This is a genomic window from Sphingomonas sp. BT-65, from assembly GCF_026107375.2.
GTDB lineage: Bacteria > Pseudomonadota > Alphaproteobacteria > Sphingomonadales > Sphingomonadaceae > Sphingomonas.
On sequence record NZ_JAPCIA010000001.1, the window covers coordinates 1,525,778 to 1,583,448 of the forward strand.

The following is a 57,671-nucleotide window of genomic DNA, read 5'->3' on the forward strand; positions in this document are numbered from 1 at the left end:
TCGGCGCGGTGCTGATGCTGTGGCTGTTCGGGCTCGATTTCTCGATCATGGCGCTGATCGGCGTGATCCTGCTCATCGGCATCGTCAAGAAGAACGGCATCCTCATGGTCGACTTCGCGCTCGATGCGCAGCGCAAGCGCGGGATCTCGCCCGAGGAAGCGATCTACGAGGCGGCGATCACCCGCTTCCGTCCGATCATCATGACGACGATCGCCGCCCTGCTCGCCGCGATCCCGCTGATGCTCGCCTTCGGCACCGGCGCCGAGCTCCGCCAGCCGCTGGGCGTCGCGGTGGTCGGCGGGCTCGTCATCAGCCAGGTCCTCACGCTCTTCTCCACCCCCGTCGTCTATCTGGCACTCGACCGTCTCTTCCACCGGGCACGGCCCGAAAAGGCGCCTCGCCTCAAGACCATGCTCGAAGGTGCCATGGCATGAACAGAAGCATCCTCCTTTCCCTCCCCCTCCTCGCCATTCTCGCCGGTTGCGCGCATACCCCCGCCGCAGTCCCCACTCCCAGCAATCTGCCTGCGCGCTGGGAAACGGCAACCCCGATGCCAACTGGCGAGATACCCGGCGCGTGGTGGTCGAGCTTCGGCGACCCCGTGCTCGACGGCCTGATCGACAGCGGACAGCAGCACAATGTCGATCTCCGCATCGCGGCGGAGCGCGTGATCGCCTCCCACGCGCTCCGCCGTGCCGCCACCGCCGGGTTCTTCCCTGAAATCAGCGCCGAAGCTGGCGTTTCCGCGGCCCGCCGCACCGCAGGCGATTCCGCCAGCGTCGGGCTCGGCGCGAGCTGGGAGCCTGATATTGGCGGGCGCCTGTCTGCCGCGGTCCGCGCCGCGCGCTCGGACGCCAGCGCCACCGCCGCCGATGCCGAGGCGGTCCGGCTGCTGCTGATCGAAGAGATCGCGCGCGCCTATATCGACTATCGCCTGCAGCGCGCACTGATCGCGCTGACTACGCGAACCGTCATGGCGCAGGAGGAAACGCTACGCATCACACGCGACCGCTTCGAATTCGGCATGGCCAGCGCGCTTGATGTCGAGCGTGCCTCGGCGCTGGTCTCGCAGACGCGCTCGGAGCATGCCGTGGCGAGCGAAGCAGCGGACGCGGATCGGTTCCGCCTCGCCTATCTGCTGTCGACGACGCCCGAAGACATCACGGCGCGGCTGGCCACCGGCGATGCAATTCCCGCCGCCGATCCGCTCGCGGTGCTGCGTTCGCCCGCCGATGTCCTCGCCGCGCGGCCCGATATCCGTGCAGCCGAGGCGCGCTATGCGGCGATGGCGGCGCGGCGCGACGGCACGGCGGGGCTTCGCCTGCCTTCGCTTTCGCTGTCGGGCCTGGTCGGCCTCGATGCGGGCGGGATCGGCAGCCTGCTCGACGGCGGGACAACGATCGCGTCGGTTGCCGCCGCGCTGGTTCTCCCGGTTCTCGATTTCGGACGGCGCCGTGCCGAGCTCGATGCGGCGGATTCGCAGCTGCGCGAGGCCGGGCTCGACTATGAGCGCGTCGTGCGCGGCGCGCTGCAGGAAACACAGACGGGCATCGTCTCCTATCTGCAGGGCCAGGTGCGCGAGCGCGAGCTTGGCCGGGCGATGGAGGCCGCACGGCGCGCGGCGGAGCTGTCGCAGCTCCAGTATCGCGAGGGCACGCTGTCGCAGCTCGAGGTTCTCGACGCCGCCCGAACCGTCTATCAGGCGGAGCGGGATCATGCTCGGGCGCTGGCGGACGTGTCGGCGCGGCTGGTCTCGCTCCACCGGCAGATGGGCGTCGCGCCCGCCGCGCCGGCCATGGCAAGCGGAGGCGGCGGCACGGGGCAGTGAAGATTCTGATCGTCGAGGACGAAACCAAGACCATCCACTATCTGCGCCGCGGCCTCGCGGAACAGGGCTACGCCGTCGATTATGCGACCGACGGCGAGGACGGGCTGCACCTTGCGTGCACCGGCGACTATGACGCGATCGTGCTCGACGTGATGCTGCCCAGGCTCGACGGCATTTCGCTACTCGCTGCGCTGCGCGTGGAACGCGATACGCCGGTGATCATGCTCACCGCCCGCGATACGGTCGATGACCGGCTGCGCGGACTCGGTGCGGGTGCGGACGACTATCTGGTCAAGCCCTTCTCCTTCCTCGAGCTGCTGGCCCGGCTGCAGGCGATCGTGCGCCGCGGCCGCGGGCAGGAGGCGACTCAGGTCCGGATCGCCGACCTGCATGTCGACCTCATCGCGCGGCGCGCGACGCGCGGGCGGCGGCGGCTCAACCTCACCGCGAAGGAGTTCGCGCTGCTCGCGCTGCTCGCGCGGCGGCGTTCGCAGATCGTGTCCAAGACGGTGATCACCGAGCTCGTCTGGGACATCAATTTCGATACCAACACCAATGTCGTAGAGGTCGCGATCAAGCGGCTTCGCGCCAAGCTCGAGGCGCCGGGCGAGGACAAGCTCCTGCACACCGTGCGCGGCATGGGCTATGTGCTCGAACCGCGCGACGAGGTGGCCGCGTGATGCCGCGTTCGATCGCCGGACGGCTGGCGCTGATGTTCGCGCTGGCGGTGACCGCAGTGTCGACGATCGCCGGCATCGCGCTGTTCACGTTCCAGTCGCAGCAGATCCAACACCACAAACGTGAGGAGCTGAGCGCGCGCTTCCAGATCGTCGAGCGGATGGTCAAGGATTCGACCTATGCCAGCAAATGGAAGATGATCTCGGGCAAGCTCCGGGACTTCACACCGCCGGACCGCAGCCTCTATTTCATCGTCGAGAGCCCCGACCCGCGCTTCGCCTTCCACTCCGGCGCCCTCGCCGGCGCGCAATGGAAGGGCCCGCGCGAAGGGTTCGGCAAGGCGATCATGCCCGATCGCAAGTACCTGACGCTCGCACGCACGATCCCCGCGGCTGGGGAGCGTCCCAAGGTCCGCCTCGTCATCGCGCTCGGCAGAAAATATGTCGACGAGACCGAGACCGGCCTCGCGATCGGCATCGCGGTCATGTCGCTCCTCGCCATCGTCGCGGTCGCCGCGCTCGGCTGGTGGATCGCCCGCCGCAGCCTGGCGTCGGTCGACCGGCTGTCCGAGCATGCGCGGCTGCTGAGCGCCGAGAATATGGCCCAGCGCCTGCCGACGGAGACCTTGCCCGCCGAGCTGTCGGGGCTGGTGCTGTCGCTCAACGACGCGCTCGATCGCGTCGCGGACAGCTATCAGCGGCTGTCGACCTTTAACGCCGATGTCGCGCACGAGCTGCGCACGCCGCTTGCCAACATGATCGGCGGCACCCAGGTCGCGCTGTCGCGCGACCGTCCGGTGCGCGAGCTCGAGGAGGTGCTCCAGTCCAACCTCGAAGAGCTCGACCGGATGCGCCGCATCGTCAACGACATGCTCTTTCTCGCGCGCGCCGACCAGGGCGAAGTGGCAGCGAACCTGACTGTCTGCTCGCTCGCCGAGGAAACGCGCAAGAGCGCGGAGTTCATGGCGCCCGTCATGGAAGAGGCTGGCGTCACGCTGCAGATCGACGGCGATGCCGAGGTCCCGATCGAACGATCGCTGTTCGGGCGCGCGATAACCAACCTGCTCGACAATGCCGTGCTTCACGGCGAAACCCCGGGCCGGGTTACCGTCACGATCGCCTACGAAGGAGATGCCGCGTCGATCGGCGTATCCAATCCCGGCGCGGCGATTGACCCCGCCCATCTCGACCGCATCTTCGACCGTTTCTACCGGATCGATCCCGCACGCTTTAACGGTGGCGAAAGTCATGGTTTCGGCTTGGCGCTCGTCAAGGCAGTTGCCCGCATGCACGGCGGATCGGTCTTTGCCCGGAATGAACCCGGGCGCATATGCATTGGCTTCACCGTGGCGCGCTCGATTGCGTCGGGCGGGGATTGACGATCAGGGAAATGGTGCCGCTTACAGGACTCGAACCTGTGACCCCCGCATTACGAATGCGATGCTCTACCAACTGAGCTAAAGCGGCATGCCCGGCGTACGCCGCCGGGGAAGGTGGCGGCGCTTACCAGCCTCTTTCCTAGCTGACAAGCGTTGCCGAGTGGTTGAGATACGACCTGGTCTTTACACAAGATTTACCATGGCAGGCGCAGACTCGGTCTGTTCGAGGGCATCAGCCCTCTGTGGAGCATGCGCATGGACACCCGCGGACTGGAAGACCGCCCCGAAACCGACCTCGAAGATGCCGGCGTCGGCGATTCGGGGAGTCGGCAGCACCGGATCGATATCGGCACCGACGAGCGCCGCATGCACGTGCGCGCCTATAATCACTGGGTCTCCCTGCTGCGCGGCCGCGCCTATCCCTCGATCGAGGATCTCAGCCCCGAGAATATCGCCGATTTCGGCCCGCACAGCGTGCTGCTCGACTTCAGCGCCGGCGTCGAGAATCCCGCGATCCGCTACCTCGGCGGCTCGCTGCGCGAAGAATGCGGCGTCACCAGCGACATCACCCATGTCGGCGAAGTGCCCAGCCGTTCGCTGCTCTCGCGCCTCACCGACCATTATCTCCAGATCATCGCCAACCGCGCGCCGATCGGCTTCGAGGCCGAGTTCGTCGGCCAGCGCGGGCACAATACCCTCTATCGCGGCATCCTGATGCCCTTCTCCTCGGACGAGGACACGATCGACTTCATCTATGGCGTGATCAATTGGAAGGAGATGGTCGACGCCGAGACCCAGGCGAAGCTCGAACGCGAATATGAGGAAGCGCGCCGCTCTGCGCCGCCGCCCCCCACCGCCACGCCGATCTGGGCCGATGGCCCCAGCGCGCCGATCACTGACGATCCCGAGCCCACGGTCCCGCATGACGATGTCGCCAGCATTCCCGAAACGCTCGCCGGCCGGCTGACTCTCGCGCGCGAGAGCGCCGCCGCCGCCCGCGCCGCCGACACGCGCAGCCGCGCCGCGCTCTACCGCGCGCTGTCGCGTGCCTATGATTTCGCATGCGCCGCCGAATCGGACGAGACCGGCTATGCCGAGCTGCTCGCCGAAGCCGCGATCACCGTTCAGGCGCGCGCGCCGATGACCGCCGCCGCCAAGCTCGTCTTCGGCGCCGACTATGACAAGACGCGCCTCACCGAGTTCGCCGCGGTGATGAGCAATGCCCGCCGCAACGACGTGCCCGAGGGCGGGCTCGACGCCTTCCTCACCGCCGAACCGGGCGGGATCAAGGCGATCGTCAAGGCCGAGCGCGCGCTGCGCAAGCCCGCGCCGCAGCCCGACATCTACGCCCGCGCCGCCGAAGAGCTGCGCAGCCGCCCGTCGCTCGCGCATGTCGAGATCGAGGCCGGCGACAACGAGTTCGTCCTGCTCCTCGCCCGCGCCGGGGATGACGGCATGCTCGATGTCGTCGCCAAGCTGGAAGACGATCCCGCGCTCGCCGAACGCCTGGTACGCAAAGCGGCGGCCTGACCGCATATCGCTTCCGAAACGGACGTAGCAAAGCCGCGCATCGCACGCAGCTTTGTGTCGGCTGCCACCGGTAACCCGGCAACTTCGTCTCAATTGTCACGGTGCAGTGCAGCAAGCCTTGAGCCGCGCCGCGTCCCGGCGCATAGCCCGGCGCCATGAGCAAGCCGATCAAGTCGCTCGCCGAGGCGTTGCAAGCGCGTCTCACCGATGGGGCCCTGCCGGGAGAGCTTGAGGGGTTCGGCAATGCCGAGCGCGCCGCCGCCGCCCGCTTCGTCGCGGAGGCCGCGGCCACCCGCGAGCCCGGCACCCCCGGCATCGCGCTCGAGACCGGCCTGGGGGAAGACAGCCGCGCGATGCGGCTCGCGGTCGTCAACGACGACATGCCGTTCCTGGTCGACTCGATCTCCGCGACGATCGCCGCGCACGACATCGCGATCCGCCGCGTGATCCACCCCGTCATCGCGGTCGAGCGGACCGGAGATGGCGCGCTCACGGGCATCGGAGCCGGCGGCACGCGCGAATCGATGGTCTATATGGAGCTGGAGCGTGCCGACGCGCGCGACCGCACCGGCCTGGTCCGCGATCTCGAACGCAATCTCGGCCATGTCCGCGCGGCCGTCACCGACTGGCCCGATCTGCGCCGCGCGATGAGCGAGGACGCCAACCGCATCGGCGATCCCGAGGGTGCCTCGCTGCTGCGCTGGTTCCAGGGCGGCAGCATGACGCTGGTCGGGCACGAGACCTGGCACCGCGACGCCGGCATCACCGATGCCGCGGGCATTTGCCGCATGACGCTCGACACGCCCTTGCTCGCCGACGCCTCGCGCAAGCTCGCGGTCGAGTGGTTCGAGAAGGGTGGGCAGCCGCCGTTGCTGCTCAAGTCCAACCTCATTTCCACCGTGCATCGCCGCGCCCCGCTCGACCTCGTGCTCGTGCCGCTGCGCGAGGGCGGCAAGATCACCGGGATCTCGATCCATGCCGGCCTGTGGACCAGCGCCGCGCTTCATTCGACGCCCGACGAGGTGCCGGTGCTGCGCGCGCGCCTGTCGGCGCTCGAGACCAAGTTCGGCTTCGATCCGCGCGGCCATACCGGCAAGGCGCTCGCACACGCACTGACCGGGCTGCCCCACGACCTCACCACCGCCTTCCCGCAGGAGGCACTGGAGCAGATCGCGCTCACCGCCATGTCGGTGACCGACCGGCCGCGCTCCAAGCTCATCCTGATTCGCAGCGCGCTCGGCCGCCATCTCTTCGCCTTTGTGTGGCTGCCCCGCGACGAGGTCTCGACGGGCCGCCGCGTCGCGATCGGCGAGATGCTCGAGCGCGAATCGAACGCAACCCAGATCAGCTGGTCGATCGCGCTCGAGGATGGGCCGGTCGCGCTGCTGCGCTACACGCTCGACCTGCGCGGCGAGGGCCGCATGCCCGACGCCGCCGCGCTCGATAACGAGCTCGAGCGGATGGTCCGCGGCTGGCTCCCCGCAGTCGAGAGCGCACTCGCCGAGGGCGGCATCGCCGCGGCACGCGCCGCGCGCCTCGCGCTGCGCTACGCCCCTGCTTTCCCGCTCGGCTATCGCAACGGCAACCCGCCCGAGGAGGCGGCGCGCGACATCGTCCGCATCGCCGGACTCGCGGACAGTGATGCGCGCTCGGTCCGTATCTTCGACCAGAATGGCAAGCTGCGCATCAAGCTCTACCGCCTCGGCGGCCCGCTGCCGCTGTCGGACGCGGTGCCGGTGTTCGAGAATTTCGGCTTCCGCGTGATCGAGGAAGTGCCGACCGCGCTCCCGGGCGACGCTGGCGCCTATATCCATGATTTCGAGGTCGCGCTCGCCGGCGGCGGCACGCTCAAGGGCGACACCGCGACGGTTGAGGACGCGATCGCCGCCGTCCTCGAAGGCCGATCGGAGAACGACGCCTTCAATCGCCTGATCGTCGAAGCGGGCTTGGCCCCGACTTCGGTGCTGCTGCTGCGCGCCTGGTTCCGCTATTTGCGCCAGACCGGCCTCGCCTATGGCCTGGTCACGGTGGTCGAGGCACTGCGCCGCGCGCCCGCCGTCGCCACCGCGCTGGTCGAGCGCTTCGCCGCCGCGCACGATCCCGCCCGCGCCAAGGGCAGCGCCGACGCGGTCAAGGCTGCCGATGCCGCCATCGCCGCCGGCCTCGACGCGGTCAGCGCGATCGACGATGACCGCATCCTGCGCGCCATCGCCGGCGTGATCCGCGCGACGCTGCGCACCAACGCCTTCGCCCCCGCGGCTGTAGAGGCGCTGGCCTTCAAACTCGACAGTGCGAAGGTGCCGAACCTGCCCGCCCCGCTCCCGTGGCGCGAAATCTGGGTGTACTCCCCTCGTGTCGAGGGCATCCACCTGCGCGCCGGCCCGGTCGCCCGCGGCGGCCTGCGCTGGTCCGACCGGCGCGACGATTTCCGCACCGAGATTCTCGGTCTCATGAAGGCGCAGCGCGTCAAGAACGCGGTGATCGTGCCGACCGGCGCCAAGGGCGGTTTCTATCCCAAACTGCTCCCCTCCCCCGTGCTCGACCGCGATGCGTGGTTCGAGGAGGGCAAGGAAAGCTACCGCATCTTCATCCGCTCGCTCCTGTCGGTCACCGACAACATCGTCTCGGGCAAGGTCGTCCATCCCGAGCAAGTCGCGATCCACGACGGCGAGGATCCCTATTTCGTCGTCGCGGCCGACAAGGGCACCGCGACCTTCTCCGACGTCGCCAACGCGATCGCGATCGACCGCGGCTTCTGGCTCGGCGACGCGTTCGCGAGCGGCGGTTCGGTCGGCTATGACCACAAGGCGATGGGCATCACCGCCAAGGGCGCGTGGGTCAGCGTCCAGCGCCACTTCCTCGAGATGGGCACCGACGTCCAGACGCAGAGCATCCGCGTCGCTGGCTGTGGCGACATGTCGGGCGATGTGTTCGGCAACGGGATGCTGCTGTCGCAGGCCATCAAGCTGGTCGCCGCGTTCGACCACCGCCACATCTTCCTCGATCCCGATCCCGATCCGGCGACAAGCTGGGCGGAACGCAGCCGCATGTTCGAGCTGCCGCGGTCGAGTTGGGCCGATTATGATCCGGCGCTGATCTCCAAGGGCGGCGGCGTGTTCGCGCGCACCGAGAAGGTGATCAAGCTCTCGCCGCAGGTGCGTGATGCGCTCGGCATCGAGGCCGAGGAGATCGAGCCGGGGACGCTCATCTCCGCGATCCTCAAGGCGCCGGTCGACCTCATCTGGTTCGGCGGCATCGGCACCTATGTGAAGGCCGCATCCGAGGCGCATGTCGAAGTCGGCGATCCCGCCAATGATCGCCTGCGCGTCAACGCCGAGGAGGTCCGCGCGCGAGCCATCGGTGAAGGTGCCAATCTCGGCGTGACGCAGGCTGCGCGCATCGCCTTCTCGCTGCGCGGCGGCCGCCTCAACACCGATTTCATCGACAATTCGGCCGGCGTCGACTGCTCGGACAATGAGGTCAACATCAAGATCGCGTTGAACCGCGAGGTGATCGAGGGCCGCCTCAAACTCGACGACCGCAATACGCTGCTCGCGGCGATGACCGACGACGTCGCGCACCTCGTACTCGAGGACAACCGCCTCCAGACGCTCGCATTGTCCTTCCTCGAGAATGACGGCCCGGTCGCGGTGCCGAGCTTCGTCCGCGTGATCGAGATCCTCGAAGCGTCGGGCCGGCTCGATCGCGTGGTCGAGGGGCTCGGCTCGAACGAGGATTATCTGCGCCGCGCGCAGGAAGGCCGCGGCCTCACCCGGCCCGAACTCGCGGTGCTGCTCGCCACCTCCAAGCTCGCGTTGCAGGATGCGATCGAGGATGGCGGCCTGGGCCTCGATCCCGAGCTCGAGCCCGATCTGATCGCCGCCTTCCCGCCGGCGATGCAGAAGAAATTCAAGAAGCCGATCGACGAGCATCGCCTGCGCGGTGAGATCGTCGCGACCAAACTCGCCAACCGCATCGTCAACCGACTCGGCGTGCTCCACCCGTTCGAGCTGGCCGAGGAGGAAGGCGCCTCGCTGCGCGACATCGCCGCGATGTTCGTCGTCGCCGAGCGCCTGTTCGGCCTCCCCGCGATCTGGGAAGCGATCGAGACCGCGCCGATCAGCGAGAGCGCACGCCTCGCCCTGCTCGACGAGGTCGCGGTCGCCACCCGCTCGCACATCGCCGACCTGCTCCGCATCTGCCGCCCGGGCGAAAGCCCCGGCGAGCTGATCGCGCGCCTCAAGCCCGGCATCGCCGCGCTCGACCGTCAGGCGCAGAAGCTGCTCAAGGAAGAGGCGCGCGCCCAATCGGGCCGCATCGCCGCCAAACTCGAGGGCGCCGGCGCGCCGCATGAGCTGGCCGCCAAGATCGTCCGCATCTTCGAGCTCGACGGCGCGGTCGGCCTCGCCGACCTCGGCCAGCGCCGCGGCATCGACGAGACCGAACTGACTCACGCCTTCACCCATCTCGGCCAGGAACTCGGCCTCGACTGGGCGCAGGCGGTGGCGGCGCGCATCGTCGCGGGCGACCCGTGGGAGCGGCTGCTGATCGCGGGCCTCGCGCGCGATTTCCAGCAGCTCCGCCTCGAATTCCTCGCCCGCGCCGAGGGCAAGGATCCGCGCGCCGACGTCGACACCTGGCTCGCCGCCCACGCCCCGCGCGTCGCGCAGTTCGCCGCCTTGGTCAGCCGCGCGCGCAAGGCGCCCAGTCCCAATGCCGCAATGCTCGCCCAGATCGCCGGCCAGGCACGCGTGCTGCTGGGGCGCTGACCGGGAGAGGCGCGATTAGGTAAACGGGCCCGGCGGGTGTAGGGCGGCGGCGCGCATATGCGTGCGCGCCTGGAGAAAGCTCGTGGAAACCCGTCTTATCGTGGCTTACAGCCTCATCGCCCTCATGGTTTTCGGGGTTATCGTGGCGGCGCGAATCCTTTGGTACCAGTCATGGCGCCAGCGTACCGCCCGCGAACGCAAGCGCGAGCTGCGCCGCAGCGAACAGCGGCAGGAGGCAGCAGCACGCGCCGGCCTGTGACCGTCACGCCGCGATAAAGGACCATCTGCGGCTGCCGGACCCACATTGTAATTGCGAATCATTCTCGCTAAGTCGCGAACGACTCGCAATTGGAACCACCGCCCGCAATGCACGGCACCGCCGCCAAACCGGCTCCTCGCAAGAAAAGCCGGAAAGCCTTCTGGCTGAAGCAGCTGCATATGTGGCATTGGATGAGCTCCGCGATCAGCCTGATCGGGCTGCTGCTGTTCGCGATCACAGGCTTCACGCTCAACCACGCCGCCGACATCGAAGCGTCGCCGGTCACCGTCGAGAAGAAGGCGCAGCTCCCCGCCCCGCTCCTCGCCAGCATCAAGCCCGACGACGCGCCCGACACCAAGAAGCCGCTGCCAAAACCCGTCGCTGAATGGGTCGAGGCCAACCTCCCCGTCAAGCGCGCCGCCGGTGAGGCCGAATGGTCCGCCGGTGAGATCTACCTTGCCCTGCCCCGCCCCGGCGGCGACGGCTGGGTCGCGATCGACCGCGAGACCGGCGAGGTGACCAACGAGAGCACCAGCCGCGGCTGGATCGCCTGGCTCAACGATCTCCACAAGGGCCGCAATGCCGGCACCGTATGGAAATGGTTCATCGACATCTTCGTCGCCGCCTGCGTGATCTTCTCGCTCACTGGCCTCGTCCTGCTCCAGCTCCACGCGCGCCATCGGCCCAGCACCTGGCCGCTGGTCGCCGCGGGCCTGATCATTCCCGCCATCCTCGCCATCTACTTCATCCACTAAGGGGAATGCCGCCATGCAGCTTCGCACCACCGGATTGACCGCCACCGCGCTCGGCGCGGGCCTGCTCGCGCCCGGCATGGCGTCAGCGCAGACGCTCGAGGTCACGCTCACCATCCCGCGCCTCACCGTCGCCGAATATCACCGGCCCTATGTCGCGATCTGGCTGGAGAAGGAAGGCGCGCCCGCGAAGACCCTCGCCGTGTTCTACGACGTCGACATGAAGAACAACGAGGGCACCAAGTGGCTGCGCGACATCCGCCAATGGTGGCGCGCCTCGGGCCGCAGCATGAAGTTCCCCGCCGCCGGCGTCACCGGCGCGACCAAGGCGCCCGGCACACACAAGCTCAGCCTCAAGCCGCAGCTCGCCCCCGGCAACTACACGTTGGTGGTCGAGGCCGCGCGCGAGGTCGGCGGCCGCGAGCTGCTCCGCCTGCCCTTCGCGCTGCCCCCGGGCGGCACCGCCCGCGCCGCCGGCAAGTCCGAGCTCGGCGCCGTCACCCTCACCGTCAAGCGCTGACAAGGGGATAGCCTGATGAAGCTCCGCAACCTCATGATCGCCGCCGCAGCCGCCGCGATCGCCGTTCCCGCCGCCGTCCAGGCCCACCGCCAGTGGATGCTCCCGTCGATGACCGTCGTCTCGGGCGAGGGCGACGACGTGTGGGTGACGGTCGACGCCGCGGTCTCCAACGACCTCTTCTATTTCGAGCACCAGCCGCTGCGCTGGGACGCCAGCGTCCTGCTCCCCGACGGCACGCCCGGCGAGATCAGGAACAAGGCCACCGGCCGCTACCGCACCACTTTCGACGTGCAGATCGGCAAGCGCGGCACCTACAAGATCTACTACGCCACCGAGAGCGTGATGGGCAGCTACAAGCTGGGCGGCGAGGAGAAGCGCATCCCGCGCGGCACCACTACCGCCACCCTCGCCTCGGTCATCCCCGCCGGCGCCACCGACGTGCGCACCAGCGAGAGCAGCAACCGCAACGAGATCTTCGTCACCGCGGGCGAGCCCACTACCACCGTGTTCAAGCCCACCGGCAAGGGCATCGAGCTGGTCCCGGTCACCCACCCCAACGACCTCGTCGTCGGCGAGGACGCGACCTTCCAGTTCCTGCTCGACGGCAAGCCCGCCGCGGGCCTGCCCGTCACCGTCATCCCCGGCGGCATCCGCTACCGCGACCAGCTCCACCAGCAGGACCTCAAGACCGGCGCCGACGGCAAGGTCACGGTGAAGTGGGGCGATCCCGGCATGTACTGGATCAACGTCACCACCCCGCGCGCCGCCGGTGAGGAAGGCGCCCCGCCCGCTCCCGGCGCGCGCCGCGCGAGCTATGTGACGACGCTCGAGGTGATGGCCCCCTGAGCCGCGAACCGCGCGTCATCATCCCGAACGCGATCTCGCCCGCCGCCTTCCACAGGCGGCGGGCGAACGCGCTTGTGGCGCATCTCGGCGGCGAGACCATGGGCACGACCTGGTCGGCGAAGATCGTCGCCCCGCCCGCGAACGTGCAGACGGAGATCGAGGCGGTGCTCGCCACCATCATCGCCCAGATGAGCCATTGGGAGCCGAGCTCCCAGCTCAGCCGCATCAACGATAGCGCGCCGGGCACCTGGCACCGCATCGGCCCCGAATTCGCGCAGGTGATGGGACAAGCGCTCGACATCGCCAGGCGTTCGGGCGGCGCGTTCGACCCGGCGATGGGCGTGCCCGTCAATCTCTGGGGCTTCGGCCCGCCCGGCCCGCGCGAGGGCCTCCCCAGCGAAGCCGAGATCGAAGCCGCCCGCGCCCTCAGCGGCTATGACGCGATCGACTTCGATCCCCTGCTCCTGCGCCTCCGCCTCACCCGCCCGGTCCGGCTCGACCTCTCCGGCATCGCCAAGGGCTATGCCGTCGACGCCGTCGCCGCCCGCCTGCGCGCGCTGGGCTGCCTCGACTTCCTCGTCGAGATCGGCGGCGAATTGCTAGGCGAAGGCATCCAGCCCGACGGCCAGCCCTGGTGGGTCGATGTCGAGGTGCCGCCAGGGGTGGAGGCCGCGCCGCTGCGCATTGCGCTGCATGGGTTGGCGGTTGCGACGTCGGGCGACTATCGGCGCAGGTTTGTGGAGGGCGACACCCGCTATGCCCACACCCTCGATCCGCGTGCCGCCCGCCCCATGGACAACCGGATCGCCAGCGCCACCGTCCTCCACCGCGACTGCGCCCAAGCCGACGCCTGGGCGAGCGCGCTGACGGTGCTGGGGATGGAAGAGGGCATAGCCCTCGCCGCACCCGAGGAGTTGGAAGCGCATATATTGGAGCGAGATAGAGAAAAAGGCCGGGAACTGACGTCCCCGGCCTAGAATTAAGTGCACTGTCACCGTAATCCTATCACTGACTCCTAGTCAGATATAATATGATAGCACAAGCAATAGCTATCAAAATTGGCTTAGAGAATCCATCAACAGATAATATCTCCAAAATGGCTCCAGCACTAGCCAAAACAAAGGAGGCAATTATCCACCACCTATTTCCGATATTTATTTGCATGACGTAAGAGCTTTCACTCCTTTCATAGCAATACTTGCAACACTTAATCCGACGCCAACACCTGCCGCCGCTCGCATGGATATAACTCCAAAATATTTTCCGACGGCACCGCCAACCAATGTAGTCACAAAAGCCCCGTCAGATAGCCAACTAACCCCATCATCCATTTGCTCAAGCGCTTCGCACATTTCTTCCGGGGTCATGTTCCGATTGCACATTTGCATTCCATTGGTTGTTGTGTAGCATGATCGAGGTGTAGGTTCCAAAGGTACGACGCACACCTTATCACCCGATGTGTCAGTGTCCTCGTAGGCCCCCTTACCAAGGCTGGAACATGAGAAGCCCGCCTCCAGTCCACCATTACCTTGACTACTGTACTGACTTCCAGAGGATCGCTCTCGTTTCTTGAACCGAACGATGTTGACCGTCTCCGGGTCGTCCGGAGAGACCGAAACAAAGCCGGTTGGGGATCCTCCGCCAGCACCGGATTGCGGCACAAGAGTTCCCGTAATTGTAGCATCGGCGTCTTGCATCCCCGTCGGATCGACCTTGTTAACCGGATCCCCCTTCACATACCCATACAAGTTCAACCCATCCCCATAGCCAATCGGATCGGTCTGCATGAACCGCCCAAGCGCCGGATTGTAGATGCGCGCCTTGTAGTAATAGGCCCCCAGCTCCGGCAGCCACAGCTGCCCGGTATAGCCGAACCGTCCCGCAACGCCGCCTCCCGGCACGCCATATTCGTCGAAGCTATAGGTCGCGATCGCCGAGCCCGAACCATTGCTCACCGCAATGACGCTGCCCCGCTCATCGGCGTGCAGCCAGCGCCGGTCGCCGGTGCCGCTGCCCTCATACCACACCAACGGCTCGTCCATCCCCGGGCCGTGGACATAGCGCCGCAGCACGTTGCCGCTCGGGTCCAGCTCGAGCGCCAGATCGTTGCCGTCCCACGCATAGCGCATGTCCGAACCACCCAGCGTGCGGATCAAGCGTCCCGCCGGATCGGCGTAGAGTTGGCTCATGCCCCCGCCATGGGTCATCCAGTTCTCGACATCATAGCCATAGCCCGTCGATCCGATCGCGGTGATGTTGCCCCGTGCGTCATGGCTCACACCGCTGCCGCCGGTCGCCGTCACCTGGTTGAGGCCGTTGATCGTGTCGCTCACGCTGCCGTTCACGAACTGGACATACGCGTAGCCAGTGTGGTCCCGCGTCCGGCTGGAGATTCCGCTCGCCGGGTCATGCGTGAACGTCGCCGTTACGTCGTGCGACGTGCCCGCCAGATCATGTCCCAATGAGGCCAGCCGCGACACCGCGTCATAGCCATAGCTCGTCACCGTGCCGTTGCCGCGCGTCAGGCTCACCCGCCGGCCGAGATCGTCATAGCCGAACACCGCCAGCACCCCCGCGCCCGAGCTCGCCCCGTTCTCGCGGATCGCCGAGACCTCGCCCGTCACCAGATAGTCGTAGTCGACGTAGAACCCGCCGCCCGGATGCGTCACCCGCGTGCGCCGGCCCGCCAGGTCGTACTGGTAGGTGAAGGTGCCCGAATTGGCGCCAGCGCTGATGTTGCGCCCCAGCGCATCGAAGCCGAACGACAGCGAATGTCCGTCGGTCTTCGACATGCCAGTCATCCGCCCGAGCAGGTCGTAGCTGTAGCTCGTGTCGGGATTGCTGCCCGGTAGGTCCTTGAGCGTCAGCCGCGACAGATCGTCATAGCCGAAGCCGATCGCCTGCCCGTCGCGCAGCCGCTGGCTGATGATGTTCGAACCAGCGTCGTAGGTCAGCTCCTCATAATCGGTCGTCGAGCTGAAGCCTGCCGTCGCCGGATCGGGATAGCGCATCTTCTTGAACCGATCATGCCCGTCATACTCGTACGTCGTCTTGTTGCCCTTGCCGTCGGTGACGGTCTCGACCTGGCCGTTGTCGGTGAAGCTCACATAGTCATGCGACGCGTCCGCCGTGCCGAACGCGCGATGATAGTCGACCACACGCCCAACCGCATCGAACCCGCGCTGCTCGACCCGGTCGGGACCGTTGGGCCCGGTGAGTTGCGGCGTGCATGAATCGCTCTGCCCCGCCCATTGCGCGGGATCCATCCGCTGCGCGGTGCACACCAGCAAGTCACGGCTGTTATAGCCATATTGCGTCACCGCCTGATCGGTGCCGCCCGACGACAGCACATCCTTCACCTTGCGCGCCTTCGCGTCATAGGTCGTGGTCACCTTCTCGGCTGGCGCGAACGCCGACCAGTCGCCATCCGACTGGCTGTCGACCGTGCCGTTCTCGGCGACCGTGAGCTGCCCGTCGGCATTGTAGGTGAAGCGCTGCGCGCGATGCTTGCGCCCGCCCGGGCCATCCTGGTCCGGGCCGACGACACCGACGACCTGACGGCCGGCGTCATACCGTGTGCGCACCGTATCCGCCGTGCCGCTCAGCGGTCCGTCCACCGTCAGCCGGTTCCCCACCTCGTCATAGGTGAAATTCGAAGTCGCCGACAGCGAACCATCGCCTGCCGCAGTCGTCACCGACGTGGGCAGCAGGTTGTTGGCAGTCCCGCTCGTGCCATAGGCGATCGTGGTCTTGACTTCGTCAGCCGTGCCGGCGCAGCTCGCGCTGGTCTGGCACCGCGAGACGCCGGTCAGCTGATAGATCGGCGTCGGCGCCTGCACTAGCACGCCCGAGCTGTTCTTGTACCACGCGTGGAGCGCGGTGTAGCTGTAGCGCGTCTGCGGACGGACGCCGCCCGGTGTCGGCGCCGGAGCGGTGACCGTCAGAAGGCCGCCATGCACCGGGTCATAGGTATAGTCGGTGACATTCCCCTTCGCATCGGTCGTCGAACCGGGCTTGTTGCACGTCAGCGGATTGCTGCAGGTCGTCGGGAAAACCGCCGACGTCATGATGCTCGCCTCGCCCGAACCCGGCTTGGCGGAACGCACCGTCTGAGTGATGTTGCGCCGGTCGTCGAATGTATTGTTGATCTTGTCGCCTTCCGGCATCTCGATCGAGAAATATTGCCCATCACCGGCAGGCCCGAACTTTGTAATATTTCCCAGGCTGTCCTCGATCGACAAAGGCTGACCGCCGACTGGCACAACCATGCGGGCGTTCAGCGCGGGATCGGTTATCGTGACGGTCGACAGGCCAGGTTCCGGCCAATCGTTCGTAAAGTTGTAGCCCCAGACGTCGCCGCCCTGATTCACCTGAGAAATCCGGCGATTGTTGGTCGGCCCTAGATAGCTGTACGTTACGTTGTCGCTCGAGGCGGAAGGCCGCTTGATGGCTGTCAGAAAGCCGGCGCTATCGAGGGTATACCGCGTCGCGCGATTGAGCGCGTCGGTCACGGTGAACAGCGTGTTGGTCCCGGACGTAGTGCTGGAATAGGTGGCCGACGGCCACGCACGCGAGAAGGCACAGTGGTCGGCCGACGGATTGCAATAATCCACCGCGTTGTTGAGCAGCGTCACCTTGGTGACGGTGAGCCAGGATTTCTTGCTGGCCGCGTTGCTCAGGTTCGATGCGTCGTTAGATTCATATTCGAGCTTTGCCTGATAGCCCGTGGTGCTGGTCGCCGACTGCAAGCGCAGTGTGCGATTGATGCATATTGTCCCTGGCGTGCATGGTTGCGTCGGTGCCGAGCGATAGGTCAGCTTGATTCGCTCGCCATCCGGCTCGACGATCTCCGCGTCCCTATCCAGATATGGATCGGACCAGTAATCCAACCCCTTCTGGGTAATGAACTTCCGGCCATTTGCCGCTGTCCAGGTATGACGCGTGGTCAAAGGATCATAAGTCAGCGTCGATCCATTTGGTATCGCGGGGGTATATCCAATGGTTGGATTCCCCGTGAAGACATCGGTGACATTGCCAAAACTGAGGGTGTTGATGGACCCAGAGGCATTCATTGAGAACGTATAGCTGTCGCGCCACCCGTTTCCATTCCATAGGCGCGAATAGGTCATCCCGGATGTTTCGTTGCCGATCGAAACATCATCGGTGCTCAGCGTTGGCTGACGCGCCGCGAGATCGATCCCGTTGCGATCTAGCGTCGCGTCCACAGGCGGCGGGGGGGTACCGCTCATGTCCTGCGCCAGCGCAGGCGCCGCCACACCACTCGCAAGAATACTCGTCGCCACGAGCCACGTCCGGGCCCGGCGATATGGGCGCACGTCGCCCTGCCGTTGAATCAGCATGTTTGAATCTCCGTTGATTTGATAAGTTGCGTTCGCCCGCGCGCCCTTACGGTGCGCCGGTCACCGTCTTGCTCGTCCGGTTGTCGGCCTTGTCGTACGTGTAATTGGCCTGGACGTTGTTGTTCACGCTGCCGCTATGCTTCACCGCGACCAGCCGGCCGCGCGCATCGTAGCTATAGGTGACGGTCTCGCTCGCCGCCGCGACCGCGAGCCCCGTCAGCGCGGCGATCGCAATCACCGCGCCGGTCCTGACGTTCTTCATGTTCCTACTCCGCCATTGAGGAACATTGTAGGAACATTTGAATTCCAACATTGCAAGCACAAATACGTGCGGCAGGAATAACTCTACCGTACCAATGACTTGCCAGGATGTTGGATTTATCCAACACGACTTCACCGGTAGTCGGGGATTTGTTGGATTCGCAGGCTGCCGTCTTCTCTGGGCAACCTTCGCCACTTTCGGATCAGGCGTCAGCCCAGCGGCGCAGCAGGTTGTGATACACGCCGGTCAGCTCGATCACGCTGCGGTCGCTCCCGCCGAGCTGGCCGGTCAGCCGCTGCACGCTCTGGTCGAGGTCGAACAGGATGCGCCGCGCGGCGGCGTCGCGGACCATCGACTGGAGCCAGAAGAAGCTCGCCACGCGCCGCCCCCGGGTCACCGGCGTCACATGGTGCAGGCTCGACGAGGGGTAGACCACCGCATGCCCGGCGGGCAGCTTCACCTGCTGCACGCCATAATGATCCTCGATCATCAGCTCGCCGCCATCATAGGCGGCCGGATCCTCGAGGAAGATCGTGATCGACAGGTCGCTACGGATGCGGAATTCGCTACCGCGCTTGATCCGGATCGCGTTGTCGACGTGCGTGCCGAAGGTCTGTCCCTCGCCATAGCGGTTGAACAGCGGCGGGAAGACCTTGAGCGGCAATGCCGCCGCGAAGAACAAGGGCGAACGGCCGAGGGCATCGAGGATGATGCCCCCGGCCTCGAGCGCCGCCGGGCTTCCCTCCGGCAGCTGCTCGTTCTTCTTGGCCAGCGCCGACTGGTGGCCGGAGGTGACGTTGCCGTCGACCCATTGGGCCGCATCGATGATCGCCCGCACCCGCGCCACCGTCTCGGCGTCCAGCAGCTCGGGGATCGCGATCGTCATGGCACTTGCCTAGCCGGAAGGAGTGGGAGCGGGCAACGGTCCCGGGACAGGTGGACCGTCACCCGCTCCTCCCCCTTGTTCAGAAGCGATACCCGATCGTCAGCACCGCCGCGCGGCCCTCGCCGGGCGTCGCCCAGCCATTGTTGCGGACCCGCGTGTAATATTCCTCGTCGGTGAAGTTCTTGACGTTGACCTGCGCCGTCAGGTTCGGCGTGAAGTCATAGGCCAGGAAGGCGTTGTGGATCATGTAATCCTCCGCCTTAAACAGCGTCGCCGCGTTGTTGTTGAGGTAGAAGCTGCCCTGATAGGTGAAGCCGTAGCCGATCTTGAGCCCGAACGGCAGCGCGTAGACGGTGAACAGGCTGCCCGAATGGCGCGGCGTCTGCACCAACGGGTTGCCGGCCTGCGGATCGGGGATCGGTCCCGCGCCGTTGGTCGCGACGCTGCGGATCACTTCGCTGTCGAGATAGGTGTAGTTGGCGGTGATCGACCAGGCCGGGGTGATCTGCCCCACCGCCCCCAGCGCGATACCGTTGACGCGCGATTCGCCGTCGAGCTGCTGCTCGGGGATCAGCGGATCAGCCGAAGGCACCTTGTAGTTGGTACGCTCGTTGCGGAACGCCGCTGCGGTCAGCAGCAGGCGACCGCCCATGATCTCCGCCTTGGCGCCGATCTCGTAATTCACCGCGGTCTCGGGTTTGACGTTGCAGGTGTCCACCGTGCACGATCCGTTGACCGAGGTCTTGGACGGCGTCTTCGAATTGCCATAGGCGGCATAGAGGCTCACCGCCTCGACCGGCTTGAACACCAAGCCAGCGCGATAGGAGAAGAGGTTGTCGGCGTTCTCTACCGGCACGCCCGGCGTCACCACGCCAGCGGTCGAAACCGTGTCGCTCCTGTGCTTGCCCTCGTTCCGTTCGTAGCGGACGCCGAGATTCAGCTCGAGCTGCTTGGAGAAGGCGATCGTATCGAACAGATAGATCGCGTAGTTCGTCACCTCACCGCGCTGGCGGCCGCTCTCGATATAGTTGAGCGGGCCGGTGTAGACATTGCTGCCATAGACCGCACCGGGCACCGCCGGACCGGGCACGATCTCATTCGGATTGGCAATGTTGATATAGGGCAGGTGCGCGGCCGCATTCGGCGCCGCGGGATTGAATTCGACCGGGTTGCTCCCGTTCGCAGCGCGAAGCGAGTTGCCGTTGGAAAGGTTGAACTGTTCCCACGCCGCTGAAATGCCCAGCACCAGCGTGTGGCGAAGCCCGCCGGTGGCGAACTCGGCGGAAAGGTCGGTCTGGTTGTACATCAGCTGGTTGCGGGTGATGCGCGTGGTGCCGCGCGGGCCGGAGGGCAGGTAGTAGCCTGCTGGCACGGTGATGTTGAACACCTGGCCAACGCCGGTCCGCGTATCCAGATCGACGACGCAGCTTCCGCCCGTCGGCGTCACGCCGCTCGCCAGGCACCAGGTGCCCTGGGGCGGGTTCACCAGCGCATGTTGGCGCACGTCCTGCCAGCGCGTCAGGTTGCGGATCGAGACGTCGTCGCTGAAGTCATGCTCGAAGACGATCGTCGCCTGGTCGACATTGGTCTCCTGGCGGTCGATATTGCGATAGCCGAAATAGTCGCTCGGATCGACGCCCGGCAACGCCCCCGCGTTGGTCGCGGTCTGGTAATAAGGCACGCCGTATTGCGGCGTGTTGATGTCTTCCTGGTGGAAATATTTGAGCGTCAGCCGGGTCGGCCCGCCGATGCCCAGCGTCACCGAGGGCGCGACGCCCCAGCGGTCATACTTCTCGACGTCACGGCCCGGCACGTCGTTCTTGTGCACCATCGCGTTGAGGCGGAACGCCACCTTGTCGCCGGTGCGGACATTGGCGTCGAGTGTGCCGCGATAATAGTCGTCGGTGCCGATGCCGCCGGTGACGATCACCTGGTCCTCGGCGAGCGGGCTCTTGGTGACGATGTTGATCGATCCGCCGACCGACCCGGCGCCTGCGGTCACCGAATTGGCGCCGTTCACCACTTCGAGTTGCTCAAGGTTGAACGGGTCCGTGCGGCTGTACTGCGCGCTGTCGCGCACGCCGTCGACGGTGATGTCGGTATTCGCTGAATAGCCGCGGAAGTTGATCGAATCGCCATAGCCACCGCCGCCTTCGCCCGCACCGAAGGTAATGCCCGGTACGGTCGAGAGCACGTCGCGGAGCGTCAGCAAATTCTGCTCCTCGATCGTCTTGTTGGTGATGATCGTCACGCTCTGCGGCGTGTCGCGCACCGGGCGGGTGGCCTTGGGGCTTTCCTGCTCGGACTTCACTTCCTGCCCGGTGACGACGACGTCGTCGCGGCGGTCCTGATCGTCGGGCCCGGCGGCAGGATCCGCGGCAAGCGCAGGTGCCGAAGCGATGAATCCGACCGCGGCCAATGCGAGGAAGACGGGTGCGGCCTTGCCGCCGTCGAAGGTGGTGCGAGTCATGTGAGCCCCTTTGGTTTCGGGGCCAGCTATTGCGACTAGTTCTCACTGTCAATGTTGTTGCGAGTCATTTTCATCATTGTCGCAAATTTGTCGCAGCGCGAACAGCCAGAGGCGGATCGCGCTCGCCAGATTCGGTGGGTCGGCGGCGCCGATGCGCAGATGATCGATCTCGGCGACGAGCGCGTTGAGCGGCAGGCTCCGCGCATGCGCGGCATCCTCCAGCGCGGTCCAGAATGCCGGCTCCAGGCTGATCGAGGTGGGATGCCCGGCAATGGTGATCGAGCGCTTGACCGGGCCATGGAACCCGCCCGGCGGCGCCTCGATCATGCCTCCCCCGTCACGCTTCTATGTCGAACAGCGCGGCGAGCTGCTCGATCATCGTGCCGGCGAGCTGATCGACGTCCATGATCGTCACCGCGCGGCTGTAGTACCGCGTCACGTCGTGCCCGATGCCGATCGCGACCAGCCCGACCGGCGAACGCTGCTCGATCCAGCCGATCACCTGCCGCAGATGGCGCTCGAGATAGGAGCCGCTGTTCACCGACAAGGTCGAATCGTCGACCGGGGCGCCGTCGCTGATCACCATCAGGATCTTGCGATCCTCTTGCCGCGCGATCAGCCGGTGATGCGCCCAGAGCAGCGCCTCGCCGTCGATATTCTCCTTGAGCAGCCCTTCGCGCATCATCAGCCCGAGCGACTTCTTCGCCCGCCGCCACGGCTCGTCAGCCTGTTTGTAGACGATGTGACGCACGTCGTTGAGCCGCCCGGGTTGCGCAGGGCGCCCCTCTGCGAGCCACTTCTCCCGGCTCTGCCCGCCCTTCCACGCACGGGTGGTGAAGCCGAGGATCTCGGTCTTCACCCCCACCCGCTCGAGCGTGCGCGCGAGGATGTCGGCGCTGATCGCCGCGATCGAGATCGGCCGGCCGCGCATCGATCCCGAATTGTCGATCAGCAGCGTGACGACGGTGTCGCGGAACTTGGCGTCCTTCTCCACCTTGTAGGACAGCGACTGCATCGGATTGACGACCACGCGCGCCAGCCGCGCCGCGTCGAGCAGTCCCTCTTCCTGGTCGAAGTCCCAGCTGCGGTTCTGCTGCGCCATCAGCCGCCGCTGCAGCCGGTTGGCGAGCTTGGTCACAACGCCCTGCAGATGTACGAGCTGCTGGTCGAGATAGGCACGCAGCCGCTCGAGCTCCTCCTCGTCGCACAGCTCGGTCGCGGCGATCACTTCGTCATATTGCGTGGTGAAGCTCTTATAGTCGAACTGCGGCGGCAGATCAGACCAGGGGCGATTGGGGCGGACGGGCATCATCCCCTCCTCGCCCTCGTCCCCAGGCTCGCCATCCGTATCGTCGAACTCGCCCTGCTCCTGGTCGCTTTCCTGCCCGTCGTCGGTCTCGGCTTCGCGCTGTTCGCCGCGCGCTTCGACCTCGCCCTCGCCGGTGTCGCTGTCCTGTTCGCCGTCCTCGCCCTGGTCCTGATCCTGCTCGTCGGTGCCCTCGTCCTCGCCGCCGCCTTCGTCGGTCTCGTCGGGGAGCAGTTCGCCTTCGGTCAGCTCAAGGTCCTCGAGCAAATTGCCGACCAGCTTGGCGAACGCCGCCTGGTCGTCGATCGCCAGCGCCAGCGCATCGAGATCGGCACCGCCCTTGTCCTCGACCCAGTCGCGTATCAGCGCGAGCCCCAGCGCCGCCTCGGCCGGTGCCTCGCGCCCGGTCAGCCGCTCACGCACCATCAGCTGGATCGCGGTCGACAGCGGCACCTCGTCGCGCGTCCGTGCCCGGCTGATCGGGTCGGAACGCATGCGCATCTCGAGCGCACGGTCGAGATTCTCCGCAATTCCGGCATAGCCGCGCGATCCCAGCGCTTCGACCCGCGCAGTCTCCACCGCATCGAACACCGCGCGCGCCACGGCCTCCTTGGGCGCCGCCTTCAAGTGCATCGCGCCGTCGTGCAGCCGCATGCGCAGCGCGAAGCCGTCGGCGAAGCCGCGCGCCTCAGCCACCTGCTCGGGCGGAAGGTTGCGGCCCGGCATCGGCACCTTGATGTGCCGCCCCGATTGCGTCGGCGCGTCGGCGGTAAAGGCGAGCTCGATCTCCGGCTCGTGCGCGAGCGCGCGCGAGGCCCCCGTCAGGACGGAGCGGAACTGGTCGAGGGGAGAGTCGCTGGCCATGGACTGCACCCCCTATCAAAGCGCGACGCGGTCCAAAAGGCATCGCCGCCCGATTTGACCATTGCGCTCGGCAACCGATCCCAATAATCAGACAAATATTCCACTATTTGATGACGTCGAACCGAGGGGAGAGGGAGATGGGGTATCGATCCGGCTTTGCCGCGTTGCTGCTGGCGGGGCTCGTAATTTGTCCAACCATTCCGGCCTTGGCGCAGCAGGCGACGCCCGCATCCGCGCCCGGCGCCACCGCGACGCTGCGCGCCGACAAGCCGGGCGCGAAGATCGACCGCCGCATCTTCAGCCAGTTCGCCGAGCATCTCGGCACGGGCATCTATGGCGGCGTGTGGGTCGGCGCCAACTCGAAGATTCCCAACACCCGCGGCTATCGCAACGACGTCGTCGCCGCGCTCAAGGATCTGCGCGTGCCGGTGGTGCGCTGGCCCGGCGGCTGCTTTGCCGACGAATATCATTGGCGCGAGGGGATCGGCCCGCGCGGCCAGCGCCCGGTCAAGGTCAACACCCATTGGGGCGGCGTGACCGAGGACAACGCCTTCGGCACGCACGAGTTCATGGATTTCGCCGAGCTGATCGGCGCCGAGGCCTATGTCTCGGGCAATGTCGGCAACGGCACACCCCAGGAAATGGCCGAGTGGGTCGAGTACATGACCGCGCCCGCCGGCACGCTCGCCGATTTGCGGGCGAAGAACGGCCGCAAGACGCCGTGGAAGGTCCCCTATTTCGGGCTCGGCAACGAGCTGTGGGGCTGCGGCGGCAGCATGCGCCCCGAATATGCCGCCGACCTCACCCGCCGCTACTCGACCTTCATCAAGGTGCCCGAGGGGGTGAAGGTCGCCAAGATCGCGAGCGGCGCCAACTCGGTCGACTATAACTGGACTGAGGTGATGATGCGCGACGCCGGCAAGATGTTCGACGGCATCGGCGTGCATTACTACACGGTGCCCGGCAGCTGGCAGAAAAAGGGCTCGGCGACGCAGTTCGACGAGGAGGAGTACGCCCGCACCCTCCACAAGACGCTGCTGATGGACGAGCTGGTCCGCAAGCATTCGGCGATCATGGACAAATATGATCCGCAGAAGCGCGTGAACCTGGCGGTCGACGAATGGGGCACCTGGTACTCGCCCGAGCCGGGCACCAACCCCGGCTTCCTCTACCAGCAGAACACGATGCGCGACGCGATCGTCGCCGCGCTCAACATCAACATCTTCACCCGCTACGCCGATCGCGTGCGGATGACCAACATCGCCCAGATGGTGAACGTGCTCCAGGCGATGATCCTGACCGACGGGTCGAAGATGGTGCTGACGCCGACCTACCACGTCTTCCACATGTACCGCCCGTTCCAGGACGCGACCTTCCTGCCGATGGAGGTCAAGAGCAGCTGGTATCACAAGGACCAATGGGCGCTGCCCGCGGTCAGTGCGAGCGCGGCGAAGGGCACCGACGGCAAGGTCCATGTCGCACTGGTCAACACCGATCCCAACCGCCCGGCGAGCGTGACCAGCGCGATCGAGGGCCTCGCCGCGACCCGCGCGAGCGGGCTGGTGCTGACCGCGCCGCAAGTATCGGCGCACAACAGCTTCGACGCGCCCGACCGCGTCCGCCCCCAGCCGTTCGACGGCGCGCGGGTCGATCAGGCGGGACTGTCGGTCACGCTGCCGCCGGCGTCGGTGGTGGTGCTGACGCTCGAATAGCGGCCAGCGGGGAAGGCGTCAGTTCGCCTTCCCCACCACGCTCTCGGGCAGGTCCTTGCCGAACACGCGCTGGTAATATTCCGCCACCAGCGCGCGCTCCGCCTCGTCGCACTTGTTGAGGAACGACAGGCGGAAGGCGAAGCCTGGATCCTTGAAGATCTCGGAATTCTGCGCCCAGGTGATCACCGTGCGCGGGCTCATCACGGTCGAGATGTCGCCGGCGATGAAGCCGCGGCGCGTCAGGTCGGCGACGCGCACCATGTTCTCGACCAGCTCCTTGCCGCCCGGCTTGTCATATTCGCCCGACTTGGCGAGCACGATCTGCGCCTCGGTCGCGGCGGGGAGATAGTTGAGCGTCACGACGATGTTCCAGCGGTCCATCTGGCCCTGGTTGATCTGCTGCGTGCCGTGATAGAGCCCGCTCGTGTCGCCCAGGCCCACCGTGTTGGCGGTCGAGAACAGCCGGAACCACGGGTTCGGGCGGATCACGCGGTTCTGGTCGAGCAGGGTCAGCTTGCCCTCGGTCTCGAGCACGCGCTGGATCACGAACATCACGTCGGGCCGGCCCGCATCATATTCGTCGAACACCAAAGCGGTCGGCGTCTGCAGCGCCCAGGGCAGCAGCCCCTCGCGGAACTCGGTGACCTGCTGCCCGTCACGCAGCACGATCGCATCGCGGCCGATCAGGTCGATACGGCTGATATGCGCGTCGAGGTTGATGCGGATGCACGGCCAGTTGAGCCGCGCCGCGACCTGCTCGATATGCGACGACTTGCCGGTGCCGTGATAGCCCTGGATCATCACCCGGCGGTTGTGCGCGAAGCCCGCCAGGATCGCGAGCGTGGTGTCCGGATCGAACACATAGGCCGGATCGAGATCGGGCACGCGCTCGTCCGCTTCGCTGAACGCCGGCACTTCCATGTCGATGTCGATGCCGAACAGGTCGCGTACGGGCACGCTCTTGTCGGGGGCTTCGAGGATCGTCGTCTCCCGGCTGTCGGGCTGGGTGTTGGGAATGTCGGTCATCACAGGGCCTTCGCAGAGTCGCCGCAGTCCCTAGCCCCGCGCGTCACCCCAAGTCGAGATGCTTGTACCGCGCCGCATCATTTCCGCGGCCATGTCACGCACGCCGCGTCAGGCGCGATACAACCGCACCGGGGCCGTCGAGCGCGCGATCACGCCCTTGGCTTCCTGGTCGAGCTGCACCGCCTTGATCCACCAGCCGGCCTTGTCGCCGCCGGGGAACAGGTCCTCGGGCAGGCGCGACAGCAGGGCCGCCTTGATCTCGCCCGGCGTCAGCCCCGGCGCGGCCGCGGGCAGCACGTCCAGCATTGCATCGCGCATCGCCGCGAACTTCGCCGCCTCGACGCGATAGGTCTTGCCCGGCTGGAGCACATTCTCGATCTCGATCCGCTCGGGCTTGGCCATCATGCGTCTCCTTGGGTGATTTTCTCGGGCAGCGCGAAGAGGTCGACGAACTTCTGCGCCAGCTCGCGGTCGCCGCTCAGGCGCAACCGGCCCTCGGCCTCCGACTCCGCGAACGGCCATTTGCCGTAGACGAGGGTCACGAACCGCGTCGGATCGGTCTCGAATGTGACGTCGGCGGCATCGGTCTCGCCGCGCTCGATCGCCAGATCGTCCTGGTCGAGACGGCCGATGAACGACGCGCCCGGAAAGCGGAACGCCAGCGTCATGCGCAAATCCGGCCGGTCGGGCCGGATCATCGTGCGCAGCGACAGCATCGCCGAGACGGGCGAGAGCGGCAGCGTCGGGTCGTGCCGCGGCGAGCGCGTCGCCCAGCGGCCCATCGTCTGGAAGATCGGCTCGCTTTCATAGCCCCAGGGCGTCAGCTCATAGACCTGCACGTTCGCGGGCGGCGGCAATTTGCGCCGCATCAGGATATCCGCGCGCTCGAGGCTTTCGAGCCGCTGGGTCAGCACGTTGGCGCTGATCCCGGTCAGGTCGGCCTTCAATTCGCCGAAGCGACGCGGCCCCAGCATCAGCTCGCGCACGATCAGCATCGACCAGCGCTCGCCCAGGAATTCCAGCGCCAATGCGGTGCCGCACGCATCGTCATACCAGCGCTTTTCCGCCACTTTCGCCTCTTGAGTCATTTTTTCTAACTTCATAGTTGCTTTTTATAACCGAGTCGCGCATCAAGATCAAGCAAGCGATTCGCGGCCCTCCGCCGCCCCCAATGGAGAAGTCCGATGCGCAACCTGTTCCGCGAGTATCTGCCGGTCGCCCAAAGCGTCGCCATCGGCGTCGCCGCGTTCTGCCTCACCACGGTGATGATGCTGGGCCACGGCGCGCTCAACAGCACCGGCCCTTTCGCCTGACCGCATCCGCGGGTCGTTGATCGAAAACAAGTCGCGCATGCGACGACTCGAGCGTTTCAATCGAGTTCCCAGAAGGAGAGAAGCCATGACCAAGCTGATGACCTGCATCTGGTACAATCACACCGCCGAGGAAGCCGCCAACTTCTACGCCTCGGTGCTGCCCGACAGCCGCGTCACCGCGGTCCACAAGACCCCCTCCGACACGCCGTCGCAAAAGGCCGGCGACGTGATCACCGTCGAGTTCGAGGTGGCGGGGCATAAGTTCATCGGCCTCAACGGCGGCACGATGTTCCCCCAGACCGAGGCGGTCAGCTTCATGATCATGACCGACGATCAGGAAGAGACCGACCGGCTGTGGAACGCGATCGTCGACAATGGCGGCCAGGAAAGCGCCTGCGGCTGGTGCAAGGACAAATGGGGCGTCAGCTGGCAGATCACGCCGAAGCGGCTGATGCAGCTGATCTGGGAGAATCCCGACCCCGCCGCCAGCAAGCGCGCGATGGATGCGATGCTGACGATGCGCAAGATCGACATCGCCACGGTCGAGGCTGCCGCGGCCGGCGAGCCGGTCAGCGCCTGAGCGCCGCGTTCAAATCTAGGAGAGATGCCATGACCGTGGAGATCACCGGGTTCGACTGGGTGCCCGATTTCGCCAAGGGCTTCGTCCGCGACCTGCGCCCGCGCTGGGCGTGCGCGGAGATCGGCCTGCCCTATTCGATGCGCCTGCTCAACGCCGCCGCGCCACGCCCCGAGGCTTATTTCCAGGAACAGCCCTGGGGCCAGGTGCCGGCGCTGGTCGATCCGGACCACGGCGTTCGCATGTTCGAGAGCGGCGCGATCCTGCTGCATCTCGGCGAGAAGGACGAACGGCTGCTGCCGCGCGACCCGCAGGGCCGGGTCACCGCGATCAGCTGGCTGTTCGCCGCCTATAACAGCGTCGAGCCGCTCACCTTCGAACTCTCGAACATCGAGATTTTCGCGGCCGGCGAGAAATGGGCGGAACTTCGCCGCCCCAGCCTCATTGAGTTTGCGGGCCAGCGCCTCGACCGGCTCGCTACGGCGATCGAGGGACGCGAATGGCTCGCCGGCCGTTTCAGCATCGCCGACATCGCGATGGCCACCGTGCTGCGCAATGTCGAGGGCAGCGGCCTGATCGAGGAGCGCCCGGTGCTGATGGCCTATCTCGAACGCGCGATCGACCGCCCGGCCTTCAAAGCCGCGCTTGCTGCCCAGCTCGCCGACTTCAAGCCCGCACCGGCCGCCGCAGCCTGAACGATTGATCGAAGGAGAGAAACGATGACCTATGTCGAAGGATTCCTGACCCCCGTCCCCACCGCCAACAAGGAGGCGTACAAGAAGCATGCCGAGGGCGCCGTCGAGCTGTTCCGCGGCCTCGGTGCGACCCGTTTCGTCGAAGCCTGGGGCGACGACGTGCCCGACGGCAAGGTCAACGACCTCAAGAAGTCGGTCGACCTCAAGGACGACGAGACCGTGCTGTTCAGCTGGCTCGAATACCCCGACAAGGCGACGCGCGATGCGGCCAATCAGAAGCTGCAGGACGAGAACGCGGCCGAGATGATGAAGGACATGCCGTTCGACGGCAGCCGCATGATCTTCGCCGGCTTCGAACCGATCGTCGATGTCGGCTCGTCCGAAGGCGCCACCTATCTGGACGGCTATGTGCTGCCGGTGCCCAAGGCGAACAAGGAGGCCTATCGCGAAGTGGCGCAGAAGATGACCGACCTCTTCAAGGAATTCGGTGCGCTGCGCGTGGTCGAGGCATGGGGCGAGGATACGCCCGACGGCACCAAGACCGACTATAACCGCGCGACGCTCAAGAAGGACGACGAGGCGGTGGTCTACAGCTGGATCGAGTGGCCCGACAAGGCGACCCGCGACGCCGGCTGGGAGAAGATGATGAAGGACGAGCGGATGCAGCCCAAGGAGGAGCCGCCGTTCGATGGCAAGCGGATGATGTGGGGCGGCTTCGCGCCGATCCTCGACACCGCCAACTAAGTTCCCCTGCCGCCCGCAGCGGTGGAAGCAGGCGCGGGCCGCCCCCTCCCGCGCCGTCAGCTCCCGCCGCTGCGGGCGGTTTCTCATGTCTGCAGGAGAATATCGATGACCAATCCGCATGGAAGCTGGATCTGGTACGAGCTGCTCACCACCGACGCCGACGCGGCGATCGATTTCTACGGCAAGATCGTCGGCTGGACGGCGAGCAAATTTCCCGGCGCCCCTGCCGACTACAACATCATGTCGGCCGGCGAGGACGGTGTCGCTGGCATCATGAAGAACCCCGCACCCACCGCACCTGCCTGGCTCGGCTATGTCGGTGTCGATGACGTCGACGCGACGGTCGCGAAGATCGAGCAGCTCGGCGGCAAGATCCATATGCCGCCCACCGATCTCGAGGGCGTCGGCCGCATGGCGATGGTCGAGGATCCGCAAGGCGCGCATTTCTACGTCATGCGCGGCAGCTCGCCCGAAGACAGCAAGGCCTATGGCCGCATGGAGATGGGCAAGGCGAGCTGGAACGAGCTCCAGACCACCGACGATGCCGCGGCGCTCGCCTTCTATTCCGAGCTGTTCGGATGGAAGAAGGAGGGGGCGATGCCGATGCCGTGGGGCGAGTACAGCTTCCTCAAGGGCGGCAGCAGCGAAGAAATGTGGGGCGCGATGATGCCGCGCGAGAAGGCGGAGAATCCGGTCAGCTGGAACTTCTACTTCCGCGTCCCCGATATCGACACGGCCTTCGCCAAGGTGAAGGAACTTGGCGGCACCCCCTTCCACGATCCGATGGAGGTGCCGGGCGGCGAGCGCGTGTTCTTCGCCACCGACCCGCAAGGCGCCGCCTTCGGCCTCGTCGCGCCGAAATAGGGTCTCGATAGCGGGGACGGCGCCGCCACGTATCTTGACAAAATCTCCTATTATGATACTGGGAGATTAGATGCGCGAAGCGGACTCCGTCCCCGCCTCACTCGCCGGACACCCGGTCTGGCAACGACTTTCCAGTTACGAATTCGGTCCCCCCGAAGCGGCACTCCCCTTTGCCGCGCGGCTCGCGCGCGACAATGGCTGGAGCGCCGCGACGGCGGCGCGGGTGGTCGAGGAATATCGCCGCTTCGCCTTCCTCGCCGTCACCGGCGACGCGCAGGTCACGCCGTCCGACGCGGTCGACCAGGCCTGGCATCTCCACCTCACCTATACCCGCGACTATTGGGAGCGCTTCTGCCCGGATGTCCTGGGCAAGCCGCTCCACCACGGCCCCACCGCCGGCGGCCCGGACGAGCATAACCGCTTCTATCGCCAATATGCCGACACGCTGGCCCGCTATGAGGCCGCGTTCGGTGTGGCGCCTCCTTCCGACATCTGGCCATCGGCCGCGCAGCGGCTGCTGGACGATCCCCGCGCGCGGCGGGTGCATCCGCGCGACGCGTTCATCCTTTCGCGCTCGCAGGCCGCGCTGCTCCTGCTGGCGTTCATCGGGCTGATCGCGCTCGCGCTTTTCCTGTGGGTTCAGCAATAATGCTGAACCTCGGCACCAGCCCGCTCCCCCACCCGGCCACCCAACGCCAGTATCCTATGGGTGGCCGGGTGGGGGAGCGGGCTGGTGCCGCATCCGGTTCGGCTTTGCCGAACCAAACAAGGGAGTGACCTCTTATGTCTCTCGGCCCCTTTGACTGGACCGGCGGACCCTTTCTCACCCTCTACGCGATCCTGCTGGTCATCGTCGTGATCGCGGGGATCGTCATCCCGATCCGGCTGCTGCCCGAAGGCCGCAGCCAGAAGGTGCGCGACCCCGACAGCCTTGCCTATCTCGCCGGCGGCCGCACGCGCTTCGCCGACGGGATCATCACCCGCCTGCTCGCCGGACGCGCGCTGGCGATGAACGGCAAGAACAAGCTCGACGTCCTCATGCGCAACGGCGCGACGCCGGTTGAGAACAGCGTGCTCGCCCTCTCCCCGCCGCTCGACTGGCCGCGGATCGAGCGTACGCTGCGGCCGGCCGCCGACACGCTGCTCGAAAGGCTCCGGCACGCCGGCCTGATGCTCACCGGCGCCGAGCGCGCCAACCTGCGCTACTGGGCGCTGCTGCCCTATCTCACGCTGCTGATGTTCGGCGCCACCAAATGGTTCATCGGCGACGCGCGCGAGCGGCCAGTCGGGTTCCTCACCCTCCTGCTGATCGTCACCGCGGTGCTCGCGCTGATCCGCGCCTTCTCGATCGCCAGACTCACCCGCGCCGGCCGCGAGGCGCTGAGCGAGGCGCGCACGGATGCCGACCGCATCCGCCGCGCCCCGCTTCCCGCCGAGACCGGCCTCGCAGTGGCCCTGTTCGGCACCGCGGTGCTGGCCGGCTCCGAGTTCGACGCCTTCCACAAGATGCGCGCGGCGAGCGGCGATGGCGGCTCGTCGGGGGGCGGCGACGGCGGTGGTGACGGCGGCTGCGGCGGAGGCGGCTGCGGCGGCTGCGGAAGCTAGTCGTATCGAAAGCGGGTAAGTTTCCGATTCCTCCCCCGGAGGGGGAGGGGGAGTTGCGAGGTCGAACGCGCCCCGCGCGTTCGAGGATCGTCCGGGGGACGATCCGACCTCGAACTCGAAGCTGGTGGAGGGGTAGTTTCGGCAAGCGACACCGCATGAGGAGAATACCCCTCCGTCACCGCTTCGCGGTGCCACCTCCCCCTCCGGGGGAGGAATGATTCAAAGTCCAACGCCCTACGCGAATGCAGGCGAGGCCTTGAGCTGCTGATAGGCCTCGATCACCCGTTGCAACGCCCCCTCGTGGCTGCGGTCCCCGCCATTGCGGTCCGGATGGTATTTGCGCACCAGCTCCGAATAGCGCCGCCGCAGCGCCATCCGGTCCGCATCGACTTCCAGCTCCAGCGTTCGCAGCGCGTCGCGGTCCTTCCCCGACAGCGGCTTGCCGTCCTTGCGCTCGGCCGGCATCGCCTGGCGCCAGCGCGCACCGATCGCATCGAGCGGATCGCTGAAGTCGGCCCAGCGCGGCGGCCGGTCCACGCCACCCGTCGCGCTGAACGCCCGCGTCTCGCGCTCCCACCCGGCGAGCGGCCGCTGCGCCGCGTGGATCTCGTCGGGGCTCATGCCCGAGAAGAAGTTGTAGCCCGCGTTGAACGCGCGGACATGGTCGAGGCACAGCCAGCGATATTCGGGCGGATGGTCGCTCGGGCGCCGGTCGCCCAGCAGCGGCGCGCGGAACTCGCCCGGCTCCGCGCAGCCCGGCTCCGCGCACAGCCGCCCGGGCGCTTCCACGCGGCCGTGGAAGCGGGAGTTGGGACGATCTTTTCGCGGCTCCGACACTCGAACTCCTGATACAAAACCGCCTATATAGGCGCGATGACCAGTCCCGCTACCGGCCCCGTCGCCCAGCAAATCGCCGCCCGCCTCACCGCGGCGCTCGCCCCGTCGAAGCTCGACGTGATCAACGACAGCGCGAAGCATCGCGGCCATATGGGCGACGATGGCAGCGGCGAATCGCACTTCACCGTGGTGATCGAGAGCGCCGCCTTCACCGGCAAGTCGCGCCTCGAACGCCAGCGCCTGGTCAACCGCGCGCTCGGCGACCTGATGACCGAGCGAGTCCACGCCATGGCGATCCGCGCCACCGCCCCGGAGGAAGCATGACCGAACGTACGCTCCGTCCGGCGGCACGCATCCTGCTGACGGATCCGGCCGGGCGCGTCCTGCTGTTCCGCTTCACGCCGGACGGACGGCCGCCCTTCTGGTGCACGCCGGGTGGTGCGCTCGATCCGGGCGAAAGCTATGAAGAGGCCGCCCGGCGCGAGCTGCGCGAAGAGACCGGGCTCGACCTCAATTGCGGGCCGGAGATCGCACGCCGTCAGGTCGAGTTCGTGACGGTCGAAGGCGTGCCGGTCAGCGCCGACGAACGCTATTTCGCGGTACGCACGGAAATCACCGACATCGATTGCGGCGGTCACACCGATCTGGAACAGAGCGTGATGCGCGAATGGCGCTGGTTCGACCGCGAACAGCTGGAGCGCCACGATGAACCCTATTTCCCCAGCGACCTGGGGGCGATGCTGGCGCTGATGGAGGCATGATGACCACCGACGATCTCTTCATCCACACGATCACGCCGACCACGCACGATCTCGGCGGGTTCAAGGTCCACCGCACATTGCCCTCGCGTCCGCGCACGATGGTCGGCCCCTTCATCTTCTTCGACCAGATGGGCCCGGCGCATCTGGAGATCGGCACCGGCATCGACGTACGCCCGCATCCGCATATCAACCTCGCCACGGTCACCTATCTTTTCGCGGGCGCGATCGACCATCGCGACAGCATCGGCACCTTCGCGACGATCGAGCCGGGCGCGGTCAACCTGATGACCGCGGGCAACGGCATCGTCCACAGCGAGCGCTCGCCCCAGTCCGAGCGCGACGCCGGCCCCGAGCTCTCCGGCATCCAGACCTGGCTCGCACTGCCCGAGCGCGTCGAAGAGATGGACCCGGCGTTCGAGCATGTCGCCGCCACCGACCTCCCCATCGTCGATTCCGGCAACGCCCGCGCCCGTGTCATCATGGGTTCGCTGTGGGGCGCCAGCGCACCGACCACCACCTATGCCGGCACCATCTATGCCGATATCGAGCTCGCGCCGAACAGCAGCGTGCCGATCGATGCGGAGGCGGACGAGCGCGCGGTCTATCTCGCCATGGGCCAGGCTTCGCTCGACGGCTGGGAGCTCGAGCCGCAGACGCTCTACGTGCTGCGCCCGGGCACCGCCGCCACGCTACGCTCGACCAACGGCGGCCGTGTCATGCTGTGCGGCGGCGAGGCCTTCGCCACCCCGCGCCATGTGTGGTGGAACTTCGTCTCGTCCGACCGCGACCGCATCAACCAGGCCAAGGAGGACTGGAAGGCCGGCCTGTTCCCCAAGGTGCCCGGCGACGACAAGGAGTTCATCCCGATCCCCGAAGTGCCCAAGACGGTGAGCTACCCCTGAAGGCTCGCGCTCGTCGATCTGCTGCCTGAACCCGGCACCTATTTCTCCGTCATGCTGAACTTGTTTCAGCATCCATCGTGCCACCAGCGGCTCAGTCGCCTGTGGAGAAATGGACCCTGAAACAAGTTCAGGGTGACGGCGCTTTTGGAAGGGGCTTGAACCAACTCCCACCGCGTGAAACAAACCCAATATTCGAAAATGGAGGGCGGACACATGGCGGACTTCGAGCTTCAGCGCATCGCGCTGCCCACCGGCGTCGAGCTCGACGTCGCCACCGCCGGCGACCCCGCGGCGCCGGCGATCATCCTGCTCCACGGCTTCCCCGAATCGCACCGCACCTGGCGTCACCAGATCCCCGAGCTCGCGCAGACCCATTTCGTCATCGCCCCCGACCAGCGCGGCTTCGCGCGCTCGTCCAAGCCCGAGGGCGTCGAGAACTACGCGCCGGACAAGACCGTCGCCGACCTGCTCGCGCTCGCGACGCATTTCGGCAAGGACCGCTTCGTCCTGGTCGGCCATGACTGGGGCGGCGCGATCGCGTGGATGGCCGCGCTCCAGCATCCCGACCGGGTCGAGCGCCTCATCATCGTCAACGCACCCCACCCCTTCGTCTTCCAGAAGTCGCTGTTCGACGACATGGCGCAGCGCGCCGCCAGCCAGTATATCCGCCTGTTCCGCAATCCTGGCCTCGACGCGCAGATCGCCGCGATGGGCCTCGGCACCTTCTTCGACACCACCTTCGTCCGGCACGCCGATCCTGAACTGCTCGCGCCAGAGCGCGACGCCTATCTCGACGAATGGAGCCAGCCCGGCGCGATGACCGCGATGCTCAACTGGTACCGCGCCAGCGCCATTGCCGTTCCTGCAATGGACGAGACGCCCGAGCGCCCCGCCTTTCTCGACGGCCCCTTCCCGCCGCTGCGGATGCCGGTGCTCGTCATCTGGGGCATGGGCGACAAGGCACTGCTCCCCGTCCAGCTCGACGGGCTCGATGGGCTCGTTCCCGACCTCAAGGTCGTCAAGGTCGACGCCGGCCACTTCGTGCCGTGGGAGAAGCCGGAAGCGGTCACCGCGGCGATCCAGGGCTGGCTGCCCTAGCGGCTGCGGCGCATCCCGGGCGTCTTCTTGACCGCCGGATCGGCGAGCAGCCGCGCATAGGCGTCGCTCTCCATCGCCACCAGCGCGATACGCCCCTCGCCGTCATGATGGATCCCCCAGCCGAACAGCTTGACCAGCGGCGACGCGCGCAGGCACGCCTGCGGCTTGGCGAAAAAACTCTCGCGGTCCTTGTCCCCGCCCCGTGCGACATGCGCGGCGTGGAGCAGGTCGTCGCTGGTCATCGCATAGGGTGGCCCTTTGAGCAGCGCGTGCTGCGCCCCGGCGACCGACCCGGGCTTTTCGGGAATCGTCCCTACGCTGACCGGACAGTCGGACGACACCGTCACCAGCGTGTCGCGATAATTGGTCGTGTACATCAGAACCACTCCGCCCAGGCGCCATGTGGATGCGCCACGCCGAGCAAGTGGCGCTCGCCGCCTCCCGGCCAATAGCGCACCACCAGCTCATGTTGCAGCGTCTCGCGGTTCGCCTCCAGCATGATCCACGCCAGCGGCCGTTCCGCGCTCGCCCGCGCGCCCGCCGTCTCCATCGCCGCAGTGATCCGCGCTCGCCGCGCATCGCCCAGATATTGCCAGACGATCGAGTGCATCAGCACCCGCGTGCTCCCCGGCGCCTGCGGCCTGGCCAGCTGCGCCTCGACGAATTCCGCTGCATCCCCCTGCACCAGATCGGGCTTCTTCTCCCCCGCCGCGTGCGCTGCGAAGTCCAGTCGCGCAAACCGTTCCGTGTGCTCACGCCAAACGAACGCCCGCAGCCGCAGCAGCTGCGCGGGATCGGTCAGGTCGACCGGCGCGAGGTCGCAACCCCGGATCGCCTCGAACCCCCAGCCCGGCGGCGGTGCAGGCGGGGGCTCCCCACGCCATTCGGGCGCGATCCGCATCCCCGACTGGACCGGTCCGACGCCGACCCCGCCCAGCTCGTAGCGATAGCGATCGATCATCAGGTTGATTCCCGCGCTCGACCCGATCTCGAAACACTCCCAGCGCGGCGGCAGCCCCTGCGCGCCGAGCCACAGCATCGCCGCCACATAGCCCCAGGAGCGCCCCGCCTCGTTGGTCTGCGGCGGCCCGTCGAGCCATGGCAACAGCGCCGCGTCATGCCGCGCGATCGCCTCGCCCACCAGCCGCTCGGCATCGGCCAGCGCCTCGGGCTCACCGGCATAGAGCGGCGCCAGCGCCGGCTCTGCCCCGGTCAGATTGAGCGCGTGCAGCCCCGCCGCCGCGCGCAACGGCAGCGCATCGGCCATCGGGACGCCCGGCCATTCACGGATCGCCTTCAGGAACGTGCCCGGGCCGTCGATATTCGCCAGGATCGCCTCGACCACGCACATCGTGATCGTTCCGCCATTCGCCCGGCAATAAGCAACCTGGTTGGCGAACGCCGCCCGCACATCGTTCGAAGTCATCCAGTCGCGCATCGTGCGAATCTCCCGCCGCTTGTTGCGCCCGCCCGCCCCCCCAAGTAAAGGCGCGCCACCATGTCGGAGCCGATCATCCTTGCCGTGCCCAAGGGACGCATCCTCGAAGAGGCGCTTCCCCTGCTCGCGCATGCCGGGATCATCCCCGAACCGGCCTTCGCCGACGAGGGCAGCCGCGCACTCAGGTTCAAGACCAACCGCCCGGACATCGACCTGATCCGCGTGCGCGCGTTCGACGTCGCGACCTTCGTCGCGCACGGCGCGGCGCAGCTCGGCATCGTCGGCTCGGACGTGCTCGACGAATTCGCCTATTCCGAGCTCTACGCGCCGGTCGATCTCGGCATCGGCCATTGCCGCCTGTCGGTCGCCGAACCGGCCGCGCTCGCCGCGACCGACGATCCGCGCGGCTGGAGCCATGTCCGCGTCGCCACCAAATATCCCTCGCTTACCCGCCGCCATTTCGAGGCGCGCGGCGTGCAGGCCGAGTGCATCAAGCTCAATGGCGCGATGGAGCTGGCCCCGATCCTCGGCCTTGCCCCGCGCATCGTCGACCTGGTCTCGTCGGGCCGCACGCTCAAGGAGAATGGCCTGGTCGAGGTCGAGGTGATCCGCGAGGTCACCAGCCGCCTGATCGCCAACCGCGCCGCGTTCAAGACCCGGCCCGAGGTCGTCCCGCTGGTCGATGCCTTCCGCCGCGCGGTCGAGCGCGAGGCGGCGTGATCCGCCTCTCCACCTCCGAGCCCGGCTTCGCCCAGGCGTTCCGCGACCTGGTCGACGCCCGGCGCGAGGCCGACGCCGATGTCGCGCGCGACGTGCGCACGATCGTCGCCAGCGTCCGCGACGAGGGCGACGCCGCGCTCCACGCCTTCACCAGGAAGTTCGACCGCCACGACTTGAACGACACCGGCTGGCGGATCGAGAAGGCCGATTGCGCCGCCGCGCTCGACGCGCTCGAGCCGAAGTTGCGCGACGCGCTCCAGCTCGCCGCCGACCGCATCACCGCCTATCACGAAAAGCAGAAGCCGGCCGACAGCGATACCACCGACGCCGCGGGCGTACGCACCGGCGCGCGCTGGAACGCGGTCGAGGCGGCGGGCGTCTATGTCCCCGGTGGCCGCGCGGCCTATCCCAGCTCGGTGCTGATGAACGCCATCCCGGCCAAGGTCGCTGGGGTCGATCGCCTCGTCATGGTCACACCGACCCCCGACGGCGAGATCAACCCGCTCGTCCTCGCCGCGGCCGAGATCGCCGGCGTCGACGAGATCTGGCGCGTCGGCGGCGCGCAGGCGATCGCCGCGCTCGCTTACGGCACCGGCCGCATCGCCGCGGTCGACGTGATCACCGGCCCCGGCAACGCCTGGGTCGCGGAGGCCAAGCGCCAGCTCTATGGCGTGGTCGGGATCGACATGGTCGCCGGGCCGAGCGAGATCGTCGTGGTTGCCGACGGCAAGAACGATCCCGAATGGATCGCCGCCGACCTGCTCAGCCAGTCCGAGCACGACCCCACCAGCCAGTCGATCCTGCTCACCGACGACGCGGTCTTCGCGGGCAAGGTGGCCGAGGCGGTGGATCGCCAGATCGGCGCGCTCTCGACCAAGGCAGTCGCCCGCGCGAGCTGGGACGCCAACGGCGCAATCATCCTCACCGCCACGCTCGACGAGGCGATCCCGCTGGTCAACAAGCTCGCCCCCGAGCATCTCGAGATTGCCTGCGACGATCCCGACGCCCTCTTCGCCCGCGTCCGCCATGCCGGCTCGGTGTTCCTCGGCCGCATGACGCCCGAGGCGATCGGCGATTACGTCGCCGGCCCCAACCACGTCCTCCCCACCGGCCGCCGCGCACGCTTCGCGAGCGGCCTGTCGGTGCTCGATTTCATGAAGCGCACCAGCTTCCTCGCCCTCGACGATGCCGGCCTCGCCGCCATCGGCCCCGCCGCGGTCGCGCTGGCGGAAGCCGAGGGCCTGCCCGCGCACGCGAAATCGGTCGCCGTGCGTTTAGGAACCAATCATGCCTAGCCCAACCGCCAAGTCCCGTTCCAAGGCCCGCGCCGCCGCGCGCCTCGCCGCCGTCCAGGCGCTCTACCAGCAGGAGATGGAGAAGACCCCGCTTCCCAGGCTGCTCAACGAGTTCCACCAGCACCGGCTCGGCGCCACGATCGAGGATGTCGAGTATGCTGATGCCGACACCGATTTCTTCGACGACATCGTTCAGGGCGTCGATGCGCGCCGCGACGAGATCGACGCGCTGATCGCCTCCAAGCTCAGCAGCGACTGGAGCTTCGACCGGCTCGACCGCCCGATGCGCCAGATCCTGCGCGCCGGCGCCTATGAGCTGCTCGCCCGCAACGACGTGCCCACCGGTGCCGCGATCAGCGAGTATCTCGACGTCACCGACGCCTTTTACGACCGCCGCGAGAAGGGCTTCGTCAACGGCCTGCTCGACGCCATCGCCAAGGCGGTGCGGAGCTGAGGGTTACAATCACTCCCCCGGAGGGGGAGGTGGCATCGCGCAGCGATGACGGAGGGGTAGTTTCGGCAAGCGATGGCGCGTGGGGAGAATACCCCTCCACCGGCTTCGAGTTCGAGGTCGGATCGTCCCCCGGACGATCCTCGAACGCGCGGGGCGCGTTCGACCTCGCAACTCCCCTCCCCCTCCGGGGGAGGAATTCGAGGCAGACCGCGGCACAAACCGCCGAGGCCAGCTTGCAATGTTGGAATTGATTTGCTCGGCTCAGAGCGTGCCGCGACATTTGCGGCCCGCTCTTTGACATCGAGAATCATACGCCCGCGGCGCTTGACACGCCGCGCGACACCCCCTCAAATCGTCAACTTCCCCTCAGGGGCGTATCAACTTCGCTCATTTCGGGTAGGCACTGTCAACTTAACGCGGCGTCACGTCCTTGACCCGCCCCAATGCCGGGGGCTCCACCATCTGCCCCCGCGCAAACCATGCCTCCAGCGCGTCGAGGTCGAGCATTCCGCCCGCCACGTCCCTGCCCGCCTTGAACGCGCTGAACCCATCGCCGCCTCCACCGAGGAAGCTGTTCACCGTCACGCGATAGACCGCATCGTCGCGCAGCGGCTCGCCGCCCACCAGCGGCGCGATGATCCGCTGCCCCTCGGGCCTGGACAGATCGTAGCTGTAGGTGAGCCCCGCCGGGAACAGCAGCGCCGTGCCGTCGGCTTTGGCGAATTGCTGCTCCAGCACCGCGCGCAACTGCGCCCCGGTCATCTCCTTGACCTGCAGATTGTTCCCGAACGGCTGCACCGTATAGAGGTCGCCAAAGGTTACCCGGCCATCCGTCGGCGTGAGCGAGGCGCGCACTCCGCCCGGATTCATCAGCGCCACCTGCGCCCCGCTCGCCCGTGTCGCCGCAAGCTGCGAATCCGCGATCAGCAAGCCCAGCGGCGACTCCTTCATGTCGTCATTCTCGTCGCGCAGGATCGGCCCGGACGCCCGGCCCACGACCCGCTTCGCCCGCGGCTCGGCGGCCGCGGCGTAGCGCGCGACATGCGCCGCGACCGCCGGATCGGCGGCGAAGGTCGGGAAGGCGGGCGCGGGCTTCACCGGCCCGGCGCTGCTCGTCACGCCGTCGCCCTGCACGATCACCTGGCGTGCGTCCTTGCCCACCACCCGCTTGGTCACGGGATCGAAGCTCAGGTCGATGTCGGTCAGCATCACGCCATTGTTGCCTGCGCTGGTCAGCAGCAACGGCCTGGCGGGGTCGGTCGCGCCATAGTCGCAGATATAGGCGCGGTGCGTATGGCCCGACACGATCACGTCGATCGCCGGGGTCAGCCGCTTGGCGATGTCGACGATCGGCCCCGACAGGCCATCGCACTTGTCGGGCTGATCGGAGCGCGCGGGATAGCCGCCCTCGTGCACCAGCATCACCACCGCGTCGGCGCCCCTGGCCTTGAGGTCCGCCGCCAGCCGGTTCGCAGTGTCCGCCTCGTCGGCGAAGGTGATGCCCTTGATCCCCGCCGGATCGACATAGTTGCCGGTCAGTCGCGTCGTCAGCCCGATGAAGCCAATCGTCACCTTGCCCCGGCCGCTGCCGAAGCTGCGCAGCGCGGTGCCGGGGAACAGGCTGGTCCCATCCGCCTGGATCGTATTGCCGGCGAGATAGCTATAGGCCGCGCCCTTGAACGGCTCGATCTGGCACGGCTGGACCTTGGTCAGCTTGGCGCAGCCGCCCTGTTGGAGCCGCTTCAGTTCCTCGGCGCCGCGATCGAACTCGTGATTGCCCGCGGCGTTGATCTCGAGCCCGGCCATGCTCAGCGCCTTGACCGTCGGCTCGTCGAGGAACAGCGACGAGACCAGCGGGCTCGCGCTGGTGAGGTCGCCTGCCGCGACCACCACGCTGTGCGCCGCCTTGGCCCTGAGCGACTTCACCGCACTGGCGAAATAGGCCGCGCCGCCCGCCGGCACCTTGACCACCGATCCGTCCGGCGCCTGCACGTCAATCGCCCGCCCCGGCGTCTCGAGCGCGCCATGGAAGTCGTTGAAGGCGATGATCTTCACGGTCAGCGGCGCGCCCGCAGGCCCAGCCGCCCGCTGTTGCGCACAGCCAGCCAGCGCCAGCGCGCCCAGCGCCGCCAGAGTGATCCGCTTCATCGATTAGCTCCCACGAGTCGTCTCGCGGCAGCGGATATCAGTCGTGGCGTCAGCCGTCACCGACGCGTTCGATGTCGGCACCGACGCCCTGAAGCTTCTCCTCCAGACGCTCGTAGCCGCGGTCGAGGTGATAGATGCGGCTGACCTGCGTCTCCCCCTCTGCGATCAGGCCCGCCAGGATCAGGCTCATCGACGCGCGCAGGTCGGTCGCCATCACCGGCGCGCCGACCAGCCGGTCCACGCCGCGCACCACCGCGGTGCGCCCGCTCACCGTGATGTCCGCCCCCATCCGCGCCAGCTCGGGCACGTGCATGTAGCGGTTCTCGAAGATCGTCTCGGTCAGCATGCTCGCGCCCTGGGCCTTGCACAGCATGGCCATGAACTGCGCCTGCATGTCGGTCGCGAACCCCGGATAGGGCGCGGTCGAAAGGGTCAGCGGCTTCAATGCTCCGTTCGCGGCGACTCGCACGCCGCCCGCCTTCTCCTCCACCGTCACGCCCGCCTCGACCAGCGCGTCGAGCGTCGCGCGCATGTCGTCGGCCTTCGCCCCTTCGAGCAGCACGTCGCCGCCGGTGATCGCCGCGGCGCAAGCATAGCTGCCGGCCTCGATCCGGTCCGGCATCACCTTGTAAGTCGCGCCGTGCAGCCGTTCGCGGCCCTCGATCGTCAGCGTCTCGCTGCCGATGCCGTGGATCGACCCGCCCATCGCCACGAGGAGGTTGCACAGATCGACGATCTCGGGCTCGCGCGCAGCATTCTCGAGCACTGTCGTGCCCTTGGCGGTCGCCGCCGCCATCAGCGCATTCTCGGTCGCGCCCACCGACACCACCGGGAAGCGATAGCGTCCACCCGCCAGCCGCCCGCCCGGCGCGGTCGCCTTGACGTAACCCGCGGCCAGCTCGATCTCGGCGCCCATCGCCTCCAGCGCCTTCAAGTGCAGGTCGATCGGCCGGTTGCCGATCGCGCAGCCGCCGGGCAGCGACACCGTCGCCTCGCCCGCGCGGCCGAGCAGCGGCCCCAGCACCAGGATCGACGCGCGCATCTTGCGCACGATGTCATAGGGCGCGACCGTCGAGGTGAGGCGCGAGGCGCGCACGGTGAGCACCCGCCCGAAATCATTGGGCCGCGTCCCCTCGATCGCGGTCGACGCGCCGAGCTCGTTGAGCAAATGCCCGAAGCCGTCGGCATCGGCGAGCCGCGGCAGGTTGCGCAGCGTCAGCGGCTCGTCGGTGAGCAGCGCGCAGGGCATCAATGCGAGCGCCGAATTCTTTGCGCCCGAGATCGCGATTTTACCGGAAAGGCGCTTGCCGCCGCGAATGAGGATACGGTCCATTCGCGGGCTTCTACCGACTCGCGGGCCGGGCGCAAGCGCCGCTGGCGGTCAACGGGCCCCGGCGTGAACCGCGCTCACGCCTTCTCCAGCGTGCATTGCAGCGGGTGCTGGTTCTGGCGCGCGAAATCGATGACCTGCGCGACCTTGGTCTCGGCGACTTCGTAGCTGAACACCCCGCACACCCCGACGCCGCGCTGGTGGACATGGAGCATCACGCGCGTCGCCTCTTCCATGTCCATCTTGAAGAAACGCTGCAGCACCAGCACGACGAACTCCATCGGCGTGTAGTCGTCATTGAGCATCAGCACGCGATAGGGCGTCGGCTTCTTGGTCTTGGCGCGGGTGCGCGTGGCGACGCCGGTGGCGGAGCCGCCATCGGCATCATCGTCGCGGTCGGCATCGTCTGCCATGAGGAGCGGTTGGGGCGGCACTGTCATGAGGACTTCAAAAATATGGCAGCCGGGAATCGAGGGCAAGGGCACTAACCGCGAATTTCGGGGACTGCAGGCGAGAAAAAGGGCGGCCGCTTGCGCGACCGCCCCACTTGTTCCGATCCGAGCGATGGCTCAGGCCGCGGTCTTCACCTTCTCGACGGCAACCGCGAAGCGGTTCGAGACCGGCTGCGCGGCGTCGCCGGCGAGCTTGATGAACGCTTCGGTGTTCTTCGAGGTCTCGGCAACCAGCGAGTCGAACGTCGAGCGGGCATAGTCGCTCTGCAGCTTGAAGAAGTCGGCGGGCGACTTGACGGCCGCCAGGCTCTTCAGCGTCGCGGTCGCGTTCTCGAACGACTTGCGGCTGTACTCGGCGGCGTCCTGGCCCAGGGCCTCGAAGCCCTTGGCAGCGATCTTGCCGCTCTCGACGAGCGCTTCGACATTGCCCTTGGCGAAGTCGGTGAACTCACCGGCGAGCTTGGTGTTCTTCTCCACCGCAGCCTTGGCGCGGTCGTTGAAGTCGGCGAAAAACGCCTGGGTCTTCTCGATCGTGGTTTCCATGATGTCAGTTCCCTTGGTTGCGGTGTCCGCCATCTGCGGGGCGGTGTCCTTAATGATCTCGGCGACGGGCGCGGCGGCTTCCGCGAACGTCTCGGCTGCAGTCTGCGTAACTTCCGAAACGGTTTCCGCGGTGACCTGGGCGATCTCCGCGACCGGTTCGGCAACGATCACCGGCTTTGCCGCCTCGACGACCGGGGCCGGTGCGGCCTCGGGCTTCGGAGCGGCGGTCTTCTTCGCGACAGGTGCAGCCGCCTTGGGCTTCACCGGAGCGGGGGTCTTGGCGGCCGGCTTCTTCGCGCCGGTTCCGGGAGCCTTGCTGGCCATATGCGGTCCTCGCAGCGATTGTTGCGACGCAGCATATACGTGGTTAGCGAGACAGTTTCAAGACGCTTTTTGTGCAGTGCACAATAATCCTCTACCGGGCTCTGGCATAGCTTCCGGGAGCGTCACCAAGTTCCTGATTATGCTTTGGAATACGCGCACCTTTAGCCGGCACCCGCGCGCCATCGAGCGCGTCGATCCAGCCGATCCAATCGGGCCACCAGCTGCCCTTGGTTTCCGTCGCACCCGCAACAAACTCGTCGAGCGTTGCCGCCGGTTCGTCGTTGGTCCAATATTGATATTTGCCCGCCGCCGGCGGATTCACCACCCCGGCGATATGCCCGGATCCGGCGAGCACGAAGCGCATCGGCCCCGCGAAATGGCTGGTCATCTTCCATACGCTGCGGGCCGGCGCGATATGGTCCTCGCGGCCCGCCTGGATATAGGCGGGCACCATCACCTTGCTCAGGTCAACCGCCGTCCCGCCGATGCTCAATGCGCCCGCCTGCGCCAGCAGATTGTCGCGATACAGGTCGGACAGATAGCTCGCATGCCATTTGGCGGGCAGGTTGGTGACGTCCGAATTCCAGTGCAGCAGGTCGAACGGCACATAATCCTCGCCGAGCAGATAGTTGCTCGTGACATAGTTCCAGATCAGGTCGCGCCCGCGCAGCAGGTTGAAGGTCGCGGCCATATAGCGCCCGTCGAGGAATCCCTCGGTGGTCAGCGACTGGATCAGTGCGAGCTGCTCGTCGTCGACGAAGACGTTGAGGTCGCCCGCCTCGCTGAAATCGACCTGCGCGGTGAAGAAGGTCGCGCTCCTGACCTTGCCGGCCTGCCCCCGCGCGGCGAGCACCGCCAGCGTGGCGGCCAGCGTGGTGCCCGCAACGCAATAGCCGATCGCATGCACCGCCTCGACGCCAAGCAGCTCGCGCACCGTGTCGATCGCATCGATCTGGCCGCGCTCGACATAGTCGTCCCACACCACATCGGCCATCGACGCGTCGGCCGACTTCCACGACACCACGAACACGGTCAGCCCCTGCTCCACCGCCCAGCGGATGAAGCTCTTCTCGGGGCTGAGATCGAGGATGTAGAAGCGGTTGATCCAGGGCGGGAAGATCACCAGCGGCGTCTCGAACACCGTCTCGGTCGTCGGCGAATATTGGATCAGCTCGTAGAGCGGCGTGCGCTTGACCACCTTGCCCGGCGTGGTCGCGATGTTCCTGCCGACCTCGAACACGCCCTCGGCGGTCTGGGTCATCTGCCCCCTGCCGAGATCCTTGAGCATATGGGCGAGGCCCTTGAGCAAATTCTCGCCCTTGGTCTCGATCGTCCGCTCGAGCACCAGCGGGTTGGTCGCGGGGAAGTTCGACGGGCTCATCGCGTCAATGAAGCCCTGGGTCACGAAGCGCAGCTGCTCCCGCTGCTTCGGCGTCACCCCCTCGATCGTCTCGACGCCCTTGAGCAGGTGGCGCGAGAGGGTGAAATAGCTCTGCCGGATGAAGTCGAACACCGGCTGCTCGCGCCATTGCGGCGCCTTGAAGCGCTTGTCGCGCGCCTGTTCGGGCGTCTCCTCGAACGGCGCCGCCTTGGCGGGATCGAGGAAGCGCTGCCACAGAGCCATCGTGTCCGCCCAGAAGTCGGCGCCGGCGCGCATCGCGGCGGCGGGATCGAGCGGCGACGCGGCGGGCAAGGGCGGCGCCTTGGCGACGAGATCCAGGCCCTGCTCCATCATCATCTGCTGGGCACGGCCGAGCACCCAGGTCCAGTGCTGAAGCTCCTCCAGCGTCGGCGCCGCGGTGCCTTCCTGCGCCCCAGCTTCGGGAGCAGGAGAAGATTGGCGTTCGGTCTTCGGCTTTTTCGCCGCGGGCTGGCGGGGCTTGGCAGTCTTCGCGGCCTTGGGTGTCGCCGTCTTTTTCTTTTCCGCCGCCACTCGCCTCTCCTCTGGCACCCCTGCCTGGTCCCTGTATAACGGCTCCGCGCATCCCGCGCGACCTCAAGAGGAGCTCACCGAGAAATACGATGTCCGAGGAATTCTACCGCATCAAGCGCCTGCCGCCCTACGTCATCGCCGAAGTCAACGGCATGCGGGCAGCAGCACGTGCGGCGGGCGAGGACATCATCGATCTCGGCATGGGCAATCCCGATCTGCCCCCGCCCCAGCACGTCATCGACAAATTGTGCGAGGTCGCGCAGAAGCCTTCGGCGCACGGCTATTCGCAGTCCAAGGGCATCCCCGGCCTGCGCCGCGCCCAGGCCAATTATTATGCTCGCCGCTTCGGGGTCGATGTCGATCCCGAGAGCGAGGTCGTCGTCACCATGGGATCGAAGGAAGGGCTCGCCAGCCTCGCCACCGCGATCACCGCGCCGGGCGACGTGATCCTCGCGCCCAATCCGAGCTATCCGATCCACACCTTCGGCTTCATCATCGCGGGCGCGACGATCCGCGCGGTGCCGACCACCCCGGACGAGCGCTATTTCGAGAGCCTCGAGCGGGCGATGAGCTTCACCGTGCCGCGGCCGAGCATCCTCGTCGTCAACTATCCATCGAACCCGACCGCGGAGACGGTGGATCTCGCCTTCTACGAGCGGCTGGTGGCGTGGGCGAAGGACAACAAGGTCTGGATCATCTCCGACCTCGCCTATTCCGAGCTCTATTACGACGGCAAGCCGACCGTCTCGATCCTGCAGGTCAAGGGCGCCAAGGACGTCGCGATCGAGTTCACCTCGCTCTCCAAGACCTATTCGATGGCCGGCTGGCGGATCGGCTTCGCGGTGGGCAACAAGCAGCTCATCGCGGCGATGACGCGGGTGAAGTCGTATCTCGATTACGGCGCCTTCACCCCCGTCCAGGCGGCCGCCTGCGCCGCACTCAACGGGCCGCAGGACATCGTCGAGACGAACCGCGAACTCTATCACAAGCGCCGCGACGTGCTGGTCGAGAGCTTCGGCCGAGCGGGATGGGACATCCCCTCACCCGCCGCGTCGATGTTCGCCTGGGCACCGCTGCCGCCTGCGCTCGCGCATCTCGGCAGCCTCGAATTCTCCAAGCAGCTGCTCACGCACGCCAAGGTCGCGGTCGCGCCGGGCGTCGGTTACGGCGAGAATGGCGAGGGGTTCGTGCGCATCGCGCTGGTCGAGAACGAGCAGCGCCTGCGCCAGGCGGCGCGGAACGTGCGCAAATATCTGGTGTCGATGGGTGTCAACACCGGCGCGAAGACGGCCTGACCGCGATCGGACGCGAAGGCATCGGTTTTCGACCCGCCTTCGCGTCCGCTGAAACTCTGGTGTCAACCCGGTCTTAACGCCGCCCGTCTAGGGACGGGGAGATGGTTCAGCTTGCCCGAACCGGCCGGAGTGCGCTCGTCATGGGCGGCGTGGGCGTCGCCTATTTCGCGCTCGCGCTCGCCGCGATCTCGTTCACGCGTCTCAGCGACAATGTCGCGCTGCTCTGGCTCGCCAACGCGACGCTGCTTGCGGCGCTCTGCACGCGCCCCTCGCGCGAGCATCTCCGGCTGCTGCTGGTCGCGGCGGTGGGCTCGTGCGCGGCGACGATGGTCATATCCCCCTTCGCTCCGCTCGCGCCGATCTTCGTCGTCGCCAATCTCAGCGAGGCGTTCCTCGGCTGGAAGCTGCTCGGCTATCTGGGCCAGGCACGCGGCGTATTCCTGCGGCTGCGGTCGATTCCTGCCTTCGTCCTCGCCGCGGGCTTCATCGCACCCGCCGCCAGCGGCGTGATCGCCAGCCTCACCTTGTGGCTCGCGCGCGGTGTCGAGCCGTCCTTCACCTGGACCAACTGGATGATTGGCCACGGCCTCGGCATCCTGATCGGCACGCCGGTCGCGCTGCTTGCGCTTGGCGGCCGCAATTATTGGGAGGGGCTGACGCGCCGGTTCGATGTCGCTAGCTTCGTCCTGGTGATGGCCAGCGTGGTCGCCGTCGTCTCGGTGACCTTCTCCCAGAGCAGGCTACCCTTGCTGTTTCTTCCGATCCTGCCCGCGATCATCGCCACCGCGATGTTCCGGTTCGCGGGCGCCGCGCTCAGCGTGTTCGCGATCGCGGTGATCGGCGCCATCTACACCATGGCCGGTCATGGGCCGGTGGAGCTCGTGGAGGGCAGCCAGGCGGTTCATCTGCAATTCTTCCAATTCTATATCGGCATCATCTTCCTGATCGCGCTGCCGTTCGCGACGCTGATGGCGGAGAACCGGCGGCTCGCCGACGCCGTCGCGGCGAGCGAGGCGCGCTACCGGATGATCGCGGACAACGCCTCGGACGCAATGTTGACGCTCGACCCCTGGGGCACGATCCGCTTTGCCTCGCCCGCCGTGCGCGAACTCACCGGCCTCGAGCCGCTGGCACTGATCGGCCGCAACGCGCTGAGCCTTATCGCGGAGGAGGATCGCGAGCGCGTGCGCACGGTCCATCTCGCCGCGCTCGCCGCACCCGATTCGACCCATCGCGTCGAATATCGCGGTTTCGTCGCCGGTGGCGCGACGCGCTGGTTCGAGACCACCGCGCGCGCCGTCGCGAAGGAGAATGGCCGGATCGCCAGCATCGTCAGCGTCGTCCGCGACCTCAGCCTGCAAAAGGCGCGCGAAGCCGATCTCGAGCGCCAGGCGACGACCGATCCGATGACCGGTGTGCTCAACCGCCGCGCCTTCCAGCAGCGGCTGGACGAAATCCCGCCGCGTGACTTCGGTCATGTCGGAACGCTGGCCGTGCTCGACCTCGATCACTTCAAGCGAGTGAATGACCGGCTGGGCCATGCCGCCGGCGACGCCGCATTGCTCAGTTTCGCGGATGTGATGCGCGCGAACCTGCGCGGGGAGGACGTGATCGCGCGGCTGGGCGGCGAGGAGTTCGCCATCCTCTTCCCCACGCTTTCCGCATCGGCCGCGCTGGCCGCTTGCGAGCGGCTGCGCCACGCGCTGGAGACCACGGACATCGCGACAGGAGCGGGCAGTTTCCGCGTCACGGTGAGCATCGGGCTCGCGCCGATGCATGCCAACGTGCCCGCCGACGAACTGATGCGCCGCGCCGACGCCGCGCTCTACCGCGCCAAGGCGGCAGGGCGGAACCGCACCGTGCTTGCGGACAAATGAGCCTTACTCCGCCGCCTCCTGCGCGGCGGTCTGACGGCCTTCGCCCACGACGTCCTCGGGCAGCGACCAGAGCAGGTCGTGCTTGGTCAGCGGCCGGCCGTCATGGCTCATCACCTGCACCGGCGCGATCCGCCGATGGTCGCGGGCGTCCACCAACACAGGCGTAGCAGGCTCGCCGGTCTCCCAGCGCTCGCCCCATTGCCGCAGCGCGACCATCGTCGGCAGCAGCGCGAAGCCCTTGTCGGTCAGGCGATATTCCACCTTGCGGCGGTCGTCGTCGCACGTCCGCCGTTCGAGGATGCCATGATCGACCAGCCGCGCCAGGCGGTTGGCAAGGATGTTGCGCGCGATCCCGAGCTCCGACTGGAACTCCTCGAAATGATAGAGGCCGTTGAACGATGCGCGCAGGATGAGGAAGGACCAGCGCTCGCCCATCGCCTCCAGCGCGGCGGGAAGGCTGCATTGATTTGCCAGCTGACGAAGCGGCTCTCGCAGTCCGTTATGACCCATGACCGTTGAACCTACTCCAATTTCCCTTGCCGACAAACCGCTTAAGTTGCGGCGGCGCAGCACCAGTTTTCGATTGCAACTTAAAACCTAGTTTGATAAGTAGCGATTCGCAACCTTTGTTGCGCCTACCCCAGGGAGAATCATCATGATCCGCCTCGCCCCGCTCGCCGCCGCCGCGCTGTCGCTCGCGGCGTTCATGCCTTCGGCCGCGCTCGCCCAGTCGGGCGGCCACTACGCCGCAACCGCCGTGGAAGCACCGAAAAAAACCAGCTTCGTCACCCAGAACACCATCTGGAAGTGCAAGGATGCCGTGTGCACCGCGCCCAAGACCTCGACCCAGGACAAGGTGATGTGCGAACGCGCCGTGCAGCGCGTCGGCGCGCTCTCCGCGTTCAGCGTCGGCGGCACCGCGTTCGACACCGAAGCGCTCGCCGCCTGCAACGCGCGCGCCAAGTAAGTCACACCAAAGCCACACCTGCGCGGGCATCGGCGTCGCCGGTGCCCGCTTCGCATTGAAACTTATTGCAAAGCAGCAGCCCGCCGCACCATCTTGGACGGGTGTTGCGTCAATATGAACTTGTCGATCGGGTCCTGAGCTATGACCCCGAAGCCGATGAAGCGCTGCTCAATCGCGCTTACGTCTTCTCGATGCACGCGCACGGCAGCCAGAAGCGCGCCTCGGGCGACCCCTATTTCAGCCACCCGATCGAGGTCGCCGGCATCCTGACCGACCTTCATCTCGACGACGAGACGATCGCCACCGCGATCCTCCACGACACGATCGAGGATACCGTCGCGACGCCCGACGAGATCCTCGCCAGGTTCGGCCCCAGCGTCGCGCGGCTGGTCGACGGCGTCACCAAATTGTCGAAGATCGAGGCGCAGACCGAGAACGAGCGCGCCGCGGAGAACCTCCGCAAGTTCCTGCTGGCGATGTCCGACGACATCCGCGTGCTGCTGGTCAAGCTCGCCGACCGGCTGCACAACATGCGCACGCTCCACCATATCCCGAACCCGGACAAGCGCCGCCGCATCGCTCGTGAGACGATGGACATCTATGCCCCGCTCGCCGAGCGGATCGGCATGTACGAGTTCATGAACGAGATGCAGACTCTCGCCTTCCAGCAGCTCGAGCCGGAAGCCTATGAGTCGATCACCAAGCGGCTCGAGGCGCTCAAGGTCGAGGGCGAGGACCGCATCGCCAAGATCGGCTCGGGCCTCAAATTATTGCTGTCCCGCGGCGGGATCGAGGCCGATGTCTCGGGCCGCGAGAAACACTCCTACTCGATCTGGAAGAAGATGTCGGAGCGCCACGTCAGCTTCGAACAGCTGTCCGATATCATGGCCTTCCGCGCGATCGTCGGGACCGAGGAGGAATGCTACCGCGCGCTCGGCATCATCCACCGCCGCTGGCCGATGGTGCCGGGCCGGTTCAAGGATTACATCTCGACCCCCAAGCGCAACGGCTATCGTTCGCTCCACACCAGCATCATCCATGCCGGCGACACGCGCGTCGAGATCCAGATCCGCACGCGTGAGATGCACGCCCAGGCCGAATACGGCCTCGCCGCGCACTGGGCCTACAAGCAGGACAATGTCCGGCCCGACACGCAGGTGCGCTGGATCCAGGACTTGGTCGAGATCCTCGAAAATGCCGAGAGCCCCGAGGAGCTGCTCGAGCATACGCGGATGGCAATGTACCAGGACCGCATCTTCGCCTTCACGCCTAAGGGCGAGCTGATCCAGCTGCCCAAGGGCGCGACGCCGATCGACTTCGCCTATGCCGTCCACACCGATCTCGGCGACCAGTCGGTCGGCGCCAAGATCAACGGCCGCGTCGTCCCGCTGCGCACCGAAATCAGCCAGGGCGACCAGGTCGCGATCCTCCGGTCAAAGGCGCAGCGGCCGCAGGAAAACTGGCTCAACTTCGCAATCACGGGCAAGGCGCGCGCGGCGATCCGGCGGCATCTGCGCCACAAGGAGCGCGACGAGACGATCGCGCTCGGCCGCAAGCTCTATGACGAGATCGTCGGCCATCTGCCCGTGCCGATCGGCGAGGAGGCGCTGGGCGCCGCGCTCACTCGCCTCAAGCTCGATGACGCCGACGGCCTCATGGAGGCGATCGCGCGGCGGAAATTCACCGACGCGCAGGTGATGGAAGCGCTGATGCCCGGCTCGACCGAGGGCGACGCCCCCGCCCTGCCCGCCGCGCGCGAGCCGATCTCGATCAAGGGCCTCACCCCCGGCGTCAGCTTCACCCTCGCGACCTGCTGCCACCCGATCCCGGGCGATCGCATCGTCGGCGTGCGCCAGCCCGATGCGCCGATCGAGGTCCACCAGATCAGCTGCCCCAGGCTCGACGATGTCGAGGACAGCGACTGGATCGACATCGGTTGGGGCGACAAGGCCGAGGGCGGCACGGCGCGCATCGCGGTCACGCTCAAGAACGAGCCCGGCGCGCTCGGCGCGGTCGCGACGTTGCTCGGCCAGCACAAGGCGAACATCCTCAACATCCGCTTCGACACGCGCGACACCACCTTCCACACCAACATGATCGATCTCGAAGTGCGCGACGCGGCGCATCTGATGAAGCTGGTCGCCGCGCTCCGCGCCGCCGATGCGGTGAGCTCCGCCGAACGGGTATAGGTAGCAATCAACCCTCCCCCGCCAGGGGGAGGGTTGATGCTTGCCCGACGATTCGACCAACGTCGTTGCAATGTTGGAACCGATTTGCTTGCCTTCGCCGATGCATGGCCATCCCTTGCCTTCCTCGCGTGCGCGTCGGGACCGCGTCGCGTGACGGCAAGGGGGAATCGGGGGAGACGTAGTGTGAGCTTTGACAGCTTCCGTTGCCTACACCCCGTCGCTGCAGGCCGAATCACTCGCCGTCCCGGAACCTGGGCTCACGCCCGCTAACCCGAAAGGATCGCTCCTTGGATCGCCGCACCTTCCTTGCCTCCGGCACCGCTGCCGCCGCGCTAGCCGCATCCCCCGCCGCCGCCCGCGCCATGCAGGCCGCAGCGGCGCCTGCCGCCGGGCCGGGCGACGCCGGACTCAACGCGATCTTCGACTCGCTGCTCAAGGACATGATCCAGCGCGCGCCCGAACTCGCCACGTCGATCGGCTTCGACAAGGGACCGGGCGCGGCGCTCAAGCGCCAGCTCACCGACCGCTCGCCCGCCGCCAAGGCGAAGACGCAGGCTGAGACCAAGGCGTATCTCGCCAAGATCGAGGCGGTCGATCCCGCGACCCTCTCCGAATCCTCGAAGCTCGACCGCGAGATCGTGATCTACTCGGTCAAGAGCCAGCTGCTGCCGCGCGACAAGTTCCAGCTCGACGCCGTGATGCGCCCCTTCGCGATCTTCCAGCAGGGCGGCGTCTATTTCTCGATGCCCGATTTCCTCAACACGACCCACACGATCGCGACCAAGGACGACGCCGAGGCATTGCTGTCGCGGCTCGAGCAGATGGGCCAGGCGCTCGACTACAACACGCAGGAACAGGCCGAGCTTGGCAAGCGCGGCGTGGTCGCGCCCGATTTCTCGCTCGATCTCACCATCGAGCAGATGGGCAAGCTGCGCGCCCCGGCGCCGATCGACAACACCATCGCCAGGTCGCTCGTCCAGCGCACCGCCGCCAAGGGCATCGCCGGCGATTGGGGCGCCCGGGCCGCGAAGATCATCGAGGCATCCGTCTATCCCGCGCTCGACCGCCAGCTCGCGCTGATCAAGCAGCAGCGCGCCACCGCACGCACCACCGCAGGCGTGTGGGACGTGCCGCAGGGCGACGCGATCTACGCCGCAGCGCTCGCCCAGGCGACCACCACCAACTTCTCGCCCGACGAGGTCCACCAGATCGGCCTTCAGGAAGTCGCCGAGATCAGCGCGCAGCTCGACACGATCCTCAAGGCGCAGGGTCTGACCAAGGGCAGCGTCGGCGAGCGGCTGACCGCGCTCAACCAGCGCCCCGACCAGCTCTATCCCGACACCGCCGCGGGTCGCGCCGAGCTATTGAAGTCGCTCAATGCCGACAATGAGAAGGTGGCAAAGCTGCTGCCCAAGATGTTCATCAACCCGACCAATGCCCCGCTCGAGATCCGCGCGGTGCCGGTCGAGATCCAGGACGGCGCGTCGAACGGCTATTACAACCGCGCCGCGCTCGACGGATCGCGCCCGGCGATCTACTTCATCAATCTGAAGAGCGTCGCCGACTGGCCCAAATTCTCGCTGCCCTCGCTCACCTATCACGAGGGGCTGCCGGGCCATCACCTGCAGATCAGCACCTCGCAGCAGGCCGAGGGTCCGATGATCCGCAAGTTCAGCTTCTTCGGCGCCTATACCGAGGGCTGGGCGCTCTATGCCGAGCAAGTCGCCGACGAGCTCGGCGCCTATGCCAACGACCTCGAGCGCGCCGGCTATCTCCAGTCCTTCCTGTTCCGCGCGGCGCGGCTGGTGATCGACACCGGCATCCACGCCAAGAAATGGACCCGCGAGCAGGCGACCGATTACATGGTCAACACCGTCGGCTTCGCCCGCCCGCGCTCGCAGCGCGAGATCGAGCGCTATTGCACGCAGCCCGGCCAGGCGTGCAGCTACAAGATCGGTCACACCAGCTGGGTCCGCGCGCGCAAGAAGGCGCAGGAGATCGCCGGGGCCAAGTTCGACCTCAAGCAGTTCCACGAGGTGATCCGCCGCGGCGCCACGCCGCTCACCATCCTCGAACGGCTGGTGGAGGAAGACGCCCGGCGGATGGCCTCGGCCTAGCTTAATCCTCCCCCAACGGGGGAGGGGGACCGCCGAAGGCGGTGGAGGGGCCGCCGCGCAGACGGCGGGAAACAGTTCGGCAAAACTCCGCCCTCTACGGGGCGGCCCCTCCGTCATCGCTGCGCGATGCCACCTCCCCCGGAGGGGGAGGGATAGGAGGGACTTATTTCCCCCCGAGCCGCAGCGTCAGCGATCCGCCCCACATGCGCGGTTCGCCCCCGATGAAGGTCGGCATGCCGAGGCCGTCGCCGGTGTTGCCCGCGTCCTTGATGTACGCCTGGTCGAACAGGTTGGTGACGAAGCCCTCGATCCGCCAGCGGCCGTTGGCGGTCTCGATGCCGAGGCGGGCGTTGACGACGGCATAGCCGCCCTGCTTCTCGTCCTGCGCGGCGTCGGGGATGAGGTTGCCGGTCTGCAGTGCGGGCAGGTCGTTGTCGTCGTCGAAGAACACGCTCGACTGCCAGGTCACGTCGGGGGTGAAGTCCACCACCGCCGCGCCGAGATCACCGCGGAAGGTCACCCCCGCCGAGGCGCTGTGATCGGGCGACAAGCGGAAGCGGTTGCCCTCGCGCGCACCCGCCTTGAAGCGGCTGTGGTTATAGGCATAGGTCGCGAACAGATTGACCCAGCCGGCCGGGTTCCAGCGCATCTGGCCCTCGAAGCCATAGCTCTCGGCCTTGCCCGCGTTCACCGTGATGAAGGTCGTGCCGGACTGCTCGGTGGTCTGGAAGTTGCTGTAGTCATAGTAGAAGACCGCGCCGTCCAGGAACAAAGTGCGGTTCGCGAGTTCGGTCTTCACGCCGATCTCGAAACTGTCCACCGTCTCCGACGGCAGCAGGTTGAAGCGCGCCGCACCGCCGGGGGCGGTGGGCGGTGCCACACTCAGCACCTCGGGCCGGCGGCCGCGGGCATAGTTGGCGTAGAGGCTCGCCTGCGGGCTCAGCTCGTAGCGGGCGGTGACGCGCCAGGTGAAACCGCCATTGTCGAGCTCCTGCGCGGCCACGTCGCCATTGTTGGCGGTCGGCTGGAGGCCGAGCCCGAACAGCGGCACCGGATAGGCCACCGACTGCGGGATGTTCGCCGCGCCCGGCACCGCCAGCGCGTTGAGCAGCGCGGTGCGGGTCGCCGCGCTCTGGCTCAGCGCGCCGATGAACCCGCCGATGATCGAGCGGCCATTCTGGACCGAGGCGGTGTAGGACGTGCGCTTGTCGTCATGGCTATAGCGGACGCCGCCGCCGATCTCGAACCCGTCGGTGACCTCGAACGTCCCGTCGGCGAACAGGTCCCACGCCTTGGTGCGGCTGGAGTTGGTGCTGGTCTCGCGATGCGTGCTCTTGAGGTTGGCGGCAATACCCGTGGCGGTGGCCGCCGGCAGGATCGCATTGGTCTGCGCGTCGATGACCGCGTCGCGGTTGGGCGTCGCGGCCGGTACCGCCGCGGCGACATTCTGCCGCACGATGCCGCGCAGCAGCTGGCTGGTGAAGGCGGCGTTGCCGAACACCGCGAGCGGCGCCGGATCGCTCGCCGGACGGCCGGGGATCGCGCCACCGCCGTTGAGCGTGCCGGTGAGGCGCGCCAGCGCCACGCGCTCGTCGAACTGCGCGGGGGTGCGCTGATAGCCGTCCTCATGGAACCAAGTCGCGCCGACGAACCCCTTGAACCTGCCGCCATTATCCCAGTTGAGGCGCAGCGTCGCCATGGTCTGCTCACCCGCCGCATCCTCGGCCGCGGTCAGCGCGGGCAGCGAAATGCCGTCGGCGTCGAAAATCTCGATGCCGCTGAACTCGCGATAGGCGAGCGTGCCGTTGAGCGAGAAGCCGCCGCCGAGCTCGGCATTGGCGATGCCGGTGACGCCCCACACCTGACGCTCGAGGCCGAGGCGCTTGCCGCCCTCGAAGCCCGGGCCTGCCACCAGCGCCGCGCCCGAGTTGCGGCCGCGATCGCCCAGCACCGCGCCGGTGACCGGGTCGGTGGGGTTATAGGCGATCGACTTGAACGAGGTGCCGGTCGCGCGATCGGTCTGATAGTTGCCGATCAGGTCGAAGGTGAAGCCCTGCGGCGCCCAGCGCAGGCTGCCGCGCACCGCCTCGCTCTCGATGCCGTTGAAATCCTCGCCGCCGAGCAAATTCTCGACATAGCCGTCGCGCTTCTTGACGCGCGTCGCGGCGCGGATCGCCAGTTCGTCGGTCAGCGGGATATTCCACGTCCCGTCGACGCGGTACATGCCATAGTCGCCGCCGGTCAGCTTGAGATAGCCATAGCCCGCCGACGGATCGGCCTTGGCTTGGATCAGGTTGACCGCGCCGATCAGCGCGCCGCGGCCGTAGAGCGTAGACTGCGGCCCCTTGGCGATCTCGACGCGCTCGAGATCGAACAGCTCGACATAGGAGCCACGCGACTTGGAGATCGACACGCCGTCCTGGAAGACCGAGACGCGCGGTTCGTTGAACGCGCTGCCCGAGTCCGAGGTGATGCCGCGCATCACGAAGCCGGGATTGTTGGGCGACTGGTTCTGCACCTCGAAGCCCGGGACATAGCGCGACAGCGCGTCGAATTCCTGGATGTTGAGCCGCTCGAGGAACTTGTCGTCATAGGCGGTGAGCGCGAAGGGCACTTCGATCGGGCGCTGTTCGGTGAACTGCGCGGTAACGACGATCTCCTCGCCGGCCTCGGGCGCGTCGGCGGGCGTCTCCTGCGCCAGCGCAGGCGTGGCGGCGGCGAGCGCGATCGGGCTGGCGAGCGCGAGC

General features: G+C 67.0%; 50 protein-coding genes, 1 tRNA gene and 1 pseudogene (2 of these 52 running past the window's edge). 32 read left to right on the forward strand and 20 right to left on the reverse strand.

The features are described 5' to 3' along the window. The 4 genes in view from OK349_RS07295 to OK349_RS07310 are tightly spaced (each overlapping or abutting the next) and all read left to right on the forward strand, a layout consistent with a single transcriptional unit that may run on beyond the window. A protein-coding gene (locus OK349_RS07295) for an efflux RND transporter permease subunit (protein ID WP_265117154.1) crosses the window boundary here: on the forward strand, positions 1–434 show its final stretch. The gene continues 2,713 nt to the left of window position 1, outside the view; only the last 434 of its 3,147 coding nucleotides appear in the window; its start codon lies beyond the left edge, outside the window; the stop codon is at positions 432–434. Next, entirely contained in the window at positions 431–1,828 is a 1,398-nt protein-coding gene (locus tag OK349_RS07300; protein WP_265117155.1) for an efflux transporter outer membrane subunit, read from the forward strand. The genes OK349_RS07295 and OK349_RS07300 overlap by 4 nt, the downstream gene beginning before the upstream one ends. After that, positions 1,825–2,508: a heavy metal response regulator transcription factor gene (locus OK349_RS07305; RefSeq protein WP_265117156.1), complete on the forward strand. Its 684-nt coding sequence runs from the start codon at positions 1,825–1,827 to the stop codon at positions 2,506–2,508. The genes OK349_RS07300 and OK349_RS07305 overlap by 4 nt, the downstream gene beginning before the upstream one ends. After that, complete coding sequence (locus tag OK349_RS07310; protein ID WP_265117157.1) at positions 2,508–3,884, forward strand: heavy metal sensor histidine kinase; 1,377 nt, start codon at positions 2,508–2,510, stop codon at positions 3,882–3,884. Before OK349_RS07305 ends, OK349_RS07310 begins: the two co-directional genes overlap by 1 nt. A 12-nt stretch (positions 3,885–3,896) precedes the next feature. Here OK349_RS07310 and OK349_RS07315 read toward each other — a convergent pair. Beyond that, a tRNA-Thr gene (locus OK349_RS07315) sits at positions 3,897–3,972 on the reverse strand. Positions 3,973–4,139: 167 nt separating this feature from the next. On the opposite strand from OK349_RS07315, the gene OK349_RS07320 reads away from it, so the two are divergent. The 7 genes from OK349_RS07320 (at position 4,140) to OK349_RS07350 (ending at position 13,537) form a co-directional block, all read left to right on the forward strand. After that, positions 4,140–5,414 carry a PAS domain-containing protein gene (locus OK349_RS07320; RefSeq protein WP_265117158.1) on the forward strand — a complete coding sequence of 425 codons (1,275 nt, stop codon included), beginning with the start codon at positions 4,140–4,142 and terminating at the stop codon, positions 5,412–5,414. Positions 5,415–5,569: 155 nt separating this feature from the next. After that, positions 5,570–10,183 carry an NAD-glutamate dehydrogenase gene (locus OK349_RS07325; protein WP_265117159.1) on the forward strand — a complete coding sequence of 1,538 codons (4,614 nt, stop codon included), beginning with the start codon at positions 5,570–5,572 and terminating at the stop codon, positions 10,181–10,183. Between the two features lie 82 nt (positions 10,184–10,265). Next, positions 10,266–10,442, forward strand: coding sequence for a hypothetical protein (locus tag OK349_RS07330; protein WP_265117160.1), 177 nt, complete (start codon positions 10,266–10,268; stop codon positions 10,440–10,442). A gap of 107 nt (positions 10,443–10,549) precedes the next feature. Continuing rightward, positions 10,550–11,197, forward strand: a complete 648-nt coding sequence (locus OK349_RS07335; protein WP_265118556.1) for a PepSY-associated TM helix domain-containing protein — start codon at positions 10,550–10,552, stop codon at positions 11,195–11,197. A gap of 13 nt (positions 11,198–11,210) precedes the next feature. Beyond that, positions 11,211–11,714 carry a DUF2271 domain-containing protein gene (locus tag OK349_RS07340; protein ID WP_265117161.1) on the forward strand — a complete coding sequence of 168 codons (504 nt, stop codon included), beginning with the start codon at positions 11,211–11,213 and terminating at the stop codon, positions 11,712–11,714. 15 nt (positions 11,715–11,729) lie between these two features. Further along, positions 11,730–12,560, forward strand: coding sequence for a DUF4198 domain-containing protein (locus OK349_RS07345; RefSeq protein ID WP_265117162.1), 831 nt, complete (start codon positions 11,730–11,732; stop codon positions 12,558–12,560). A 74-nt stretch (positions 12,561–12,634) separates the two neighbouring features. After that, entirely contained in the window at positions 12,635–13,537 is a 903-nt protein-coding gene (locus OK349_RS07350; protein ID WP_265117163.1) for an FAD:protein FMN transferase, read from the forward strand. A gap of 177 nt (positions 13,538–13,714) precedes the next feature. On the opposite strand, the gene OK349_RS07355 is transcribed toward OK349_RS07350, so the two are convergent. The 6 genes from OK349_RS07355 to cobT form a co-directional block, all read right to left on the reverse strand. Beyond that, a complete protein-coding gene (locus OK349_RS07355; RefSeq protein WP_265117164.1) occupies positions 13,715–17,920 on the reverse strand; it encodes an RHS repeat domain-containing protein in 4,206 nt (1,401 codons plus the stop codon). A gap of 46 nt (positions 17,921–17,966) precedes the next feature. Further along, positions 17,967–18,182, reverse strand: coding sequence for an RHS repeat domain-containing protein (locus OK349_RS07360; RefSeq protein WP_265117165.1), 216 nt, complete (start codon positions 18,180–18,182; stop codon positions 17,967–17,969). Positions 18,183–18,384: 202 nt separating this feature from the next. Next, a complete protein-coding gene (locus OK349_RS07365; RefSeq protein WP_265117166.1) occupies positions 18,385–19,068 on the reverse strand; it encodes a Fe2+-dependent dioxygenase in 684 nt (227 codons plus the stop codon). Positions 19,069–19,147: 79 nt separating this feature from the next. Beyond that, a complete protein-coding gene (locus tag OK349_RS07370) occupies positions 19,148–21,538 on the reverse strand; it encodes a TonB-dependent receptor (protein WP_265117167.1) in 2,391 nt (796 codons plus the stop codon). A gap of 48 nt (positions 21,539–21,586) precedes the next feature. Next, positions 21,587–21,865, reverse strand: coding sequence for a ribbon-helix-helix domain-containing protein (locus OK349_RS07375; protein ID WP_265117168.1), 279 nt, complete (start codon positions 21,863–21,865; stop codon positions 21,587–21,589). Between the two features lie 10 nt (positions 21,866–21,875). After that, the gene (cobT, locus tag OK349_RS07380) at positions 21,876–23,708 is read right to left on the reverse strand and encodes a cobaltochelatase subunit CobT (RefSeq protein WP_265117169.1); all 1,833 of its coding nucleotides are present in this window, start codon (positions 23,706–23,708) and stop codon (positions 21,876–21,878) included. A gap of 137 nt (positions 23,709–23,845) precedes the next feature. On the opposite strand from cobT, the gene OK349_RS07385 reads away from it, so the two are divergent. Continuing rightward, positions 23,846–25,420, forward strand: coding sequence for an alpha-N-arabinofuranosidase (locus tag OK349_RS07385; protein ID WP_265117170.1), 1,575 nt, complete (start codon positions 23,846–23,848; stop codon positions 25,418–25,420). A gap of 18 nt (positions 25,421–25,438) precedes the next feature. On the opposite strand, the gene cobS is transcribed toward OK349_RS07385, so the two are convergent. The 3 genes from cobS to OK349_RS07400 form a co-directional block, all read right to left on the reverse strand. Next, on the reverse strand, positions 25,439–26,446 hold the full coding sequence (cobS, locus tag OK349_RS07390) for a cobaltochelatase subunit CobS (protein ID WP_265117171.1): 1,008 nt from the start codon (positions 26,444–26,446) through the stop codon (positions 25,439–25,441). 108 nt (positions 26,447–26,554) lie between these two features. Further along, positions 26,555–26,848, reverse strand: coding sequence for a DUF6958 family protein (locus OK349_RS07395; RefSeq protein ID WP_265117172.1), 294 nt, complete (start codon positions 26,846–26,848; stop codon positions 26,555–26,557). Next, complete coding sequence (locus tag OK349_RS07400; protein ID WP_265117173.1) at positions 26,848–27,549, reverse strand: winged helix-turn-helix transcriptional regulator; 702 nt, start codon at positions 27,547–27,549, stop codon at positions 26,848–26,850. The genes OK349_RS07395 and OK349_RS07400 overlap by 1 nt, the downstream gene beginning before the upstream one ends. 81 nt (positions 27,550–27,630) lie before the next feature. On the opposite strand from OK349_RS07400, the gene OK349_RS07405 reads away from it, so the two are divergent. From OK349_RS07405 to OK349_RS07435, 8 genes and pseudogenes are all read left to right on the forward strand, one after another. Further along, on the forward strand, positions 27,631–27,759 hold the full coding sequence (locus OK349_RS07405) for a hypothetical protein (RefSeq protein WP_265117174.1): 129 nt from the start codon (positions 27,631–27,633) through the stop codon (positions 27,757–27,759). An 85-nt stretch (positions 27,760–27,844) separates the two neighbouring features. Further along, complete coding sequence (locus OK349_RS07410; protein ID WP_265117175.1) at positions 27,845–28,339, forward strand: VOC family protein; 495 nt, start codon at positions 27,845–27,847, stop codon at positions 28,337–28,339. A 29-nt stretch (positions 28,340–28,368) separates the two neighbouring features. Next, entirely contained in the window at positions 28,369–29,031 is a 663-nt protein-coding gene (locus tag OK349_RS07415) for a glutathione S-transferase family protein (protein ID WP_265117176.1), read from the forward strand. Positions 29,032–29,055: 24 nt separating this feature from the next. After that, positions 29,056–29,349: pseudogene (locus OK349_RS19525) on the forward strand (DUF1428 domain-containing protein); the annotation flags it as partial. Positions 29,350–29,367: 18 nt separating this feature from the next. Next, positions 29,368–29,775, forward strand: coding sequence for a DUF1428 domain-containing protein (locus OK349_RS19530; RefSeq protein ID WP_265118557.1), 408 nt, complete (start codon positions 29,368–29,370; stop codon positions 29,773–29,775). A gap of 105 nt (positions 29,776–29,880) precedes the next feature. Continuing rightward, positions 29,881–30,639, forward strand: a complete 759-nt coding sequence (locus OK349_RS07425) for a VOC family protein (RefSeq protein ID WP_265117177.1) — start codon at positions 29,881–29,883, stop codon at positions 30,637–30,639. A gap of 70 nt (positions 30,640–30,709) precedes the next feature. After that, positions 30,710–31,288, forward strand: coding sequence for a glycine-rich domain-containing protein (locus OK349_RS07430; RefSeq protein ID WP_265117178.1), 579 nt, complete (start codon positions 30,710–30,712; stop codon positions 31,286–31,288). Positions 31,289–31,422: 134 nt separating this feature from the next. Next, positions 31,423–32,244 carry a TIGR04222 domain-containing membrane protein gene (locus OK349_RS07435; RefSeq protein WP_265117179.1) on the forward strand — a complete coding sequence of 274 codons (822 nt, stop codon included), beginning with the start codon at positions 31,423–31,425 and terminating at the stop codon, positions 32,242–32,244. A 234-nt stretch (positions 32,245–32,478) separates the two neighbouring features. Here the strand turns inward: OK349_RS07435 and OK349_RS07440 are convergent, their stop codons facing one another. After that, positions 32,479–33,033, reverse strand: coding sequence for a J domain-containing protein (locus OK349_RS07440; RefSeq protein WP_265117180.1), 555 nt, complete (start codon positions 33,031–33,033; stop codon positions 32,479–32,481). Between the two features lie 84 nt (positions 33,034–33,117). Between OK349_RS07440 and OK349_RS07445 the strand changes: the two genes are divergently transcribed. From OK349_RS07445 to OK349_RS07460, 4 genes are all read left to right on the forward strand, one after another. Further along, complete coding sequence (locus OK349_RS07445; RefSeq protein ID WP_265117181.1) at positions 33,118–33,405, forward strand: BolA family protein; 288 nt, start codon at positions 33,118–33,120, stop codon at positions 33,403–33,405. Beyond that, complete coding sequence (locus tag OK349_RS07450) at positions 33,402–33,842, forward strand: NUDIX hydrolase (RefSeq protein WP_265117182.1); 441 nt, start codon at positions 33,402–33,404, stop codon at positions 33,840–33,842. Before OK349_RS07445 ends, OK349_RS07450 begins: the two co-directional genes overlap by 4 nt. Further along, positions 33,842–34,744 carry a pirin family protein gene (locus OK349_RS07455; RefSeq protein ID WP_265117183.1) on the forward strand — a complete coding sequence of 301 codons (903 nt, stop codon included), beginning with the start codon at positions 33,842–33,844 and terminating at the stop codon, positions 34,742–34,744. The genes OK349_RS07450 and OK349_RS07455 overlap by 1 nt, the downstream gene beginning before the upstream one ends. Before the next feature lie 213 nt (positions 34,745–34,957). Continuing rightward, positions 34,958–35,842, forward strand: coding sequence for an alpha/beta fold hydrolase (locus tag OK349_RS07460; protein WP_265117184.1), 885 nt, complete (start codon positions 34,958–34,960; stop codon positions 35,840–35,842). Here the strand turns inward: OK349_RS07460 and OK349_RS07465 are convergent. Next, the gene (locus tag OK349_RS07465; RefSeq protein ID WP_265117185.1) at positions 35,839–36,219 is read right to left on the reverse strand and encodes a DUF6157 family protein; all 381 of its coding nucleotides are present in this window, start codon (positions 36,217–36,219) and stop codon (positions 35,839–35,841) included. The two genes, OK349_RS07460 and OK349_RS07465, sit on opposite strands and share 4 nt — an antisense overlap. Next, positions 36,219–37,280: a DUF2332 domain-containing protein gene (locus OK349_RS07470; protein WP_265117186.1), complete on the reverse strand. Its 1,062-nt coding sequence runs from the start codon at positions 37,278–37,280 to the stop codon at positions 36,219–36,221. Before OK349_RS07470 ends, OK349_RS07465 begins: the two co-directional genes overlap by 1 nt. A gap of 60 nt (positions 37,281–37,340) precedes the next feature. On the opposite strand from OK349_RS07470, the gene hisG reads away from it, so the two are divergent. The 3 genes from hisG to nusB are packed head-to-tail and all read left to right on the forward strand — an operon-like array spanning position 37,341 to position 39,749. Continuing rightward, the gene (gene hisG / locus OK349_RS07475; protein WP_265117187.1) at positions 37,341–38,000 is read left to right on the forward strand and encodes an ATP phosphoribosyltransferase; all 660 of its coding nucleotides are present in this window, start codon (positions 37,341–37,343) and stop codon (positions 37,998–38,000) included. Then, positions 37,997–39,295: a histidinol dehydrogenase gene (gene hisD, locus OK349_RS07480; protein ID WP_265117188.1), complete on the forward strand. Its 1,299-nt coding sequence runs from the start codon at positions 37,997–37,999 to the stop codon at positions 39,293–39,295. The genes hisG and hisD overlap by 4 nt, the downstream gene beginning before the upstream one ends. Next, complete coding sequence (nusB, locus tag OK349_RS07485; protein WP_265117189.1) at positions 39,288–39,749, forward strand: transcription antitermination factor NusB; 462 nt, start codon at positions 39,288–39,290, stop codon at positions 39,747–39,749. The genes hisD and nusB overlap by 8 nt, the downstream gene beginning before the upstream one ends. Before the next feature lie 411 nt (positions 39,750–40,160). Here the strand turns inward: nusB and OK349_RS07490 are convergent, their stop codons facing one another. From OK349_RS07490 to OK349_RS07510, 5 genes are all read right to left on the reverse strand, one after another. Beyond that, the gene (locus OK349_RS07490; protein WP_265117190.1) at positions 40,161–41,897 is read right to left on the reverse strand and encodes a bifunctional metallophosphatase/5'-nucleotidase; all 1,737 of its coding nucleotides are present in this window, start codon (positions 41,895–41,897) and stop codon (positions 40,161–40,163) included. Between the two features lie 49 nt (positions 41,898–41,946). Beyond that, on the reverse strand, positions 41,947–43,230 hold the full coding sequence (murA, locus tag OK349_RS07495; RefSeq protein WP_265117191.1) for a UDP-N-acetylglucosamine 1-carboxyvinyltransferase: 1,284 nt from the start codon (positions 43,228–43,230) through the stop codon (positions 41,947–41,949). Between the two features lie 74 nt (positions 43,231–43,304). Beyond that, positions 43,305–43,640: an ATP-dependent Clp protease adapter ClpS gene (gene clpS, locus OK349_RS07500; protein WP_265117192.1), complete on the reverse strand. Its 336-nt coding sequence runs from the start codon at positions 43,638–43,640 to the stop codon at positions 43,305–43,307. 156 nt (positions 43,641–43,796) lie between these two features. Next, on the reverse strand, positions 43,797–44,546 hold the full coding sequence (locus OK349_RS07505; protein ID WP_265117193.1) for a phasin family protein: 750 nt from the start codon (positions 44,544–44,546) through the stop codon (positions 43,797–43,799). A gap of 91 nt (positions 44,547–44,637) precedes the next feature. Next, positions 44,638–46,305: a PHA/PHB synthase family protein gene (locus tag OK349_RS07510; protein WP_372340570.1), complete on the reverse strand. Its 1,668-nt coding sequence runs from the start codon at positions 46,303–46,305 to the stop codon at positions 44,638–44,640. A gap of 263 nt (positions 46,306–46,568) precedes the next feature. Between OK349_RS07510 and OK349_RS07515 the strand changes: the two genes are divergently transcribed. Both OK349_RS07515 and OK349_RS07520 read left to right on the forward strand, forming a co-directional pair. Continuing rightward, a complete protein-coding gene (locus OK349_RS07515) occupies positions 46,569–47,774 on the forward strand; it encodes an LL-diaminopimelate aminotransferase (RefSeq protein WP_265117194.1) in 1,206 nt (401 codons plus the stop codon). 101 nt (positions 47,775–47,875) lie between these two features. Next, a complete protein-coding gene (locus OK349_RS07520; RefSeq protein WP_265117195.1) occupies positions 47,876–49,651 on the forward strand; it encodes a sensor domain-containing diguanylate cyclase in 1,776 nt (591 codons plus the stop codon). A gap of 3 nt (positions 49,652–49,654) precedes the next feature. Here OK349_RS07520 and OK349_RS07525 read toward each other — a convergent pair whose 3' ends face one another. Continuing rightward, positions 49,655–50,161, reverse strand: a complete 507-nt coding sequence (locus tag OK349_RS07525; RefSeq protein WP_265117196.1) for a winged helix-turn-helix transcriptional regulator — start codon at positions 50,159–50,161, stop codon at positions 49,655–49,657. Between the two features lie 145 nt (positions 50,162–50,306). On the opposite strand from OK349_RS07525, the gene OK349_RS07530 reads away from it, so the two are divergent. From OK349_RS07530 to OK349_RS07540, 3 genes are all read left to right on the forward strand, one after another. Then, positions 50,307–50,618 (forward strand): CC_3452 family protein, encoded by a 312-nt coding sequence (locus OK349_RS07530; RefSeq protein ID WP_265117197.1) that lies wholly within the window; start codon positions 50,307–50,309, stop codon positions 50,616–50,618. A 101-nt stretch (positions 50,619–50,719) separates the two neighbouring features. After that, entirely contained in the window at positions 50,720–52,807 is a 2,088-nt protein-coding gene (locus tag OK349_RS07535) for a RelA/SpoT family protein (RefSeq protein WP_265117198.1), read from the forward strand. A gap of 287 nt (positions 52,808–53,094) precedes the next feature. Beyond that, positions 53,095–54,924 carry a DUF885 domain-containing protein gene (locus OK349_RS07540; protein ID WP_265117199.1) on the forward strand — a complete coding sequence of 610 codons (1,830 nt, stop codon included), beginning with the start codon at positions 53,095–53,097 and terminating at the stop codon, positions 54,922–54,924. A 163-nt stretch (positions 54,925–55,087) separates the two neighbouring features. On the opposite strand, the gene OK349_RS07545 is transcribed toward OK349_RS07540, so the two are convergent. Then, on the reverse strand, positions 55,088–57,671 hold the 3' portion of the coding sequence (locus OK349_RS07545; RefSeq protein ID WP_265117200.1) for a TonB-dependent receptor. 20 nt of this gene lie beyond the right edge of the window; 2,584 of the gene's 2,604 nt are visible here — the last part of the coding sequence; its start codon lies off the right edge, out of view; its stop codon occupies positions 55,088–55,090.

Excerpts from the sequence above, each read along its gene's own strand:
- OK349_RS07300 (WP_265117155.1), top strand. The coding sequence starts at position 431 with ATGAACAGAAGCATCCTCCTTTCCCTCCCCCTCCTCGCCATTCTCGCC.
- OK349_RS07310 (WP_265117157.1), top strand. The coding sequence starts at position 2,508 with ATGCCGCGTTCGATCGCCGGACGGCTGGCGCTGATGTTCGCGCTGGCG.
- OK349_RS07320 (WP_265117158.1), top strand. The coding sequence starts at position 4,140 with ATGGACACCCGCGGACTGGAAGACCGCCCCGAAACCGACCTCGAAGAT.
- OK349_RS07325 (WP_265117159.1), top strand. The coding sequence starts at position 5,570 with ATGAGCAAGCCGATCAAGTCGCTCGCCGAGGCGTTGCAAGCGCGTCTC.
- OK349_RS07335 (WP_265118556.1), top strand. The coding sequence starts at position 10,550 with ATGCACGGCACCGCCGCCAAACCGGCTCCTCGCAAGAAAAGCCGGAAA.
- OK349_RS07340 (WP_265117161.1), top strand. The coding sequence starts at position 11,211 with ATGCAGCTTCGCACCACCGGATTGACCGCCACCGCGCTCGGCGCGGGC.
- OK349_RS07345 (WP_265117162.1), top strand. The coding sequence starts at position 11,730 with ATGAAGCTCCGCAACCTCATGATCGCCGCCGCAGCCGCCGCGATCGCC.
- OK349_RS07355 (WP_265117164.1), bottom strand. The coding sequence starts at position 17,920 with ATGCTGATTCAACGGCAGGGCGACGTGCGCCCATATCGCCGGGCCCGG.
- OK349_RS07360 (WP_265117165.1), bottom strand. The coding sequence starts at position 18,182 with ATGAAGAACGTCAGGACCGGCGCGGTGATTGCGATCGCCGCGCTGACG.
- OK349_RS07365 (WP_265117166.1), bottom strand. The coding sequence starts at position 19,068 with ATGACGATCGCGATCCCCGAGCTGCTGGACGCCGAGACGGTGGCGCGG.
- OK349_RS07370 (WP_265117167.1), bottom strand. The coding sequence starts at position 21,538 with ATGACTCGCACCACCTTCGACGGCGGCAAGGCCGCACCCGTCTTCCTC.
- OK349_RS07375 (WP_265117168.1), bottom strand. The coding sequence starts at position 21,865 with ATGATCGAGGCGCCGCCGGGCGGGTTCCATGGCCCGGTCAAGCGCTCG.
- cobT (WP_265117169.1), bottom strand. The coding sequence starts at position 23,708 with ATGGCCAGCGACTCTCCCCTCGACCAGTTCCGCTCCGTCCTGACGGGG.
- OK349_RS07385 (WP_265117170.1), top strand. The coding sequence starts at position 23,846 with ATGGGGTATCGATCCGGCTTTGCCGCGTTGCTGCTGGCGGGGCTCGTA.
- cobS (WP_265117171.1), bottom strand. The coding sequence starts at position 26,446 with ATGACCGACATTCCCAACACCCAGCCCGACAGCCGGGAGACGACGATC.
- OK349_RS07395 (WP_265117172.1), bottom strand. The coding sequence starts at position 26,848 with ATGGCCAAGCCCGAGCGGATCGAGATCGAGAATGTGCTCCAGCCGGGC.
- OK349_RS07400 (WP_265117173.1), bottom strand. The coding sequence starts at position 27,549 with ATGAAGTTAGAAAAAATGACTCAAGAGGCGAAAGTGGCGGAAAAGCGC.
- OK349_RS07405 (WP_265117174.1), top strand. The coding sequence starts at position 27,631 with ATGCGCAACCTGTTCCGCGAGTATCTGCCGGTCGCCCAAAGCGTCGCC.
- OK349_RS07410 (WP_265117175.1), top strand. The coding sequence starts at position 27,845 with ATGACCAAGCTGATGACCTGCATCTGGTACAATCACACCGCCGAGGAA.
- OK349_RS07415 (WP_265117176.1), top strand. The coding sequence starts at position 28,369 with ATGACCGTGGAGATCACCGGGTTCGACTGGGTGCCCGATTTCGCCAAG.
- OK349_RS19530 (WP_265118557.1), top strand. The coding sequence starts at position 29,368 with ATGATCTTCGCCGGCTTCGAACCGATCGTCGATGTCGGCTCGTCCGAA.
- OK349_RS07425 (WP_265117177.1), top strand. The coding sequence starts at position 29,881 with ATGACCAATCCGCATGGAAGCTGGATCTGGTACGAGCTGCTCACCACC.
- OK349_RS07430 (WP_265117178.1), top strand. The coding sequence starts at position 30,710 with ATGCGCGAAGCGGACTCCGTCCCCGCCTCACTCGCCGGACACCCGGTC.
- OK349_RS07435 (WP_265117179.1), top strand. The coding sequence starts at position 31,423 with ATGTCTCTCGGCCCCTTTGACTGGACCGGCGGACCCTTTCTCACCCTC.
- OK349_RS07445 (WP_265117181.1), top strand. The coding sequence starts at position 33,118 with ATGACCAGTCCCGCTACCGGCCCCGTCGCCCAGCAAATCGCCGCCCGC.
- OK349_RS07450 (WP_265117182.1), top strand. The coding sequence starts at position 33,402 with ATGACCGAACGTACGCTCCGTCCGGCGGCACGCATCCTGCTGACGGAT.
- OK349_RS07455 (WP_265117183.1), top strand. The coding sequence starts at position 33,842 with ATGACCACCGACGATCTCTTCATCCACACGATCACGCCGACCACGCAC.
- OK349_RS07460 (WP_265117184.1), top strand. The coding sequence starts at position 34,958 with ATGGCGGACTTCGAGCTTCAGCGCATCGCGCTGCCCACCGGCGTCGAG.
- OK349_RS07465 (WP_265117185.1), bottom strand. The coding sequence starts at position 36,219 with ATGTACACGACCAATTATCGCGACACGCTGGTGACGGTGTCGTCCGAC.
- OK349_RS07470 (WP_265117186.1), bottom strand. The coding sequence starts at position 37,280 with ATGCGCGACTGGATGACTTCGAACGATGTGCGGGCGGCGTTCGCCAAC.
- hisG (WP_265117187.1), top strand. The coding sequence starts at position 37,341 with ATGTCGGAGCCGATCATCCTTGCCGTGCCCAAGGGACGCATCCTCGAA.
- nusB (WP_265117189.1), top strand. The coding sequence starts at position 39,288 with ATGCCTAGCCCAACCGCCAAGTCCCGTTCCAAGGCCCGCGCCGCCGCG.
- OK349_RS07490 (WP_265117190.1), bottom strand. The coding sequence starts at position 41,897 with ATGAAGCGGATCACTCTGGCGGCGCTGGGCGCGCTGGCGCTGGCTGGC.
- murA (WP_265117191.1), bottom strand. The coding sequence starts at position 43,230 with ATGGACCGTATCCTCATTCGCGGCGGCAAGCGCCTTTCCGGTAAAATC.
- clpS (WP_265117192.1), bottom strand. The coding sequence starts at position 43,640 with ATGGCAGACGATGCCGACCGCGACGATGATGCCGATGGCGGCTCCGCC.
- OK349_RS07505 (WP_265117193.1), bottom strand. The coding sequence starts at position 44,546 with ATGGCCAGCAAGGCTCCCGGAACCGGCGCGAAGAAGCCGGCCGCCAAG.
- OK349_RS07515 (WP_265117194.1), top strand. The coding sequence starts at position 46,569 with ATGTCCGAGGAATTCTACCGCATCAAGCGCCTGCCGCCCTACGTCATC.
- OK349_RS07520 (WP_265117195.1), top strand. The coding sequence starts at position 47,876 with ATGGTTCAGCTTGCCCGAACCGGCCGGAGTGCGCTCGTCATGGGCGGC.
- OK349_RS07525 (WP_265117196.1), bottom strand. The coding sequence starts at position 50,161 with ATGGGTCATAACGGACTGCGAGAGCCGCTTCGTCAGCTGGCAAATCAA.
- OK349_RS07530 (WP_265117197.1), top strand. The coding sequence starts at position 50,307 with ATGATCCGCCTCGCCCCGCTCGCCGCCGCCGCGCTGTCGCTCGCGGCG.